Annotated in this window: 45 protein-coding genes (2 of these 45 only partly in view); 23 read left to right on the top strand and 22 right to left on the bottom strand. The window is 35.7% G+C overall.

All coding sequences use genetic code 11. The features are described from left to right. The 4 genes from ACFILY_RS00800 to ACFILY_RS00785 all read left to right on the top strand — a co-directional run. A protein-coding gene (locus ACFILY_RS00800; protein WP_375637286.1) for a septation protein A crosses the window boundary here: on the top strand, window positions 1-683 show its 3' portion. 4 nt of this gene lie to the left of the window's left edge; only the last 683 of its 687 coding nucleotides appear in the window; its start codon lies beyond the left edge, outside the window; its stop codon occupies window positions 681-683. A 62-nt stretch (window positions 684-745) separates the two neighbouring features. Next, window positions 746-1507 carry a hydroxyacylglutathione hydrolase gene (gene gloB / locus ACFILY_RS00795; RefSeq protein ID WP_375637284.1) on the top strand — a complete coding sequence of 254 codons (762 nt, stop codon included), beginning with the start codon at window positions 746-748 and terminating at the stop codon, window positions 1505-1507. Between the two features lie 44 nt (window positions 1508-1551). Further along, entirely contained in the window at window positions 1552-2007 is a 456-nt protein-coding gene (locus ACFILY_RS00790) for a hypothetical protein (RefSeq protein ID WP_375637282.1), read from the top strand. Between the two features lie 196 nt (window positions 2008-2203). After that, window positions 2204-2671 (top strand): hypothetical protein, encoded by a 468-nt coding sequence (locus ACFILY_RS00785; protein ID WP_375637280.1) that lies wholly within the window; start codon window positions 2204-2206, stop codon window positions 2669-2671. Window positions 2672-2692: 21 nt separating this feature from the next. On the opposite strand, the gene ACFILY_RS00780 is transcribed toward ACFILY_RS00785, so the two are convergent. The 6 genes from ACFILY_RS00780 to rho form a co-directional block, all read right to left on the bottom strand. Beyond that, window positions 2693-3589, bottom strand: a complete 897-nt coding sequence (locus ACFILY_RS00780; protein ID WP_273790169.1) for a ParB/RepB/Spo0J family partition protein — start codon at window positions 3587-3589, stop codon at window positions 2693-2695. Between the two features lie 40 nt (window positions 3590-3629). Beyond that, window positions 3630-4427: a ParA family protein gene (locus ACFILY_RS00775; protein WP_273790170.1), complete on the bottom strand. Its 798-nt coding sequence runs from the start codon at window positions 4425-4427 to the stop codon at window positions 3630-3632. Window positions 4428-4433: 6 nt separating this feature from the next. After that, complete coding sequence (rsmG, locus tag ACFILY_RS00770) at window positions 4434-5081, bottom strand: 16S rRNA (guanine(527)-N(7))-methyltransferase RsmG (RefSeq protein WP_375637278.1); 648 nt, start codon at window positions 5079-5081, stop codon at window positions 4434-4436. Next, window positions 5081-6949 carry a tRNA uridine-5-carboxymethylaminomethyl(34) synthesis enzyme MnmG gene (mnmG, locus tag ACFILY_RS00765; RefSeq protein WP_375637276.1) on the bottom strand — a complete coding sequence of 623 codons (1869 nt, stop codon included), beginning with the start codon at window positions 6947-6949 and terminating at the stop codon, window positions 5081-5083. The genes rsmG and mnmG overlap by 1 nt, the downstream gene beginning before the upstream one ends. A 106-nt stretch (window positions 6950-7055) precedes the next feature. Then, window positions 7056-8363: a tRNA uridine-5-carboxymethylaminomethyl(34) synthesis GTPase MnmE gene (gene mnmE / locus ACFILY_RS00760; protein ID WP_375637274.1), complete on the bottom strand. Its 1308-nt coding sequence runs from the start codon at window positions 8361-8363 to the stop codon at window positions 7056-7058. 31 nt (window positions 8364-8394) lie between these two features. Continuing rightward, window positions 8395-9660: a transcription termination factor Rho gene (gene rho, locus ACFILY_RS00755; RefSeq protein ID WP_015857121.1), complete on the bottom strand. Its 1266-nt coding sequence runs from the start codon at window positions 9658-9660 to the stop codon at window positions 8395-8397. A gap of 549 nt (window positions 9661-10209) precedes the next feature. Between rho and ACFILY_RS00750 the strand changes: the two genes are divergently transcribed. From ACFILY_RS00750 to polA, 6 genes are all read left to right on the top strand, one after another. After that, a complete protein-coding gene (locus ACFILY_RS00750) occupies window positions 10210-11049 on the top strand; it encodes a pyruvate, water dikinase regulatory protein (protein ID WP_273790174.1) in 840 nt (279 codons plus the stop codon). Continuing rightward, window positions 11046-11642, top strand: a complete 597-nt coding sequence (locus tag ACFILY_RS00745) for a Maf family nucleotide pyrophosphatase (RefSeq protein ID WP_375637271.1) — start codon at window positions 11046-11048, stop codon at window positions 11640-11642. Before ACFILY_RS00750 ends, ACFILY_RS00745 begins: the two co-directional genes overlap by 4 nt. Beyond that, complete coding sequence (locus ACFILY_RS00740) at window positions 11635-12507, top strand: shikimate dehydrogenase (RefSeq protein WP_375620891.1); 873 nt, start codon at window positions 11635-11637, stop codon at window positions 12505-12507. The genes ACFILY_RS00745 and ACFILY_RS00740 overlap by 8 nt, the downstream gene beginning before the upstream one ends. Then, a complete protein-coding gene (coaE, locus tag ACFILY_RS00735) occupies window positions 12504-13088 on the top strand; it encodes a dephospho-CoA kinase (protein ID WP_273790177.1) in 585 nt (194 codons plus the stop codon). The genes ACFILY_RS00740 and coaE overlap by 4 nt, the downstream gene beginning before the upstream one ends. Window positions 13089-13092: 4 nt before the next feature. Next, entirely contained in the window at window positions 13093-13800 is a 708-nt protein-coding gene (gene dnaQ / locus ACFILY_RS00730) for a DNA polymerase III subunit epsilon (protein ID WP_375637269.1), read from the top strand. A gap of 299 nt (window positions 13801-14099) precedes the next feature. Next, entirely contained in the window at window positions 14100-17009 is a 2910-nt protein-coding gene (polA, locus tag ACFILY_RS00725) for a DNA polymerase I (protein ID WP_375637267.1), read from the top strand. Between the two features lie 5 nt (window positions 17010-17014). On the opposite strand, the gene ACFILY_RS00720 is transcribed toward polA, so the two are convergent. The 7 genes from ACFILY_RS00720 to ihfB form a co-directional block, all read right to left on the bottom strand. Then, complete coding sequence (locus tag ACFILY_RS00720) at window positions 17015-17878, bottom strand: endonuclease/exonuclease/phosphatase family protein (protein WP_375637265.1); 864 nt, start codon at window positions 17876-17878, stop codon at window positions 17015-17017. Window positions 17879-17990: 112 nt separating this feature from the next. Then, a complete protein-coding gene (locus ACFILY_RS00715) occupies window positions 17991-18764 on the bottom strand; it encodes a Bax inhibitor-1/YccA family protein (RefSeq protein ID WP_273790181.1) in 774 nt (257 codons plus the stop codon). Window positions 18765-19884: 1120 nt separating this feature from the next. Further along, entirely contained in the window at window positions 19885-20388 is a 504-nt protein-coding gene (gene lspA / locus ACFILY_RS00710; RefSeq protein WP_375637263.1) for a signal peptidase II, read from the bottom strand. Then, window positions 20378-21232 carry a TrmH family RNA methyltransferase gene (locus ACFILY_RS00705; RefSeq protein ID WP_375630618.1) on the bottom strand — a complete coding sequence of 285 codons (855 nt, stop codon included), beginning with the start codon at window positions 21230-21232 and terminating at the stop codon, window positions 20378-20380. Before ACFILY_RS00705 ends, lspA begins: the two co-directional genes overlap by 11 nt. A gap of 2 nt (window positions 21233-21234) precedes the next feature. Next, window positions 21235-22167 carry a class I SAM-dependent methyltransferase gene (locus tag ACFILY_RS00700; RefSeq protein ID WP_375637260.1) on the bottom strand — a complete coding sequence of 311 codons (933 nt, stop codon included), beginning with the start codon at window positions 22165-22167 and terminating at the stop codon, window positions 21235-21237. 173 nt (window positions 22168-22340) lie between these two features. Then, the gene (locus ACFILY_RS00695; protein ID WP_273790185.1) at window positions 22341-22637 is read right to left on the bottom strand and encodes a lipopolysaccharide assembly protein LapA domain-containing protein; all 297 of its coding nucleotides are present in this window, start codon (window positions 22635-22637) and stop codon (window positions 22341-22343) included. Window positions 22638-22644: 7 nt separating this feature from the next. Next, window positions 22645-22923 (bottom strand): integration host factor subunit beta, encoded by a 279-nt coding sequence (gene ihfB, locus ACFILY_RS00690; RefSeq protein WP_273790186.1) that lies wholly within the window; start codon window positions 22921-22923, stop codon window positions 22645-22647. Between the two features lie 183 nt (window positions 22924-23106). Between ihfB and lptC the strand changes: the two genes are divergently transcribed. From lptC to rlmN, 6 genes are all read left to right on the top strand, one after another. Beyond that, entirely contained in the window at window positions 23107-23751 is a 645-nt protein-coding gene (gene lptC / locus ACFILY_RS00685) for an LPS export ABC transporter periplasmic protein LptC (protein ID WP_273790187.1), read from the top strand. 76 nt (window positions 23752-23827) lie between these two features. Continuing rightward, the gene (locus tag ACFILY_RS00680; RefSeq protein WP_375630614.1) at window positions 23828-24427 is read left to right on the top strand and encodes an LptA/OstA family protein; all 600 of its coding nucleotides are present in this window, start codon (window positions 23828-23830) and stop codon (window positions 24425-24427) included. 6 nt (window positions 24428-24433) lie between these two features. Continuing rightward, window positions 24434-25228, top strand: a complete 795-nt coding sequence (lptB, locus tag ACFILY_RS00675; RefSeq protein ID WP_273790190.1) for an LPS export ABC transporter ATP-binding protein — start codon at window positions 24434-24436, stop codon at window positions 25226-25228. Window positions 25229-26117: 889 nt separating this feature from the next. Beyond that, complete coding sequence (ptsN, locus tag ACFILY_RS00670) at window positions 26118-26582, top strand: PTS IIA-like nitrogen regulatory protein PtsN (RefSeq protein ID WP_273790191.1); 465 nt, start codon at window positions 26118-26120, stop codon at window positions 26580-26582. Between the two features lie 1840 nt (window positions 26583-28422). Next, window positions 28423-28926 (top strand): invasion associated locus B family protein, encoded by a 504-nt coding sequence (locus ACFILY_RS00665; RefSeq protein WP_273790192.1) that lies wholly within the window; start codon window positions 28423-28425, stop codon window positions 28924-28926. Between the two features lie 42 nt (window positions 28927-28968). Continuing rightward, window positions 28969-30195, top strand: a complete 1227-nt coding sequence (gene rlmN / locus ACFILY_RS00660) for a 23S rRNA (adenine(2503)-C(2))-methyltransferase RlmN (protein ID WP_375637258.1) — start codon at window positions 28969-28971, stop codon at window positions 30193-30195. 779 nt (window positions 30196-30974) lie between these two features. Here the strand turns inward: rlmN and ACFILY_RS00655 are convergent. Further along, window positions 30975-31616 carry a LysE family translocator gene (locus ACFILY_RS00655; RefSeq protein ID WP_375630609.1) on the bottom strand — a complete coding sequence of 214 codons (642 nt, stop codon included), beginning with the start codon at window positions 31614-31616 and terminating at the stop codon, window positions 30975-30977. A gap of 171 nt (window positions 31617-31787) precedes the next feature. Here ACFILY_RS00655 and ACFILY_RS00650 point away from each other — a divergent pair, with 171 nt between their 5' ends. The 3 genes from ACFILY_RS00650 (at window position 31788) to ACFILY_RS00640 (ending at window position 36632) form a co-directional block, all read left to right on the top strand. Further along, on the top strand, window positions 31788-33023 hold the full coding sequence (locus tag ACFILY_RS00650) for an argininosuccinate synthase (protein WP_375630607.1): 1236 nt from the start codon (window positions 31788-31790) through the stop codon (window positions 33021-33023). Window positions 33024-33396: 373 nt separating this feature from the next. Continuing rightward, window positions 33397-35058 carry a lysine--tRNA ligase gene (locus ACFILY_RS00645; protein WP_273790196.1) on the top strand — a complete coding sequence of 554 codons (1662 nt, stop codon included), beginning with the start codon at window positions 33397-33399 and terminating at the stop codon, window positions 35056-35058. Next, window positions 35058-36632 carry a peptide chain release factor 3 gene (locus ACFILY_RS00640; protein WP_375637256.1) on the top strand — a complete coding sequence of 525 codons (1575 nt, stop codon included), beginning with the start codon at window positions 35058-35060 and terminating at the stop codon, window positions 36630-36632. Before ACFILY_RS00645 ends, ACFILY_RS00640 begins: the two co-directional genes overlap by 1 nt. Window positions 36633-37142: 510 nt before the next feature. On the opposite strand, the gene ACFILY_RS00635 is transcribed toward ACFILY_RS00640, so the two are convergent. Further along, window positions 37143-37295: a hypothetical protein gene (locus ACFILY_RS00635; RefSeq protein WP_375637353.1), complete on the bottom strand. Its 153-nt coding sequence runs from the start codon at window positions 37293-37295 to the stop codon at window positions 37143-37145. Between the two features lie 318 nt (window positions 37296-37613). On the opposite strand from ACFILY_RS00635, the gene addB reads away from it, so the two are divergent. The 3 genes from addB to trxA all read left to right on the top strand — a co-directional run bounded on the left by addB (window position 37614) and on the right by trxA (window position 44713). Further along, window positions 37614-40733: a double-strand break repair protein AddB gene (addB, locus tag ACFILY_RS00630; RefSeq protein ID WP_375637254.1), complete on the top strand. Its 3120-nt coding sequence runs from the start codon at window positions 37614-37616 to the stop codon at window positions 40731-40733. A gap of 2 nt (window positions 40734-40735) precedes the next feature. Further along, window positions 40736-44212, top strand: coding sequence for a double-strand break repair helicase AddA (addA, locus tag ACFILY_RS00625; RefSeq protein WP_375637252.1), 3477 nt, complete (start codon window positions 40736-40738; stop codon window positions 44210-44212). Window positions 44213-44389: 177 nt separating this feature from the next. Next, on the top strand, window positions 44390-44713 hold the full coding sequence (gene trxA, locus ACFILY_RS00620; protein ID WP_273790200.1) for a thioredoxin: 324 nt from the start codon (window positions 44390-44392) through the stop codon (window positions 44711-44713). 666 nt (window positions 44714-45379) lie between these two features. On the opposite strand, the gene tsaE is transcribed toward trxA, so the two are convergent. The 6 genes from tsaE to accD form a co-directional block, all read right to left on the bottom strand. Continuing rightward, a complete protein-coding gene (gene tsaE, locus ACFILY_RS00615) occupies window positions 45380-45865 on the bottom strand; it encodes a tRNA (adenosine(37)-N6)-threonylcarbamoyltransferase complex ATPase subunit type 1 TsaE (protein ID WP_375637249.1) in 486 nt (161 codons plus the stop codon). A gap of 51 nt (window positions 45866-45916) precedes the next feature. Continuing rightward, window positions 45917-48382, bottom strand: coding sequence for a PAS-domain containing protein (locus tag ACFILY_RS00610; protein ID WP_375637246.1), 2466 nt, complete (start codon window positions 48380-48382; stop codon window positions 45917-45919). 34 nt (window positions 48383-48416) lie between these two features. Beyond that, window positions 48417-49814 carry an adenosylhomocysteinase gene (gene ahcY / locus ACFILY_RS00605; RefSeq protein ID WP_273790203.1) on the bottom strand — a complete coding sequence of 466 codons (1398 nt, stop codon included), beginning with the start codon at window positions 49812-49814 and terminating at the stop codon, window positions 48417-48419. Window positions 49815-50388: 574 nt separating this feature from the next. Beyond that, a complete protein-coding gene (locus ACFILY_RS00600; protein ID WP_273790204.1) occupies window positions 50389-51387 on the bottom strand; it encodes a complex I NDUFA9 subunit family protein in 999 nt (332 codons plus the stop codon). Between the two features lie 43 nt (window positions 51388-51430). Further along, entirely contained in the window at window positions 51431-52750 is a 1320-nt protein-coding gene (locus ACFILY_RS00595) for a folylpolyglutamate synthase/dihydrofolate synthase family protein (RefSeq protein ID WP_273790205.1), read from the bottom strand. A gap of 4 nt (window positions 52751-52754) precedes the next feature. Further along, window positions 52755-53675 (bottom strand): acetyl-CoA carboxylase, carboxyltransferase subunit beta, encoded by a 921-nt coding sequence (gene accD, locus ACFILY_RS00590; protein WP_375630594.1) that lies wholly within the window; start codon window positions 53673-53675, stop codon window positions 52755-52757. A 974-nt stretch (window positions 53676-54649) separates the two neighbouring features. Here accD and ACFILY_RS00585 point away from each other — a divergent pair. After that, window positions 54650-55369 carry a sulfate transporter family protein gene (locus ACFILY_RS00585; RefSeq protein ID WP_375630592.1) on the top strand — a complete coding sequence of 240 codons (720 nt, stop codon included), beginning with the start codon at window positions 54650-54652 and terminating at the stop codon, window positions 55367-55369. Window positions 55370-57230: 1861 nt separating this feature from the next. Here the strand turns inward: ACFILY_RS00585 and coaBC are convergent. Continuing rightward, window positions 57231-57671, bottom strand: the final stretch of a protein-coding gene (coaBC, locus tag ACFILY_RS00580) for a bifunctional phosphopantothenoylcysteine decarboxylase/phosphopantothenate--cysteine ligase CoaBC (RefSeq protein ID WP_375630590.1). The gene runs 981 nt beyond the window's last position; only the last 441 of its 1422 coding nucleotides appear in the window; its start codon lies off the right edge, out of view; the stop codon is at window positions 57231-57233.

The raw sequence follows: 57671 nt of genomic DNA, 5'->3' as shown, positions 1-57671 counted from the left end.
AACAGCCTTTATCTAATCCTAATTTACACAATAGTTCTGAAAAAAAAATGAATAATAATAATAATAAATCTCTCTCACCAACACTTAAGTTTCTTTTGGAAATGGGTCCATTGGTTGCCTTCTTTTTTGCCAATTATAAGGGAGAATGGCTGATAAAAAACATTGGATTTTTTCAAAATTTTAACAAATCTATTTTCCCTGCAACAGCTATTTTCATGGTAGCGATAATTATTTCCCTAAGCTTATCATGGATCCTTGCAAGACAAATTCCTATTATGCCTCTTATTTCGGGAATATTTGTTTTAGTTTTTGGCTTTCTAACTCTCTGGCTTCATAATGAAACTTTCATAAAAATGAAACCAACAATCATTAATAGCTTATTTGCTTTTATACTTTTTGGTGGGATGTTTTTTAAAAAACCACTTTTACGTTATGCTCTTGATTCTACCTTAAAACTTGATGATTTAGGTTGGCAAAAACTTACCTATCGTTGGGCGTTTTTTTTCATTTTTCTTGCCCTTTTGAATGAAATAATTTGGCGTAATTTTAGCGATAATTTCTGGACAAGTTTCAAAGTATTTGGCGTCATGCCTATAACAGTCCTTTTCATGCTTACCCAAATGCCTATAATTATAAAACATTCAAAAGGACTTTTTACAGAAGAGGACAAATCTGATTCTTAAAAAAATCACCACTACCGATTATTTTATAGATTCATCGCCAAACACTGTTCGGGAGAAAAAATATGTTGATTGAACAGTTTATTTGTCGAGAAGACAATTTTGGTATACTCATTCATGATGAAAAAAGTGGTATGACAGCTGCAATAGATGCCCCTGAAAGCAAAGCGATCCACAATGCTTTAAAGCGCCACAATTGGACACTTAACACTATTTTTGTAACTCATCATCATCACGACCATGTAGAAGCCCTATCAGAATTAAAACAAGTTTACAACGCTATGGTTATCGGGCCAGAAGCAGAAAAAGAAAAGATCAATTATCTTGATCAAACACTTCAACCTGATGAAAGTTTTTCTTTTGGCACACACCTGCTTTTAGCTCTTTCAACACCTGGTCATACTTTAGGCGCATTATCTTACTATTTTCCTGAGAAGAGTTTACTCTTTGCTGGAGATACACTTTTTTCATTGGGCTGTGGACGTCTTTTCGAAGGAACACCTGCACAAATGTTAAATTCTTTAAAAAAACTTCGTAAACTTCCTGATGAAACATTTCTCTATTGTGGACATGAATATACAAAAAACAACGCTCTTTTCGCACTAACAATTGACCCACATAATAAAAAACTCCACCAAAGAATAGAGGAAGTTTTTTTGCTACGTGCAAAAAACGCTATGACTTTACCTGTCACTTTAGGGCAAGAAAAAGCCACCAATCCCTTTCTCCGCTGGGATGATAGTGTGTTGCGAAGGAACCTTGTAATGGAAGAAGAAACAGATGAAGAAGTTTTTGCTGAAATTCGAAGAAGAAAGGATAATTTTTAACCATGCTTAAGTTCGTATTACGTTTGTTTCTCCTTTTTCTTTTCGTGATACATATTCAACTAACAAGAGCAGAGGAAAAGGAAACAGATAATTCTTCTCTTATATCCCCTCTCATTGCAAATTATCCCTTAACAGAAGATCTTTTTTTAAAACTGGAAAAAATTGAAAAAGAATGTGAAAATTTACTTCCAGAAACAAAAAATGATCTTATCACTTATGATTCTAGTATCCACTCTAATATTGAAAACTACACTACCTATATTTCTAGTAAACCAAAACTTATGAATATTTTAAAAAAAAATAATATAAAACCAGAAGATTTTGCTGCTGGAACCTTAGTACTTAAAGAAATATCCGCGCTTCTCATATTTGCACCTGAAAAGGAATATTCTACTGAGAAAAATACTATATTTCTAAACAATCTTGAATTTGTTAAAAAACATTTTTACAAAGCAACAATTCTTTTAGATAGCTGTGAAAAACTCATTTTGAGCAACTAATCAGTTATGAAATGTTAGAAAATATCACCCCTTTAATCTAATAAAGAAGTCAGTGCATTAAAAAATCACCGTATTTTTATCATTCCTAATAATTGTTTTTATTTCGATTATATTTACAAATGTTTTTCTAAAAATAAAGAATAACAGACGGAAAAATATTTATTGAAATTCAAAAAAGAAAGGATAATTTTTAGTCATGTTTAAACTTCTATTGTGTTTTTTCTTCATTTTTCCCTTTGTATCATACGCTCAAGAAAAAAAACAAGAAATAGATGATCCTTCTTTTATACCGCCTTTCATTGCAAATTATCCCTTAACAGAAGATATTCTTTTAAAGCTGGAAAAAATCAAAGAAGAATGTAGAAATTTATCTTCAGAACCAGAACAAACAAATACAAAAAGTGATATCAATACTTATGATGATCATATTGAAAAATATGCTGCCTATATTTCTAATAATCCAAAACTTGTGAATATTTTAAAAGAAAATAATATCACACCAAAAGATTTTATTGTTGCTCACCTAGCACTTAAAGCGACATTATATGTACTTACTGATGAGGAAAATTATACTTATGAAAAAAACTCTTTACCTTCAAGAAATCTAGAATTTGTTAAAGAACATATGTATAGAATAATCCAAATTTTAAGAGATAACTGTTAAAAATCTTTTTAGAACAATTGATTAACTTTGTAAACGCCGACAAATTTCATCTAATTGTTCTAATGAAGAGTAATGTATTTTTAAATCGCCACCTTTTTTACCATGCCGAATAATAACTTTCATTCCTATCACATCTGCAAGTAATTTTTCTAAAGATTTTGTTTCAGCATCTTTTTCCGTATTGGTACGCTTTTTAGTTTTAGGATTGGCTTTCTCATATGCAAGTATTTCTGTTTGACGTACTGAAAGCCCTTCACGAATAATTTTCTCAGCTAAATTTTGTGGATCATCAACGGTTATAAGACAACGTGCATGACCAGCAGAAAGTTGTCCATCCGTTAAGAATTGTTGTACTCTTTCTGGAAGTTTTAATAAACGAAGCGTATTTGCAACATGACTACGACTTTTTCCAATAACTTGTGCTAAATCTACTTGTGTATAATCATGCTCATTCAAAAGCATCTCATATCCTTTTGCTTCTTCGATAGGATTAAGATCTGCCCGCTGAACATTTTCAATAATAGCCAATTCCAAAGCGGTTTTATCGTCCACATCACGAATAATAACGGGTAATTGACTTAAATTTGCACGTTGTGCTGCACGCCAGCGCCGTTCACCCGCAATCAATTCAAACCGATGAGGATGATCTCTTAAAGGCCTTACAATAACCGGTTGAACCACACCGTGTTGACGAATTGATTGTGCCAAATTATCAAGCTCTGTTTCAGTAAAATGACGCCGAGGATTGTGAGGATTACATGAAATAGATTCAATAGAAATAAATCGCTCAGAAATACTACCGGATTCATTTAATTTATCAAAGCTTGATGAACGTGCAATATTGTTGTTTAAATTGATATCTCCAATCAATGCCGCTAATCCACGTCCTAGTCTTTTTTTTGAGAGATCATCATTCATAATTTTTCTCTTTGAATTTTTAGATTATTTTTTTATATTTTTAAGCAGCAGCGCGTGCTTGTTTTTCACGTTGTATCATTTCTGATGCTAGACGCAAATAAGCTTGGCTTCCAGCACATTTGAGATCATAAAGCAATACAGGTTTGCCAAAAGAAGGTGCTTCTGATACTCTTACATTTCGTGGAATAACAGTACGATAAACTTTATCTCCCATAAAAGAACGTACATCTTCAACAACTTGATTTGAAAGGTTATTACGTCCATCATACATTGTTAGAACAATACCTTGGATTTCTAAAGATGGATTAAGTACGGATCGCACTTGTTTTACTGTTTCAAGTAATTGACTTAAACCTTCAAGTGCTAAAAATTCACACTGCATAGGTACCAAAACAGAATCCGCGGCCCCCATAGCATTAAGTGTTAAAAGATTAAGGGAGGGAGGACAATCAATTAAAATATAATTGAATTTTTTTTCCATTTCCGGATCATCATAGAGAGCTTTACGTAAGCGTTGTATGCGATCTTTTGATGAAGAAATTTCCATTTCCACACCTAAGAGATCAAGTGTAGAGGGAACTATATAAAGATTGGGTACAGCTGTCTTTAAAGCCGCCTGTGTAATTGAAACGCCCGAAACCAAAACATCATAAGACGATAAAGGACGGCTATTACGATCAATCCCCAAACCAGTACTTGCATTACCTTGTGGATCAACATCCATAATAAGAACATTTTCACCAATGGCTGCTAAAGCTGTTGCAAGATTAATTGCTGTGGTTGTTTTTCCGACTCCACCCTTTTGGTTTGCAATAGCGATAATTCGTGTTTCGCTCATTTTGCTCTACCCTCTATATGATCGAATATGAGAAATTTCCAAAATAACAGAATTTTCATCAACTTTACTTTTATGTTTTAACAGATCAAAGTGCCAATTGGCAGAGGCATTTTTTATTTCTGTAGCGTAATCCCGACCTTTTTGCAAAAGAGCTATAGTTTTTTCTGTTAATAAAGGAAAAATAAGTTGTAAAAGAGTATTAAGCGGCGCTAATCCCCGTGCCGTTATAATATCAGACATGGGAATTTTTTGATATATATCTTCAATCCTAGCGTGATAAACCGTTGCTGGAAGATTAAGTTGAGCAATAACTGTTCGCAAAAAAGCAACTTTTTTGCCATTACTTTCAACAAGATTAATATGTCCTTCTTTTTTTTCTTTCAAAAAGATAGCAATCACAATTGCAGGAAAACCTCCTCCTGATCCTAAATCACTCCAATGTAAAGAATGAGCATACAAAGGAAAAATTTGTGCTGAATCTAGAATATGTCGTGTCCATAGATCTGGTATTGTTGTAGCAGATATCAAATTAATATGTGCATTCCATTGAAGTATTAAAGACTCAAACTGAATTAAATTTTCCATTGTTTCACGTGAAACAGAAGGAACAATATTTAATAATTGTTTATATTTTTTTTCTATAGAAAAATCCATTAAGCTGTTTTAGCCTTTTCACGTCGTTGACGTTGAATATATGTAATAATAAGAGATAACGCAGCGGGTGTCATGCCATCAATTTTTTGTGCATCAGCAATTGAACGCGGCGATACTTCTTTAATTTTTGATTTAAGTTCATTTGAAAGACCTGAAATTGCCTGAATATCAAGAGAAGAAGGAATTTCTAAACGCTCATCTCTCTGAAGAGAAGCAATATCTTGTGCTTGTTTATCTAAATAAACCGCATATTGTGCTTCAATTTCTAAAGATTCTGCTGTTTTAGAATCAATTTTTTGTAATTGTGGCCAAAAATCTGAAAGACGCTCTAAGGTCATATGAGGATAAGCAAGAAAATCATAAGCCGAACGCCGAATTCCATCATGATTAACATGTAATCCATGAGCAGAAGCTTCATTAGGTGTTAAAAAAATACTTTGACATATTGATCGTGCTTGATCAAGCCGTTGTTGTTTTTTCTGATAACATTCCCAACGTATTTTACTCACAATACCCCATTTTTGTGCCAAAGGTGTTAAACGCGTATCAGCATTATCAGATCGTAAAGATAAACGAAATTCAGCACGTGATGTAAACATCCTATAAGGTTCACAAACACCACGTGAAACCAAATCATCAACCATAACACCAATATAAGCCGTAGATCGACTTATAAGTATTTCATCTAATTTACCTACTTTACGTGCAGCATTTAATCCAGCTAAAAGTCCTTGTGCTGCTGCTTCCTCATATCCTGTTGTACCATTAATTTGTCCTGCTAAAAATAAACCTGGTAAAGAGCGTAATTCTAAGCTTCTCGTTAATTGTTGTGGATTAACAAAATCATATTCAATAGCATAACCAGGTTGCAAAACTATAGCATTTTCCAATCCTTCAATGGTTTTCAATAGAGAAATTTGCACATCTTCAGGAAGAGAAGTAGAAAGACCATTTGGATAAACGGTATCATCATTTAATCCTTCTGGTTCTAGAAAAATCTGATGTCCATCACGTTCTCCAAATTTAACAATTTTATCTTCAACAGAAGGACAATAACGTGGTCCTAACCCTTCAATATTTCCAGAATATAAAGCAGAACGATAAATATTATCGCGAATAATTTGATGTGTTTTCTCATTTGTACGTGTTATTGCACATTCAATTTGTGGTTGTTCAATTTTCTCTGTTAAAAGAGAAAAGGGTATGGGATTTTCATCTGCTTGTTGTTTTTGGAGAGCTTCCCAAGCAATTGTTTTTTTACTCAAACGAGCAGGGGTTCCTGTTTTTAATCGACCAAGTTTTATATGATAATTTTTTAAACGTTTAGCAAGTTTTACACTTGACTGATCCCCCATACGTCCAGCAGCCCATGTTTTATCACCAATATGAATAAAGCCATTTAAAAATGTCCCTGTTGTTAAAACAACAGCACCAGATAAAATTATTCCTTGTTTTTTTAAAATAACACCTGATACACAATTATCTTTAACAACCAGATCAATAACTTCATCCTCAATAAGAGTAAGATTTTCTTGTTCTTTTAATAATTTTTGAATTTCTTTTTTATAAAGTTGTCTATCTGCCTGTGTTCGTGGTCCTCTTACTGCCGGTCCTTTACGTCTATTAAGTAGTCTAAACTGAATTCCAGCAGCATCTGCTGCTCTTCCCATGAGACCATCTAATGCATCTATTTCACGAACTAGATGCCCTTTTCCAAGTCCACCAATAGCAGGATTACACGACATTGTTCCCAATGCTGATATTTTATGTGTAACAAGCGCTGTTTTGGCTCCTACACGCGCTGAAGCTGAAGCTGCCTCACAGCCAGCATGACCACCACCAACAATAACAACATCATATGATTGCATTTAATTCATTCCGTAGAAAATATTCTAAGGTTTCACGTGAAACAATATATAAATTACATAATCTTTATAATCTATCTATGAAATAATCAATGTTTCACGTGAATCATTATTTACCAACACAAAATTCTGAAAAAATAATATCAAGCAAATCTTCAACATCAATATCTCCTGTAATTTTACCAAGAAAATCACTTGCACAACGGAGATGTTCTGCACGTAAACTGAGATCAAGAGAATGATAATTAAGAGAAAATTCAATCTCTTTAACAGCCTCCTTTAACAATTGAAGTTGTCTTTTACGTGCTGGAACAATATTTCCAATTTCAGAAGCACGATGATGACAAAATGATTCAAGTTCTTTTATAAAATAATCAAAATTTAAACCAGTTAATGCGGAAAATTGTATAGACCAACGCTGATCATTTTTTTCATAAAGATCAAGCTTATTGCCAACACACCATATTTCAGCCGATGTTTCTGGTAAATCAACCTGCTTAGGATTTTCTATATCATAAACCAAAATAACCAAATCAGCTTCCATAACATGCTGTTTAGCAACTTCTATTCCCATCTGTTCTATTTTATTTTCTGTTTTTCTAAAACCAGCAGTATCCGTTAAAAAAATAGGTAAACCACCAAGAATAATTCTCATTTCTAAAGCATCACGGGTTGTTCCTGCTTCTTCCGTTACAATAGCAACAGATCTTCCTGAAAGACGATTCATAATGCTTGATTTTCCAGAATTAGGAGCACCAGCAATAACAATTTTTAATCCATCACGTAAAATACTCGCACGTTCTCCTTCAGTAATATATTCTCGAAGAGAGGTACAAAGATCTTCAATATCTTTCCAAACTTTATCAGATATTGCGTTGGGAATATCTGCTTCATCAACAAAATCAAGTTCTGCCTCGATAAAAGCACGCGCCTTCATAAGCTTATGACGCCAATCACGATAAAGCGTCGTTAAATGTCCACTTGTACCCATAACAGCTAAACGCCGTTGGCTTTCCGTTTCTGCTTCTATTAAATCAGCAAGACCTTCTGCTTGAACAAGATCTAATTTTCCTTCCATAAAAGCGCGACGTGAAAATTCACCTGCCTCTGCAATACGGCATCCAGAAAATGTCGACAATTCATCGAGAAAACGATTAACGACGGCTTTTCCTCCATGTAAATGGAATTCTGCACAATCTTCCCCCGTAAAACTATGAGGAGCAGGAAAAAAAACAGTTAAACCAGAATCTAAAAAACTACCATCACGAGCAGTAAGATTTCCATAATGCATAAAACGTGCTTTAGGTAAACGACCACAAAGCGTTTTAACTATATCTACAACATGAGGACCAGAAAGCCGAATGACTGCAACCCCTGAAGGTAACAATCCACTCGAAACAGCAAAGATTGTATCCACAGGTTTTATCCTAATAAAAACTTTAATGACTCTACGTATTCATTGAATCAAAAAATTCACTATTGTTTTTTGTTTGCTTTAATTTATCAATCAAAAATTCAATTGCATCTGTTACATTCATAGATGCTAAAATACGACGAAGAACAAAAATTTTATGTAAATCTTGTCGTTCTACCAGAAGTTCTTCCTTACGCGTTCCTGACTTTAAAATATCCATAGCAGGGAAAATACGCTTATCAGCAACTTTTCGATCAAGAACAATTTCCGAATTACCTGTTCCTTTAAATTCTTCAAAAATAACCTCATCCATACGACTTCCTGTATCAATCAAAGCCGTTGCAATAATGGTTAAAGATCCGCCTTCTTCAATATTACGTGCTGCACCAAAAAAACGTTTTGGACGCTGGAGAGCATTTGCATCCACACCACCTGTTAAAACTTTACCCGAAGAAGGAACAACTGTATTATATGCACGCCCAAGACGTGTAATAGAATCGAGAAGAATAACAACATCACGCCCATATTCAACGAGACGTTTGGCTTTTTCAATGACCATTTCTGCCACTTGTACGTGACGTATTGCTGGTTCATCAAAAGTAGAAGAAACCACTTCTCCTTTCACTGAACGCTGCATATCAGTAACTTCTTCTGGTCGTTCATCTATTAAAAGAACAATGAGATAACATTCAGGATGATTAGTGGTAATAGAATGAGCAATATTTTGAAGTAAAACTGTTTTTCCCGTCCGAGGAGGAGCTACAATTAACCCTCTTTGTCCTTTTCCCAATGGAGATATCAAATCAATCACGCGTGATGACATATCTTTCTCTGTAGGATCTTGTATTTCCATTTGGAAACGTTCATTTGAATAAAGAGGAGTAAGATTATCAAAGTGAATTTTATAACGAATCTTTTCAGGTTTTTCAAAATTAATTGTATTAATTTTAAGGAGAGCAAAATAACGTTCTCCCTCTTTTGGACTGCGTATAGGACCCTCAATTGTATCACCTGTCTTTAAAGAAAACGACTGTATTTGTGCAGGTGAAAGATAAATATCATCAGGACCAGGAAGATAATTAGCATCAGCAGATCTCAAGAATCCAAATCCGTCTTGTAAAACTTCAACAACACCCTCTCCTATAATTTCTACATCTTGTAGAGCAAGTTTTTTCAAGATAGCAAACATTAATTCTTGTTTGCGCATAAGGGAGGCATTTTCAACTTCTAATGTTTCAGCAAAAGAAACAAGCTCAACGGGATTTTTGCTTTTAAGTTCTTGTAGTTTCATTTTTTGCATGAAATATGCTCTTTGTAATGGAGAAGATTGTTCTAAATAATTTATGGAAATTTATGAGTGAAATATTATTAAGAAAAAAATATTCTACACTCAATTTTTTTAATCTGCAAGTACCATTTATATGAAATTTATTCCTGTAATATTAAGTAATTATATGAAAAACTTGAAAAAATATAAAATCCAAATAGTATTTAATTATTTTAATAACAAAAATGTAAGTTAAATTTATAGCATTAATGAAATGCTATTCAAAAGTATTTTTACAGAAATTTATATTAATAAATTTATATTAAAGAAAGGATTATTCTTATTTATAACTGTGTTTAGTGTGGATTATTATTTATCCTCAATTTTATCCACAAAAGGAAGTTAAAAAAGAATAAAAATAACACTATCTTAAAGATATTATCCCCTCTTTTTTTATAAGAGGGATTAAATTATCACAAGCATTTAATTTGTGCATAAAAAAGGAGAATTTTTCCTAAATTTTAGTTTTATAAAAAACGGTGAAGATATATACACATATCTTAACAAGGAGTTAAAATTTTTGTGACAAAAGAAAAAAAATTCTTTCATTTACACATGCTTTCTGATGCAACGGGAGAAACATTAATCTCTGTTGGAAGAGCTGTAGCATCGCAATATGCAATGAGTCAGGCAACAGAGCATATCTATCCTATGATTCGTAATAGAATACAGTTACAAAAAGCTCTTGATGAAATACAACAAGAACCAGGTATTGTTCTTTACACAATGATTGATGAAGAATTTAAACTTCTCCTTCAAAAAATGTGTAAAAAAATAAAAGTTCCCTGTATTGATATATTACATCCTGTTTTAAATGCTTTTCAGTCTTACCTTGGAATGCCAACACATTTACGTGCGAGCGCACAACATGATCTTAATGCGGATTATTTTCGCCGTATTGAGGCACTGGATTTTACAATAGAGCATGATGATGGACAGTCTTCCAGTAGCTTATCCGAAGCAGATGTGATTCTTGTGGGAATTTCAAGAACCTCTAAAACGCCAACAAGTATCTATTTAGCAAATCGCGGAATAAAAACGGCTAATATTCCTCTTATTCCTAATATTGATTTGCCAGAATCCCTTTTAGAGGCAAAAAATTCTTTAATTATTGGTTTAATTGCTTCAGCTGAAAGAATCTCACATATCCGCCAAAATCGAGATTTGGGAGAAAGTTTTGCTCTTGATAATTATACAAATCGTATCAACATAGCTGAAGAATTAATCTATGCAAAACGCATTTGCGAACGTTTTGGTTGGCCTATTATTGATGTCACAAGACGTTCTATTGAAGAAACTGCTGCTGCAATATTTGAACTGTTATCACGATTTCGTGAAGGAAATGAGAGAAAATTCTCATGAACGCAGATACGTTAATATTAGCATCTCTTAGTTTTTATCGTGCAAAATTATTAAAAAAAGCAGGCTTAAATTTTTCCATTGAAGGAGCTTCTTTTGATGAAAGAGAAGTAGAAAAAAAAGCAAAAGAAAAAACACCTAAAGAACTCAGCTGTTTTCTTGCGAGCGCAAAAGCAAAAAATGTTTCAGATCGTTTTCCTGATGCTTTCGTTATTGGTTGTGATCAAGTTCTTGATTTTGAAGGTCAAGTTTTTCACAAAGCAACAAATATAAAAGAAGCACATCAACGTTTATGTGAATTATCAGGAAAAACCCATTCTCTTCATAGTGCGGTAGCTTTATTTAAAAATGGTCAAAAAATTTGGGTTGAAGCTTTTAGTGCACATATGTCCGTCCGTTTACTCTCATCAGAATTTATTGAACGTTATTTAGCACGCGTAGAAAAAGATGTTTTAAACAGCGTGGGAGTATATCAAATTGAAGGAGAAGGAATTCATCTCTTTGAAAAAATTGAAGGAGATTTTTTTACCATTGTTGGTTTACCTTTACTGCCTCTACTCATAAAACTGCGTCACTTAGGAATTATTGATGGTTGACTTAACAATAAAAAAAACAAATTATCCGCGTGCTTTTGTTGTTGGTTCTCCAATTCATCATTCAAAATCGCCAAAAATTCACAATTTTTGGCTTAAACAATATGGTTTACAAGGAGAATATATTGCACAAGAAGTAACATCTGAAGAATTCAGTCATTTTATTGCGTCTTTACAAAAAATAGGTTTTTGTGGAGGAAATGTTACTTTACCTTATAAACAGGAAGCTTTTCGTTTAGCAGATTATAAAGATGAGAGAGCAACAATGATTGGTGCTGTTAATACACTTTGGTATGAAGGAGATAAGCTTTGTGCCACGAATAGCGATGCCTATGGTTTTAGCGCTAATCTTGATGATTTTGCATCTGATTGGGGAGGGGAAACAGCTCTTGTTTTTGGAGCAGGTGGTGCCGCACGCGCTATCATATATGCCTTAAAAAAACGCGGATTTGAACAGATTTATCTGATTAACCGTACAAAACAACGTGCTGATAATTTAGCTCAGCATTTTGGAAAAATCATTAAAGTTTACGATTGGCATAAAATCCATGAAATACTTCATCAAGCTGATTTGATTGTTAATACAACCTCTATTGGTATAAAAAGTCCAGAAGAAAAAAGTGATTCTTTTTTTTGCGATTTTCATAAAGCAAAAAAAACGGCGTTAGTAACAGATATTATTTATACACCATTGATAACTCCTTTTTTACAACAGGCAAAGGCTTGTGATCTCAAGACGGTTGATGGACTTGGGATGCTTCTACATCAGGCTGTTATAGGGTTTGAACAGTGGTTTGGAATAAGACCACAGGTAACAAAAGCTTTACGGACAGCTATTTTAGAGGATATGAGTGAAAAAAGAGAATGAAGATCATAGGATTAACGGGATCAATTGCTATGGGAAAATCAACAGTTGCTGATTTTTTCAAGCAAGCGGGTATTTCTGTTTTTAGTGCTGATGAAGCAGTAAAACAGCTTTATAAAAGTGAGCCAGCTTTGTCATTCATAGAGCGTATTTTTCCTGGTGTTGTTGAAAACGGTGAAGTTAACCGTTTGAAACTTTCTGAAATTTTGATTGATGATAAAGAAAAATTACAAACATTAGAAAAAATAATTCATCCTTTGGTGCAAGAAAAAGAAAGGGAATTTATTGATATAGCGCGTGAACAAGGGAAAAAATTCGTTATTCTTGATATTCCACTTTTGTTTGAAAAAAATGGTGAAAGTCGTGTGGATAGCGTTATTGTTGTTTCTGCTCCACCAGAAATACAAAAAGAACGTGTCATGATTCGCCAAGGTATGAATGAGAAAAAATTTGCCTTTATCAATGCTCAACAAATGCCAGATGAAAAAAAACGAGAACGTGCTGATTTTATTATTGATACAGGGAAAGATTTAGAGAATACACGTCAACAGGTTTTTGATGTAATAAAAAAACTAAAGAATTGAAGTTATGCGGGAAATTATTTTTGATACAGAAACAACAGGTTTAGATAAAGAAAAAGATCGCATAATCGAAATTGGTTGTGTAGAAATGGTTGATCTTTATCTTACGGGGCGCCAATTTCATGTTTATTTAAACCCTGAAGGCGTTATTATTCCTGATGAAGTTGTAGCAATTCACGGATTAACCAATGAACGCCTAAAAAACGAGAAAAGTTTTAGTGATATTGTTGATGAATTTTTGGAATTTATCAAAGACGCGACAATGATTGCGCATAATGCGAGTTTTGATATTGGTTTTATTAATGCAGAATTAAAACGTGTCAACAAACCGCTTATCAGTGTTGATAATATTCTTGATACACTGGCTATGGCGCGGCGTAAATTTCCTATGGGTCCTAATTCTCTTGATATTTTATGCAAACGTTTTGGAATTGATAACAGCCATCGTGTTCTTCATGGTGCTTTGCTTGATGCAGAGATTCTAGCCGATGTTTATATTGAGCTTATCGGTGGAAAACAAGGTGTATTGGGTTTTGATAACAGAAGGGGTGTTGATGAACATATCCAGAATGATAAAGATACATCTTATGCCGTTAAAATTCGCCCACAGGCTTTACCTTCAAGATTGAGTACGCAAGAAAAAAAGTTACACGCTGATTTTATCTACAAAATGGGTGAAAAAGCTCTGTGGAATAATTTCAAAATTCATGAATAACATCATTTTTTCTCTAAAAAAGTCACGATTGAAATTAAAGAATATCGATGTCAAAAAAAACGGTCGTTGTGGGGAGGGGAACACCACAACGACCCTGTCGCTACATCGTACCTCAGCTATCATAGGAGGAGCAAAATGAAAGCTATTAATCCTGTAACAGCAAAGAAAAGCTCTAGGTACTTAATATAAAGTGCAACGACTTCATGTCTTATGAAAAGAAAAAATGGCTTTTTAGAGGCAAAGTGAAAAAATATATAAGGACAAATTGTTTTTTTAGCTGAAATGGAGAAAAAATTGTAATGAAAGCAGCAGATCATCTTTTTTTGGTTGACGGATCAGGCTATGTTTTTCGTGCTTATTATGCTTTACCGCCTTTAAAACGTAAAAAGGATGGACTTCCTGTAGGAGCAGTAGCTGGTTTTTGCAATATGTTATGGAAATTACTATGTGATGCTCGTAATACAGCTACGGGTGTTGTTCCAACACATTTTGCTGTTATTTTTGATTATTCATCTGATACTTTTCGGAAACAAATTTATCCTGAATATAAAGCGAATCGCGCTGAACCTCCTGAAGATCTAATTCCTCAATTCGCGCTAATACGCCAAGCAACGAAGGCTTTTAATTTGCCTTGTATTGAAAAGGAAGGCTTTGAAGCGGATGATTTAATTGCTACCTATGCAAAATTTGCAACAAAGGTTGGGGCAAAAACAACCATTATTTCTTCTGATAAGGATCTTATGCAACTCGTAAATACGCATGTATCTTTGTATGATGGAATGAAAGATAAGCATATAGGTATCTCAGAAGTTATAGAAAAATGGGGTGTTGCGCCTGAAAAAATGATTGATTTACAAGCATTAATTGGAGATTCAACAGATAATGTACCGGGTATTCCAGGCATTGGTCCAAAAACTGCAGCTCAGTTATTAAATGAATTTGGTTCTCTTGATCTTTTATTGCAACGCGTAACAGAAATTAAACAAACAAAACGGCGTGAAAACATTCAAGCTTATAGAGAACAAGTTAAAATGTCTCGTGAACTTGTCAGGCTTAAAACAGATGTTCCTATAGATAATGATTTAGATGATTTTGTTTTGGAGCCACAAGATGGTCCACGTTTAATTGCTTTTTTGAAAGCGATGGAGTTTTCAACATTAACGCGTCGCGTGGCAGAGGCAACGTCATGCGATGCAGCTGTTATTGACGCATTTGATATAGATGTTGAATGGGAAAAACTAAGCCCCAGGCATGATTCTGAGATCAAGAATACTGAGCACGCATCTCTTCATAGTTTTTCTGAAAATTCTCCACAAGTTTTTGCACAAAAACGTAAAGATCAAGCGCTGACTCAAAAAATTACAAGAGCTGCTTATACAACAATTCTTGATGAGAAAATTTTAAAAGAGTGGTTATCACAAGCACAGGAGCAGGGTTTTTTCGCTTTTGATACTAAAACAACATCTCTTGATCCGATGCAAGCAAAGCTTGTTGGTTTTTCACTCGCATTACAGCCGGAAAAAGCAGCTTATATACCTCTTGAACATTTTGATGAAGGAGAAGAGGACCTTTTGAGGGGCGGGCGCATTGCCTCACAGATTGAGGCCCGAAAAGCTTTAGCACTTTTAAAACCGATATTAGAAGATTCAGCGGTGTTAAAAATTGGTCATAATATAAAATATGATTGGTTGGTGATGAAGCAATACGACATTATGATAAGCTCTTTTGACGACACCATGCTTTTATCATATGCTTTTGATGCTGGAACTTTAACCCATAATATGGATGATTTGTCTGAACGTTGGCTTGAGCATAAACCAATTGCCTATAAAGATTTAACGCATAACGGAAAAAAAATTACTTCTTTTGCACAAGTAGATTTAAAACAAGCAACCCTTTATGCGGCGGAAGATGCTGATATAAAGCTACGCCTTTGGCAAGTATTGAAACCACAACTTGTTGCTCGTGGGATGACAAAAATTTATGAGCGTCTTGATCGACCCCTTGTAAAAGTTCTTGCAAGAATGGAAGAACGGGGGATTCTTATTGATAGGCAGATTTTATTGCGTCTTTCTGGAGAGTTGGCACAAGCTGCTTTGATTCTAGAAGAGGAAATTTATAAACAAGCTGATGAAAAGTTTAATATTGCTTCGCCAAAGCAATTAGGGGATATCCTTTTTGGCAAAATGGGATTGCCTGGAGGCGCCAAAACTAAGGGTGGACAATGGTCAACTTCTGCACAGACTTTAGAAGAGTTGGCTGCTGAAGGTCATATTTTACCGCGTAAAATTATTGAGTGGCGTCAACTTGCAAAGCTAAAATCTACCTATACAGATGCCTTGCCTTCTTATATTTTTTCAAAAACAGGGCGAGTTCACACGAATTATTCTTTGGCAATAACATCAACAGGTCGGTTATCATCATCAGAGCCAAATTTGCAAAATATTCCAGTGCGAACTGCTGAAGGGCGTAAAATCCGAACAGCTTTTATTGCTCCCAAAGGACGTGTGTTACTTTCTGCTGATTATAGTCAGATTGAGTTGCGCATTCTTGCACATATTGCGGATATAAAAGCATTAAAAGAAGCTTTTGCTAAAGGGCATGATATTCACGCTATAACGGCATCACAAATGTTTGGTGTTGCGATAGAAGGAATGCATTCAGATATACGACGGCGTGCAAAAGCGATTAATTTTGGTATTATTTATGGTATTTCAGCTTTTGGATTAGCTAATCAATTGGGAATTTCACGCCAAGAAGCGGGTCGTTATATTCAACTGTATTTTGAAAGATTTCCAGGAATTAAAGATTATATGGAGAAAACTAAAATCTTTGCACGTGAAAATGGTTATGTAGAAACAATTTTTGGACGTCGTATCCATTATCCAGAAATAAAAGCAAAGAATGTAAAAATTCGTTCTCTTAATGAGCGAGCAGCTATCAATGCTCCAATTCAAGGTTCTGCGGCCGATATTATTCGCCGCGCTATGATACATATGGAAGATGCTTTAAAAGAAGAAAAACTATCAGCAAAAATGTTGCTGCAAGTGCATGATGAACTGATTTTTGAAGTACCAGAAGAAGAAAGTAAAAAAACCATGACTGTTGTTAAAAATGTTATGGAAAATGCTACAATACCGGTTCTATCTTTATCTGTACCGCTTGAAGTAAAAGTCATGACGGCTCAAAATTGGGATGAGGCACATTAATTTTTTTATTTATTTTTAAGAATGTTGATTGCGTTAGAAAGATTAAGATAGGCTTTGATAGGCAAATGATCTGAAGCAATGCGTGCAAGCGGTGAAAGATGATTTTCAATACTTGTTACCAATTGGTGGGGAAAAGAAAAAACTCTATCAAGGGCTAAAAAAGGAAAGCGAGAGGGAAAGCTTGGTACAACTTCAAAAGTGCTATCAAAATAGGGAGAAAAATGATTTAAAGATGAGCCTTTTCCCATCCGCCATTCATTAAAATCTCCTATAAGGAGTGTAGGCATAAGGGGGCGTTTTTGGAAAATTTCAAGGAGCATTTTTGTTTGTTGTTTACGAGAGTAACGTAATAAGCCAAAATGAGCCGCAATAATACGAATAGGGCCTGCTTCCATTTCCAACTCTACAACTACAGCCCCACGTGGTTCAATACTAGGAAGAGTGACTTGTAAAGTATCACGTACATATCCCTTTCGCAAAAAAAGAGCATTCCCATGCCAACCATGGCCATGAGGTGACATAGTATTAAGAGGTACAGGAATCAAACCGGTTTCAGCTTTTAATAGCTGAAGATTAATCAAACCAATGCGTTCCCCAAAACGTTTATCTGCTTCTTGAAGAGCAAGAATATCAACTTTTAATTCAGTAATAACACGGACAATTCTTGTAGGATTAAAAATTTTATCAACACCTACACATTTATGCACATTATAGGAAGCAACGGTCAGATCATAATTACTATTTTGATTGATGATGTTTGATTGATGATGAGAGCGGCTGTGAATTGCATTAAAAAGGGAGCTGTGGAGTTTTTGTTGGATAAAACCGGTAAACCAAGGGAATTTTTGCTTATAAGGTATTTTTGTCATTTTACGAAAAGAATAGTCCCTAAGAGGCCAAGGGTAAAGACTTACACTAAAAACAAAAGAACCTTGTCTCTTTTAGAAACAAGGTTCTTTAATTAAGTTATGATTTTTGCAATCAATCACGGTTTGAGCCAAGAAACTGTAGCAAGAAGACAAACATATTGATGAAATCAAGATAAAGATTCAACGCGCCCATAATAACTTTACGTCCTCTGGTATCGCTTTCATCTCCTTCATAATACATCAACTTAATGCTCTGGGTATCGTAGGCTGTTAAACCAGCAAAGATAAAAACACCAATCACAGAGATAGCAAACTGCAAAGCGCTTGATCCAAGAAAAATGTTCACAATCATGGAAAGAAACAAGCCGATCAATCCGATGAATAAGAAGGAACCGATTGCTGTGAGATCACGCTTTGTTGTGTATCCATAAAGTGAAAGAGCTCCAAAAGTTGCGGCGGAAATGACAAAGGTTTGCACAACACTTTCTGTCGTATAGCGCAAAACGATTGAAGACAGTGAAAGACCAACCAGAGCAGCATAACCAAAAAAGAGACTACGAGCAGCATTTGTGCTCAATGTATTAATTTTAAAACTGAGGAATAAGACTGCTATGAGTGGTGCAAACATAACAATATAAGAGAATGGCGATGTATAAAATGTTACTCCAAGTGGTGTTAGATAAACACTGCTATTGATTTGAGCTGCTGCTTGGCTCATATCTGTTGTCGTTGCTAATGATACAATTGCATAAGCGGCAGCAGCTGTAATAAGCAAACCAATGGCCATTGCATTGTAGACACCCAACATATAGTCGCGTAATCCCTGATCAATTGATGCATCGGCATGAGAAGCAGGTGCCGAACGTAAATCTTTAAAATTAGCCATAATATAAAATCCTTTAGCATATGTTCTGTCAGGTATAGGGCTTTAAAAGTGTCTCTGTCATTACACAGATAAGCTTGGTATAAGCCTTAATTGGGCAAATACAAAAACCCTTAAGAATCACTGACAGAATTCCAGCATATATGCTCTTATTATGGAGATTTATTTAAAAATTACAAGAGATTTATATGAAGAAGGAACCTTACAAATTGGTAAGGAAATAGTTCATTTTAATAAAAAATATTTCCATTTTTTGCCATATTTTTGCAAGATAAAAAGACTACATTCAAAAAATTTTCTATTATTCACAGAAACTATGTAATACAATCCCTTATAAAATATTCACTATTTTTGCGTTTATGAGAAGAGCGGCAAGTATCATCACACTATTTTCAACCTCCAATATTGCATCTGTTTTGCACGGTTATAAGAGCTATCGAATTGGATTTTTATATAATATATTGATATGTAATGATAAATTGTCTTTTTGAATGCTAAATGATACTCTAAATATCGCAAGCTTCTCTGGTTTCAAATCTGTTTATATTAATCAAGATTATTAACTTGCTTGTGTCTTGCAAGAGACAGGGTTTTTATGGATTCAACATGAACAGATTCCAAATAAAAGAGATTTAGGCTATTAAGGGCTTTTATTCAATATGAAAAAAGGTAATTTATATTTATAATCAATATGTTGCTTTAACAAGACACCATTGAAAATAGTTGAAAAAATGTTTTTTATTAAACAATATATAAAATAAAAAAGGAGAGTTTTTAAACGAAGCACTTAAGAAAGGCTCTGTAAAAGCGATATCTGTAAAAACTAAAAAACATACGAAAAGCAATTGTTCTAATTAAATAAATGGAACTTTAAATGCTGTGAAATATCTCCTCAAAAATTATGATGTAGGACACATGGATAAAAAATATTGATTTCTATTTGAGTTCATTTCTTTTGCACTAACTAAGTGTAGAAATGTGAAGTTGAAAAGAAAGTAAGATCTTATCGTCCCATGAAGAGAAACACGTGAAATGACGAGCAACAAGAATTGATTAAGAGAAATCAATGCGTAATCAGACTTGTGATGATCAAAGCTTTCTGTTTTCTAAGGCAATGAACATATCAATGAGGAGATGTACTATTGGAATGAGGCTTTGCTTTCATCCAAGTACGCAATTCTTCAATAAGGATGGCAATAACACCGAGAGTGATAAAACTATCTGCAAGGTTGAAAATAGCAAAATAAAAAATATCATCAATATGAAAAAGTATATAATCAGTGACATGATGAAAGCGAATACGATCAATGAGATTGCCGATGGCTCCTCCAATAATAAAAATAAGGCCAAAGCGCATTAAATACTTATTATATTCAGTATTTTTCCATAACCATAGAAGGAAGATAATCACAATGATCGTGATGGCGATGATTCCCCACTGAGAAAAGGAAGAAAAAAACGAAAATGCGATGCCAGAATTGCGCACATGATAAAGGGAAAGAAAAGGAATAAGCGAAATTTCTGTTCCTAAAGGCATATTGTGCATAACCCAGTATTTGACAGCTTGATCAAGTACTACTGTAAAAGCCAAGCCCAAGAGAAGAAAAGAGAGTGATTTACGAATCATGTTTTTCCTCACATGGTTCCAGTATTAAATAGGGGCGACGGATTTCATAAAGCATAACAGCTGTTGCTACAGCTAGATTAAGCGAGTCTGCTCGTCCGCTTTGTGGAATACGCGTAAGTTTATCACACCGATTCGTAAGAAGATCTGATAATCCCTGTTTTTCATTCCCCATTAAAAGGATAATAGGGCCATTTTTGAAGTCAAGTGTGCGATAATCCAGAGATCCTTTGAGGTGTGTTCCAACGATCATACCTTTAAAGTGAGAAGACCAGTTTAAAAAGGCGCTTTCATCAAAACGATAAAGTGGTACAGAGAAAATAGATCCCATGGTTGCACGGACCGTTTCAGGCGAGAAAGGGTCTGTTGTTTCACCAATTAAAATAACACCTTTAGCACCTACAGCATCAGCGGTTCGAATAATGGTACCAAGGTTTCCAGGATCACGCACACGATCAAGCGCGATGTAAACATCTTTAATCTGTCCTTTTATCATTTCAAAAGAGTGCCATTTTTGCTTGAAAATACCAATAACTGTTTGTGGGTTATCGCGTCGGGTAAGTGATTCCATAACCTTTTGTGAGGCTTTAATAACAAAACCACCGTTGGCAACAGCACGTGCGGCAGTATTTTCAATAGTAGCATTACCGATTTTACTTTTAGAAAAAATAAGCGTCTGTATTGTCCAGCCAAGATTGAGAGCATCAATGACCAATTTCAATCCTTCTGCCATGAAAAGACCTTCTCTATTACGGTTTTTCTTTTGGCTAAGTGCTTTAAGATCTTTTATGATGGGGTTGCTAAGAGAGGTAATTTCTTTCACTCTACCAGTTTTGGGTCTACACATATTCAAGCAATCCAACGGCTAAAAAGAGAAGTAGAAAGAGCACGTCCTGCAACTTCTTCACGCAAAATGAGTTCTCCTGATTCGACCGTACCACCAAGATTTACAAATGCATCACGCATTAAAGCATGAAGTGCAAAGAAGGAAGCACGAATAGAATAAGCTGTAAGGACAACAGAGAGCGGTTTATCAGAGAGAAGTTTACGACAATTTGTGATCATGGCGGGTAAATGATCAAACAGTTGCCAAATTTCACCATGGGGTCCACGCCCATAAGCAGGGGGATCAAGAAGAATCATATCATAGCTTTTTTTACGACGCAGTTCACGCTCGACAAATTTCATAGCATCATCGCAAATCCAGCGAATAGAATGATCTGGTAATCCTGCTCTTTCTTGATTAGCTTTTGCCCACGCAATGGCTTTTTTAGAAGCATCAACATGGGTAACATTCGCACCCGCTCGTGCTCCAATCAAAGAGGCAATACCTGTATAGCCAAAAAGATTCAACAATTTTATAGGGCGTTTGGCTTGAACAATTTGTTCTTCCATAGAGCGCCAATGGGCATCTTGTTCAGGAAAAACCCCCACATGACGAAAGGAAGTAAAACGGCCTAGAAAAGACAATCCATTCCAAGCAAGAGCCCATGTTTCATCAAGTGGCTTTTTAGGAAAATGCCAACGCCCAACCCCTTCTTCATCAAGGTTTCCTGTGAAAATAGCATCAACATCAGCCCATTGTTGTTGAGGTAAAGCGGGTTTCCATAGTGCTTGACCTTCTGGTCGAATAATGCGGTAAGCTCCATAACGTTCTAATTTTTGTCCATGACCAGAATCAATGAGAGCATAGTTTTCGCTTATACCCGTTTCTAAAATAAGGGGCAACTTTTCCTGCGGATATCTATTGTTATGGGAGGATTGAAAGTATTGTGCGGGCATGTTTTGTATCACGGTATATGAGGTATAAAAAGATATTATAAAGCTCTTAAATGTTTCGTAAAAGTGCAAAAAAGCTAAAGTCAATTAAAACATGTATAAAAAAAGAAAAAGAGCACTTTTAACTCTGTACTGAATATAAAATACTAAAGAGAAAAGATTTCATTTAAATACCATTACACCAGATTTGTGATAGATGTTTTCAATTTTTCAATCTCGGCTTTACTTTTTTTGAGAGCTTTTTTGTATTTGTGATAGGAAAACCAACTTATCAGATTTCCTAATAAAATACCAAAACCAAAGAAAATAAAGAGCCATATAAAGAGGGGAGCATGATAAGTAAAACTTTCAGGATTTGCTCGAAAAGGATCAAGGGTTAACGGAACCATTTGACGATTAGCCACGATAAAAACAATCAAAACCGCTGCGAGAATCACACCGATACTTGTTAGAAGAATACGTTTAATTATCATAAGTTTCTCACTGATTAAGACGGTCGCGTAAATCCTTGCCAGTTTTAAAAAAAGGAATCCACTTTTCTTCAACAGAAACAGCTTCACCTGTTCGTGGATTACGTCCATTACGGGCTGAACGGCTTTTTACAGAAAAAGCTCCAAATCCACGAAGTTCAACGCGATTGCCATTTGCAAGTGCTGTTGCAATTTCCTCAAAAATAGCGTTTACAATATTCTCCACATCCCGTTGAAAAAGATGCGGGTTATGACGAGCGATAATTTGCACAAGCTCTGATTTTACCACAATAGCCTCACTTTCACACAAAAAAATTTTGTAATTGTGCACTCCATGCATATTACAATATATAAACGGATAAAAGCAAAATAAAATCAAGAAAAAACAAATTGCAAGAAACAAAATTTGAAAATACCTTCTATAAAGGTTATACAGATTAAAAATGCGGAGTATTTAAGAGATCAGGAGAGTATGTCCGTACACAATCATTATGAAGCCTTTTCAACGCAATCATCTTGTGGAGATGTTTTAAAAAAAGCATCCCGTCATTCGCGTCGCATTAGCATATTAAAAATCTTTTTACCTCTCTTAGCGTTGATTTCAGCGCTGGTTTTTTGCTGGTTTACGTTTTTCTTGGTTCCCATTACTTCTGATTCTATGCCTTTGAACAATGGAGAAAGTGGCGTGATGAATTTGACGATGCTCAATCCAAAATTAGAAGGGTATACGCGTGCTCATGAACCTTATTGGCTTAAAGCAGAAAAGGCATTTCAAGACCATACACACGCTGGAATGATTGGGTTGCAAAACATTACAGCTAGAGCATTTATGGGCCAACAAAGACAGATTTTTCTCGCAGCACAAGGGGGGGTTTACGATAACATTAATGGTTTTTTACAGTTGGACAAGCCATTCACCATTACGACGAATGATGGGATGATGGTACAATTTATGTCAGCTAGTATTAACTTATCCGAGGGACAGTTAAAAACAGATCAACGTGTTAATATTCAGCAAGCCGGTTTTCATCTTGCCGCAAACGCCTTACAAATTCGAGAAAAAGGAAAAAACATGTATTTCCATGGTGGAGTGCATTTAGTGCTTCAAAAGCAATAACGCAATATCAATACAAATCTTTAAAGGATATTTATAAAGAGAAGTATGTGTATATACAAACAAAAGAATTGAAATAATGAAATCGTACAAAAGATGGATAGGTGTGATGTTGGCTTTTAGCATGGGAATGTTAGGAGGAGGAGCAGTTTTAGGATATGCTGAAGTGGCCCATTTTGGAATAAGTCTATCAAGCGATAAAGAACCAGTAGAACTTCATGCAGATTCTTTGGAAATACGTGATAAAGAAGGGATAGCGCTTTTTAAGGGTGATGTTTCAGTGGTGCAAGGTGAACGTCTTTTAAGAACGGCAGAATTAGTTGTTTACTACGATAAAGCATATAAAGAAATTGATAAAAATCAGGAAAATAAAAAGGCATCATCTGTTTCTTTATTTGGTTCGTCGAGTATACAAAAAATGGAAGCTTTAGGAAAAGTTTATATAAAAATTGCTACGCAAGTTGCTACGGGTGATAAAGGCGTTTTTGATGGAAAGTCAAAAATGATGAGTTTGACAGGGAATCATGTTGTGTTAACTGATGGTGACAATGTGGCAACGGGGTGCAAACTAACGGCAAATATGGAAAGCGGAAAGGCTTTTTTAGAAGGTTGTGAGACACCTAAGAAAAAAGGTCGTGTTTCTATTATTTTAAAACAAAATCAAAAGAATGGTCATTAAGATTTCATGTTTGGAATCAAAATAAAAAAACAGACCGATAGGTATAATCTTGAAAGTGAAGCTTCAAAAAACCCCTTAAAAGGGACCTTGATTGCCAGTAATTTGATTAAAGTTTATCGAGGAAGGCGAACTGTTAATGGTGTTTCTTTTGGCATTCGTACGGGAGAAGCCGTTGGCATTTTAGGGCCCAATGGGGCAGGTAAAACAACTTGTTTTTATATGGTTACGGGGCTTATAAAATCTGATGGAGGATCCATTAAAATTGATGGATTTGATATTACGCATCTTCCGATGTATCGACGTGCGCGTTTAGGTATTGGATATCTTCCACAGGAAGCGTCTATTTTTCGTGGTCTTTCAGTAGAAAATAACATTAAAGCTGTTTTAGAGGTCGTTGAAAAAGATCGCCTTAAACAGCGTGAAGAGTTAGATAGCCTTTTACATGAATTTAAAATTGATCATTTACGTAAAATGTCTGCACTTTCGTTATCTGGAGGTGAACGTCGGCGACTTGAAATTGCGCGCGCTTTAGCTTCTCGTCCCCATTTTATGTTACTTGATGAACCATTTGCAGGAATTGATCCTATCGCTATTTTCGATATTCAACAACTTATTCGTCATTTAACGAAGCGTGGCATTGGTGTTTTAATAACGGATCATAATGTGCGTGAGACATTAGGGCTTGTCGACCGCGCTTATATTATTCATACAGGGCGCGTGTTAGTTCACGGTTGTCCTAACGATATTATCAACAACGTTGATGTACGCAGAATTTATTTAGGAAATCAGTTTTCTCTTTGATTTTACAGCTTTCACGAGTTTCCATTTAAGTTTAACCAAACATTATTACTGAAAATCTCCTTATTTATGCCAAAACTTCTTTTATGACTATAACCTTAGAATGTTTTTATTGAGTGGTGAAAAAAGCTTCATCATTAAAGAGTTAGTTTTTTTTTATAAGTTTAGCTTACTCATGATTGTATCATAGAAAAGATATCACTAGATTAACGTGATAATGAGTGATAAATGAAACTCTCAATAAATGCGTGTGTTATTGAAAGGTAAGAGATGTTTATCATATTTTTCTCTGTAATATATCGATGATGCTGGTTTAGGTATTTTAATAGGAGCGCCGGTTATTCAATAGGAGTTGTCGTATTTTATTGGTTTATATGGCCCTATTAAAAAATAGGAGCTTGACTACAGATATCAGGCTAAATCTATAAATCTTTTAAAATAACCATTAAATCTCTAAAAACCTTTATATTCTTGTTATAAGGCGGTATTCAAGCTATACAGTAATTTTCAAAGTAAAGGTCCATTTTGCTCAGTATGCTTTTCATCTTAATTTAAGGGATCATTTTTAAGGAAAGAAAAACTCTGATAGCGAATTATACATCAATTCTTATGACAAGTTTAATAAATTTATGAATAATGACCTTTTCTAGAGTCGTAAGGAAATTAACTTTATGAACAACTTCATTTCTTTGTTTTCTCATGCCGTTAATGAGGAGCTAAATACTATTTATTGTTGTGTTAAAAGTGATATGACATGTATTGAGTTATCATCCGTTATAAATTGAAAAATAAAAACACATGCGATGTTGCGAAAAGTGAAAGAACATTAAGTATCTATACCGTTTATAGGTTTATTGATGAGCATTTGAGCGTGTAAGAGGAAAATTAAAGTATGAATTTGAGTGAGTTAATAGCACCGGAAGCGATCATTCCGGCTCTTAAGGCTAATTCGAAAAAACAAGTTCTACAAATTTTAGCCGAAAAGGCTTCTAAGCTGACAGGTCTTAGTGAGCATGTAATTTTTGATGTTGTTTTGCAACGCGAGAAGCTTGGTTCAACGGGTTTGGGTGGTGGTATTGCGATTCCTCATGGGAAATTACCTGATATTGATCGGATTGTTGGTATATTTGCACGTCTTGAAAGTCCTGTTGATTTTGAAGCTCTCGATGACGAACCTATAGATCTCGTTTTTCTCCTTTTGGCACCTGAAAATGCTGGTGCAGATCACTTAAAAGCTTTATCTCAGATTGCACGTGTTTTGCGCCATGCTGATGTTGTGCAAAAGTTGCGCAATACGCATAATGCCAATGCGCTTTATGCTTTATTGATTCAAACTTCAGAATCAAATGCAGCTTAAAAGGTATTATGAGCGTATAAATTGCGAGGTATGCACCACAGAGCGTAGGAAATAATATAATTTGCATCTTAAGACTAATAACAAAAGGTTATGTCATGAGATTTAAAAAAAATCATTTCTAAGTGAACCTTCTTTTTAAAGAGCAAGCAACAAAAACGAAGGAGTTGTCCTTTCTTGTTCTCGTATATTAAAGCACCTAATTATTATGTTCATGGATTCTTTTATCCTATTATACTATAAAAACACTATCATTTGAGGTGTGGTGAGATAAATTCTGGAAATCTTCTTGATATATTAAGTGCTTTTAGAGTGCGTGGTAAATATTTTTAAGCAGGATTTGTCTGTAGAGCCTTTAGTTAAGTGAATCACATGAGTGGAAAGGCAAGGGGAACTCGACTCAACAAGAATCCAAACTTCTTATACACCAAATTGGGTTAAAAATCTTCACCCTCTGAGGGTGGGGCAGTAATCAATAGAAAAGTTTATTCGTGCATTGAATTTTTTTGTAAATTAAATTTTGGTACTTAGGGATAATATTATTAAGATTCAAGTAGAAAATAGGGGATATTGTATCCCGTGTGTGTCAATATATTGATTTATAAAGATAATTTACTGTTTTACATGTTGAATGAGAGATCCGAATATCATAAGATTCCCTCATGCCGAACCTATTCATGTTGAATCAATCAAAACCATTCACTTACACGATTACAATTAAGGAAAGCCGTGTGGATAAGACTGTATAAGACAAGGAGTAAAAATGCTTCTTATGAACCGTCTCAAATGCCAAGGGCTGTAGCAATATTGGAAGCTGGCAAAGTGTGATTAAGTATGATTTAGATGTCAGCTGTTGTATAAAGCTCATACTAAAAAATAATTTTGTACGGTAAGAATGAAAACTATACCTTTAGGTTGGGTGAAAGAGTTTTTATGCATAAGAAGATTTATTCAAGTGTCTTTAATTGATTAAAATGTTGTTTAAAAAACGGTAATGTTAGAACTTCTATAGAAAAAAGTTTTATATTTCTTGTTATAAATTACTGAGAAATAAGATAAGAGAACTTGTCAAAAAATTCTTAAAACATTTTTGGTAACAGGAAGAAAGGAATTGTCTAATACATTTAAAATAATATGTTTAAGCTATTATAAGCTACTAGAATCACTTTAGAACTTAAAATTGGAGATGAAATATATAGGAAGAGTTAATAGGAGCAAAAGAAACAAAGTTACATGTAGTTGTTGAGACAAAATCTAGTACTTTATGTTTCATGACCAATGTAGTGATAATAGTCTATTATTTTTTTAAGATATTTTGAAGATTATGAAAAGGCGATATGGGAACGATGTTGAATACGAAGTATGAATGCACTATAATGGATAAAAGGTGAGGTATTTACGAACATAAATGTATTGAATGTGTGAAGTCGAGAAGTGATATTCGCAAGGCTGTGAAATTTTTGGGGAGGTCAGGGTGTGTTTGCAAAATTTTGCAGCAGATTTCTTGTGATATTAAAGAGTATAGTTTATTTCTTAACAGAGTGGTAGTGTATTTTCATCTCGTTTTGAAGTTCTATTGCTTAAAGAAATCGTTTTTTATACAAAAACGAAATGAGTAGCATAAAATGAAAATGTTATTTTTTAATGTGGTTATTGAATAAGAAGTTTATATTTTGGTAACACCTAAAAGGTCACAATGAAACGTAGAGATCTATTTTAATTGGTGTGAAAATATTTTGCTTATTGGAAGAATTAGGACAGTGATACATGAGTATCGAGGTTTTTTTGAATTTTTCCAATGAAGAGAATCTTGTTAGAGACTAAAGAAGTGAGCTAAATAAAGATGTTTGAAAAGACTGTTATTGCTGCATCTGTAATGGTTCTGGTTACAGCTGGGGCAGCATGTGCACAAACGCCAAATCGTTTAAATCAATTTGAAGCATGGGGGGTCTATTCTTATAAATCGCCCCAAAATACGATTTGCTATGTGTTATCGGTACCTTTGAAGGCTCTTCCAACGACGGTTAATCATGGTGATAATTTTTTCTTAATTACCAAGCGTTCTCATTCACCTGTTTCGTTCGAACCGCAGTTTATGGCTGGTTATACGCTTCAAGAAGGATCGAGAGTGACAGTGACCATTGGAAATAAGGACTTTAATTTTTTCACGAAGGATTCCTCAGCTTGGTTGGCGTCATCAGAGCTAGAAAAGCAGCTTGTTTCTGCTATACGTGCTGGAAACAATATGACAGTGCAAGCGATATCAAAAAGAGGAACGCATACCACCTACACTTATTCCTTAAAAGGGGTCACTGCTGCATTAAACGCAGCTCAAAAGTGCCATTAAGGTTTCGATAACTTCTAAAATAGTGATGTGAATTGGAAAGCAATGGCCATTTCCTATGACCTTAGACCAGTTGGTTCATGTTTTGCACGAAAAACAGATAATGTGGTCGTGAAGGAGAGTTCTAAGCTCTCTTTAATTGGTTTGTCGCAAGATGAAATGATACAAGCTTTAAAGACAGTTGGTGTACCAGAGCATCAGACGCGTATGCGTATGCGTCAGCTTTGGCATTGGCTTTATGTGCGTGGTGTTTCAAATTTTGATGAGATGCTGAATATTTCTAAAGCAATGCAAGAAACACTTAAGTGTCATTTTTCCATTATGCGTCCAGAAATTGTTGGAGAACAAATATCAAAAGACGGTACACGTAAATGGCTTTTACGTTTTCCTGCACGTGGAGCTGGAAGACCTGTTGAAATTGAAACGGTTTATATCCCTGAAGAAGGACGTGGTACTTTATGTCTTTCATCGCAAGTAGGGTGTACGTTAACCTGCTCTTTTTGCCATACGGGAACGCAGATGCTTGTTCGTAATCTGACCGCAGAAGAGATTTTAGCACAACTATTAGTTGCACGTGATTGTTTGGGTGATTTTCCTGATAAGAATACCCCTGATGGAGCAATTGTTCCCATTGAAGGACGAAAAATTACCAATATTGTTATGATGGGAATGGGAGAACCTCTTTATAATTTTGAAGCTGTTAAAAAAGCTTTATTGATTGCCTCTGATGGCGATGGCCTTTCTTTATCAAAACGTCGAATTACGCTTTCAACTAGTGGGGTTGTTCCTGGAATTATCCGAACCGGAGAAGAAATTGGTGTTATGTTAGCAATTTCACTCCACGCAGTACACGATACACTAAGGGATATGCTTGTTCCCATTAATAAAAAATATCCGCTTGCTTTACTAATGGAGGCTTGCCGTAATTATCTTGGTCTTTCCAATGCAAAACGAATCACATTTGAATATGTTATGCTGAAAGATATTAATGATAGTTTAGATGATGCTAAGCGATTGATTCAGTTATTGAAAGGGATTCCTGCTAAGATTAATTTAATCCCTTTTAATCCGTGGCCAGGGAGTAATTATCAGTGTTCTGATTGGGAGCAAATCGAGCGTTTTGCTGATGTCGTTAATCAAGCGGGCTATGCTTCTCCTATTCGGATACCGCGTGGACGCGATATTTTAGCTGCATGTGGACAGCTTAAATCAGCTTCAGAGCGCTTACGTAAATCTGAACGGTTACGACTTGAAAATGCCATTGGTCATTAGTTAACGCAATTTTCAGCGATATCGAGGCCTATGCTTTTTTTCAGTAAATCATCATATAATAGCATGTGTGAGACAGAGATTAAGATAGATAAGTGCTAGACGAACAGTCTCAGCTTTTATATGCTAAATGGGGTAAGATATTGTCTATAGTCTGTTTGCATAATCTCTGAAATAAGAAGGAAGCCTAATTTAGAGGGAATATGAGGTCTTAAGGATTGTAACTAATTTTTACCTTATTATCATACTCTTTAATTCGGTTTTATGTCTTTTAAAAGCATCTACGGTAATATCTTTTAAAAAGTGGAGATGGTGCACTGCCTCATGCTTTTGTTTATTACGTTCTTTAATAAGATCACGCTTCACAAGCACAACAGAGGATCTAAAATATAAATACCATTGTGTTGTCCATTGATATGTTTTTTAGGTATCTCTGAGTGCACTCTTTATATCACGACAATGCCTGTGAAGAGTATAACAAAAAGGCTCTGTGAAATGTACTATACTCCTACACCTTTATGTTTAATAAAGGTGTAAGTTGATACCACCATTCTATTTTTTAGCTCCCAATGTTGTAAACAGCTTTTGGCACTTAAGATGGTTCATAAGAGGTATTTTTATTCTTTTCTTAGACAGTTTTTATCCATACGAAAACTCCAGCTTCGCTTGTGATGTACAAAGGAAAGGTATTATTTTATTCAACATAAACGGGTTTGAAATGAAAAAATCTTATAATATTTGTTTTTTTATTTAAATTAAAAGCGATACATTACACATATAAATCAATGTTTTGTAACGATAAGGAGATGGAGGGCAAAGCTGGTAAAAGTACCAGCAATAAGCCAGTCGAGAAAGCGAATATAAAGAGGGTTCTTTTTGAGAGTTTTGGTAAGTTTATGCGCTGTAAAAACGATTGCAATTGTAATGGGGAAAGAAATAGGAATATAAGAGAGTCCTAAAAAGAGCAATTTTTGTGTTGCCATAGGATCATTCGCATTGATAAATTGTGGTAAGAATGTCGCGTTAAAGAGTATAACTTTAGGATTGAGAAGATTAATTCCAATACCAGCAAGATAGTTACGTTTAGCGCTTTGAGATTTAGAAGATGTCTGTTCAAAGGAAAAAGTGGGGTTTCTCCGTAACGCTTGAAAGGAAAACCATAAAAGATAAAAGGCGCCAACAATTTTCAGAAGAACAAAAGTATGTGGTGCAGCAAAAATAAGCGCTGATAAGCCAAGTGCTACAGCGGTAACCTGAATGGCAAACCCTGTTGCACTACCCAAGGCGCACATAATTCCAGCTTTTTTGCTTTGTGTAATGGTTCGTCCTACAGAAAGCATCATATCTGGTCCTGGAATAAGTGCTAAAATCAACGATGCTAAAGCAAATTGTACAACAATAGACCACTCCGGTAGAAATGACACGTAAATCTCCTTTTATTTTTAAGCAGTGTTCACTATTTATACTTTGAGGCACCTTTATTTACGCTTTTTACGTCTTTTTAATGTTGCTTAAAAAGAATTTATTTTTATATTTCTTGTATCGTTTTGATTTTTGGGTAGAAATAAAAAAAGTAGCTCATATAGAACGTTAAAATGAAAAAGTGGCAAAATATTAGAAAAGTTGTTTTGGCTTATTCAGGTGGATTGGATACGTCAATTATTCTTAAATGGTTGCAAAGTACGCTAGGCGTTGAAGTTGTAACTTTTACAGCAGATTTGGGGCAGGGGGAAGAGCTGGAACTTGCTCGTCGTAAAGCTGAAATGCTAGGTGTTAAAGAAATTTATATTGAAGATTTGCGTGAAGAATTTGTGCGTGATTTTGTTTTTCCGATGTTTCGAGCCAATACCATTTATGAGGGGACTTATCTTTTAGGAACATCAATTGCACGTCCACTTATTTCAAAACGCCTTATTGAAATTGCTAAGGAAACAGGGGCTGATGCGATTGCTCATGGAGCAACAGGAAAAGGCAATGATCAGGTACGCTTTGAGCTTTCCGCTTATGCGCTTAATCCTGATATAAAGATTATTGCTCCATGGCGTGATTGGGATTTTAAGAGTCGGACAGATCTCTTTGAATTTGCTCGTATTCATCAAATTCCTGTAGAAAAGGATAAGCAAGGCGAAGCGCCTTTTTCAGTGGATGCAAATTTATTGCATTCTTCATCAGAAGGAAAGATTTTAGAAGATCCAGCACTTCCTGCTCCTGAATATGTCCATATGCGTACTCTTTCGCCGGAAGATGCTCCAGATCAAGCAACCAGAATTACTCTTGGCTTTAAAAAAGGCGATGCTGTTTCAATCAATGGAAAAAATTTATCTCCTGCAACTTTACTTGCAGAATTAAATCATTATGGGCGCGATAATGGTATTGGTCGGTTAGATTTGGTAGAAAATCGCTTTGTGGGTATGAAATCGCGGGGTATTTATGAAACACCAGGTGGAACCATTCTTTTGACGGCTCACAGAGCGATAGAATCTTTAACGTTAGATCGTGGCGCAGCTCATTTGAAAGATGAATTGATGCCACGTTATGCAGAACTCATTTATTATGGATTTTGGTTTTCGCCGGAACGTAAGATGTTGCAGGCAGCTATTGATTTATCTCAAGAACATGTTGAAGGTGAAGTCACGTTAAAGCTTTATAAGGGGAATGTAATTATTGAAGGGCGCCAAAGTAAAAAATCACTTTATTCTAGTGAGTTGGTAACTTTCGAGGATGATCAAGGTGTTTATGATCAAAGAGATGCAACTGGTTTTATTAAATTAAATGCTCTACGTTTGCGTACATTAGCAATGCGTCATCAAGGTGATAAAGAAAAGAAATAGAAAATTACGGTGACAAGTGTAATATGGATTAGTGCTTTTGTATGAAATGCCTAGTTTAAGCATTTTTCTGTTGGTTTTTACCGTTCTTTCGTTCAATACTAGAAGCTTATCTTCTGCGCTAATAAATATAATAAGCAAAACCCATGATAATAATAGCAATGAAGGCTTCAATAATCAAAACAAGTCAGTTTTGCTTTATAATATTGAATGTTTTTGATTTTTATCAGAACAAAACATGTTTATAACGAGGGCGGTTTTTGTATTGTGACTTAAGAGTATAAAGAAATTTTCATCTTTTTGCTTGCTATTATTGACGAATAAATTCAAGAACCATACACCCTATTTTAAAAGAGTGTAATTTTTAGGATAAATAATGATGCGTGATCAGTGTGATACCCTCAACCTTACGCCTGAATTAAAAGATGCAGCTTCTCAATCGAGAACTTGGCCATTTGAAGAAGCACGTAAGATTATCAAACGGTATGAAAAAACGGGTTATCCAGACAATGTGATATTTGAAACAGGTTATGGCCCTTCTGGTTTACCGCATATTGGAACTTTTGGGGAAGTTGCACGTACAACCATGGTGCGTCATGCATTTCATATTCTCACGGAGAATAAAGTAAAAACAAAATTACTTTGTTTTTCTGATGATATGGATGGTTTGCGCAAGGTTCCTGAGAATGTGCCTGATCGCGAAAGGATGGAACATTATCTTGGTCAACCGTTGAGTCGTGTACCCGACCCTTTTGGAGATGATTATCCTTCTTTTGGGGCAGCGAATAATGCGCGGTTACGGGCTTTCCTTGATCGTTTTGGTTTTGATTATGAATTTGCAAGTGCTACGGATTATTACAATTCTGGTCGTTTTGATGAAACACTTTTGAAAATCCTTGCCTGTTATGACAAGGTTATGGCAATTATTTTACCAACATTAGGTGAAGAACGGCAAGCGACCTATTCACTCTTTCTACCGATTTCTCCCTTTTCTGGAAAAGTATTACAGGTACCGATGATTGCGCGTAATGTTGAAAAAGGTACAGTCACTTATATTGAGCCAGAAACAGGAGAAACTATAGAAACAGAGGTTACGGGGGGCAAAGTTAAGTGTCAGTGGAAGGTAGATTGGGCAATGCGTTGGACAGCACTTAGCATTGATTATGAAATGGCCGGAAAAGACCTTATCGATTCCACAAATCTTTCTTCTAAAATTTGTAAAGTATTAGGTGGAAAGCCCCCAGAAGGATTCAACTATGAGCTCTTTTTAGATGAGAAAGGGCAGAAAATTTCCAAATCCAAGGGAAATGGCTTAACCATTGATGAATGGCTTACTTATGCCCCAACAGAGAGTTTAGGGCTTTATATGTTTTCAAAACCTAAAACAGCAAAAAGGCTTTATTTTGATGTTATTCCTAAAGCTGTAGATGAATATTATGCTCATCTTTCTGCTTATGGTCGTCAAAAATGGCAAGAACGGCTTAGTAATCCTGTATGGCATATTCATAATGGTTGTCCACCGCAGGTTGATTTGCCTGTATCCTTTGCGATGCTTTTAAATTTGGTAAGTGCTTCAAATGCGGAGAATGCAGAAGTTCTTTGGGGTTTTATTTCTCGTTACGCTAAAGGAGCAAATGCACAAACTTATCCAGAACTTGATCAATTGGTGAAGTTTGCTATTAAATATTTTGATGTTTTTGTTAAACCAAACAAGAAATTTCGTATACCAGATGATAGCGAACGAGAAACATTAGCACAAATTGATGAAAAATTAGCTCATTTACCTGAAACTGTTGATGGCAACATATTACAAAATATGCTTCTTGATGTTGCACGATTAACGGAACGTTATCAAGATCATAGCAAAAAAAGCCCTGAAGGTGGGCCTGGTGTTTCTAATGTTTTTTTTCAAATGTTGTATGAAGTCCTTCTTGGACAAGAGCGAGGTCCACGATGGGGATCATTTATAGCGCTTTATGGGATTAATGAAATGCGTGCACTGATTGCTGAAACACTTGCACGGCCGACGGAGGAATAATGGAACGAAGAGTGCAGGAAGTAAAGCGACGCCGTACATTTGCAATTATTGCTCACCCAGATGCGGGGAAAACAACATTAACAGAAAAGCTTTTATTGTTTGGTGGTGCTATTCAACTTGCAGGAGAAGTAAAAGCCAAAAAAGATCGTATTCAAACCCGTTCTGATTGGATGAATATTGAGCGTGATCGTGGTATTTCCGTTGTGACTTCGGTGATGACGTTTGAATATGAAAATCATATTTTTAATCTCCTAGATACCCCAGGACATGAGGACTTTGCGGATGATACGTATCGCACTCTCACAGCTGTTGATAGTGCTATCATGGTATTGGATGGGGCCCGCGGGATTGAGCCTAGAACATTAAAATTGTTTGAAGTGTGTCGGATGCGGGATATTCCTATTGTTACGTTTATCAATAAAATGGATCGTGAGGCACGTGATCCTATAGAGCTTTTAGATGAAATTGAAGAAAAGCTTGCTCTTGATACCGCGCCTATAACATGGCCAATTGGGTCGGGTAAAGATTTTGTTGGTACCTATGACCTTCATCATAATCGTTTTCGTCAAAAAGATGATGAGATAATACAGCAGATAGTTTCAAATCCCAGAGAGGTTGTCCATTTACTCCCTGAATATCAACGTTCAACTTTTATTGAAGGGGTAGAACTTGCTCAAAGTGTTTGCAAGAATTTTGATCTGCAAGCTTTCCGTGAAGGTCATATGACACCGGTTTATTTTGGTTCAGCTTTGCGAAATTTTGGTGTTCGTGATTTGATCAATGCGCTTATAGATTTTGGTCAAAGTCCTCGTGATCAAAGTGCAGATCAGCGCAATGTCATAGCAACTGAACCTAAAATGACGGGATTTGTTTTTAAAATTCAAGCGAATATGGACCCTAATCATCGTGATCGTATTGCATTTTTTCGGGTATGTTCGGGAACGCTTGAACGTGGTATGAAAACAAAGTTGGTTCGAACAGGAAAACCGATGACACTTTCGGCTCCACAATTTTTCTTTGCGCGTTCGCGCCAAATTGCTGATCAAGCCTATGCTGGTGATATCGTAGGGATCCCTAATCATGGAACATTGCGTATCGGCGATACTTTGACTGAAGGAGAAGATATCCTCTTTAAGGGAGTACCGAATTTTGCACCAGAGATTTTGCGTCGTGTTTGTTTAGGCAATCCAATGAAAGCAAAAAAGCTCAAAGAAGCTTTGCAACAAATGGCTGAAGAAGGGGTTGTACAATTGTTTATTCCTGATGATGGGTCGCCTTCTCTCATTGGTGTTATTGGTGCTTTGCAAATTGATGTCTTAAAAGAACGATTAAAAATAGAATATTCTTTGCCAGTGAATTTTGAGTCTGCGCGCTTTAATTTATGCCGTTGGATTTCAGCGCAGAGCAAAGATGAGTTGCAAAAGTTTCTCAGCAATCACCGCTCTGCTATTGCGTATGATTTAGAAGGTGATCCAGTTTTTTTAGCGGAGAACCATTTTTCATTGAATTATGAGGCAGAAAGAGCTCCTAAAATAAAATTTTCTGCTTTTAAAGATTATCAAGTACGCTCTTAAAATAAAGAAAAATATTTTCTACAATAATTTGATTTATAATGATAATTTATCGTTTTTTATATGGGAACAATCAAAATCATTTGTTTAAAAATCATAAGTAGGATTGGTGTGTGCGTAAAACACTTGAAGCAAGAAATACAATACCTCTTATAGATCTTCTCTATAGCCAAGAGCTTTCAAAATATTGGGTGAGGGTAAAAATGATGATGGTGGTTATAGCGTTATGATGTAATGATGGTGGTGTGTGATGTATCTTATCCCATTCACGGAAGTTTACGTTATACTATTCATTTATATTATTTACGGGATGACATGACGAGGTAAGATCAAGTACAATGAAAAATGTCCCTTTAAAAACAAACATATAAAATTGCAACATAATGATATTTTTGGGCATTCTATTTTGCATAAGGGATGTAATTCTAGCAAGATAGAGGCTTGCACGATAAAATTTCGCAAAACTCTCTCCCTCAAAGTAATCTGTTTTCGCTGTGAAATGTGGAAATATTATTATTTTTTTCCAAGCTTTTTATGGGATTCTAAAATATTATTTATGAAACTGATTTTTAAGTTTTGCAATATCATGATATCTATTTTTTTCTGAAAGTGATGGAGTATGTAAAGGATATTTTTAGATTGAACTGTATAAAAAATACGGTAAATTTATTTATTATTAAAAGAGTTACAGCGCACTGGTACCTCTAGAACCTTTTAAAACTTTAATATTTATTTTTATATTACCTATTTGAGTTAGAGAATAAACTGTAGCCAATTCTACGTTGAAAAATATCAGAAAAATTTTATATATTTTTTCGCGATGACTTAAGACATATAATTTATTTCGATATTTTTTAAATCTAAACTAAAAAATCTGCTTTATAAACATAGCTTTTCAGTTTTTCCTTGTATAAATATTGTATACAGTCAAAATAATACAAATAATCAATAAGCTGAAATTTGTTATCCCAAATATGAGATCATATGACCTATAAACCGCATGTCTTTTCTATTTCTCCGGGAACTGCTTTTTTGCCTCACTTTGTTGATGCACTACTTTCTGGTAGCCTTATTGATAATTTCGCTTCAAGTGGAGACATTCAAACAGCCCTTGCCGATAGCCTTATTTATGTTCCGACACGTCGTGCTGCTCGCGCTTTGCGTTTAGCCTTTGTTGAAAGAAGTGATACACAATCAACATTTTTGCCAACCATTCGTGCTCTAGGAGATGTCGATGAAGACAGTTTTCTTTTTGTTGAAAATCATACCAGTGCTCTAGATCCACCTATTGGAGAAAGCGAACGTCTTTTACTTTTAGCGCGCCTTATCCGTCCATGGCGTGAAAATTTGCCTGCGCATCTGCGTGCCATGTTTGGTACAGAAGATGTACTTATTCCGGCTCATAGTGCTGATGCGATTTGGCTTGCGCAAGATTTAGCACATTTGATGGACGAAATTGAAGCAGAAGGAGCAGATTGGTCAGAACTTAAAAATATTGCACCTGATATGGTCGCTGAATGGTGGCAAATAACGCTCGATTTCTTGACTATTGTTACGCAAAATTGGCCAAAAATCTTGAAAGAAAAACAACGAAGTAATCCCGCTGAATGGCGTAATCAAGTACTCACAATGCATGCAGAGACTTTACGATGCATGCAGCCTGATAAACCGATCATTGCAGCTGGTGTGTCAGGTTCTATGCCCGCAGTTTCTCATCTTTTAAAGGTTATATCTTCTCTGCCCAAAGGGGCTGTTGTTCTTCCTGGTCTTGATCTTCATATGGATGAAGAACAATGGAATGCACTAAGCACAAGCAATAAAGAAAAAACAGCTTGTGATTTTTTTGATCCTGCAGAAAATGTTTTTAGCCATCCTCAATATCATTTAAAAAAACTTCTAACTCTCATGGAGTGTCAACGTCATCATGTTTGCGAAATTGGCCAACAGAGTAGCATAAAGAAAAAACGAATGGCTCTTTTATCAGAAGCACTCCGACCAGCTTCTACAACAGACAAATGGGTACAAATTGTCCGTGATGATTATGAGAATCTTTGTGCAGATTGGTCATTTATTGAAGCTATAAATGAACGTGAAGAAGCTCTTGCGATAGCTGTTACCTTACGCAAAGCTATTGAAGAACCCAAAAAAACTGCAGCCCTTATTACAAATGACCGTAATTTAGCACGCCGTGTTGCTGTGGAATTACAGCGATTTGGAATTGAAGCAAATGATTCAGGCGGAATACCACTTGCACAAACATTGCCTGTAACTCTCTTACGACTTATTTTAGAAAATGTATTGCAAGCTGATGATCCCATTGCTTTTCTTTCTCTTCTTAAACATCCCCTTACAACACTCCAACAAAACCGTCATCGTTTACGGGAAATGGCAGAAAATTTTGAACTTTTTGTTCTTCGAGGGAATACAGGGCGCATCAATCTTTGCGAGTGTGATCAATTTCTCGAAAAATGGATTGATACATCCTTTCATAATAGTTCTGAAGTCAACACCCTTGATCAGCAGAAATGTGAAGAAGCACGTCTCCTTTGTCATCTTTTGAAAAAAGCTGTTGAACCTTTAACATCTCTTATGAAACAAGAGAAAGAATGCACCATCAATGAGGCTGCAATAGCAACTGTTGAGGTTTTTGAAAATTTTGGTCGCAATGAGGATAATTCTCTTGCACATCTTTATCAACACGAAGCAGGACAAGCCCTATCAAATTTTTTGCGTGAATTGGTCAGTGATCAATCAGGATTAACATTTCATCTTTGTGAATGGCCCGCTATGTTTTCTGCCATAATAGCAACCCGTTCCGTCGCACCTTCGCCTGGAGGACATCCACGTTTATTCATCTGGGGTACTTTGGAATCGCGTTTGCAAACGGTTGATACAGTGGTCATCGGCGGTCTTAATGAAGGGTCATGGCCGATATCAACCCGAAATGATGCTTTTTTATCGCGACCGATGAAAATGATGTTAACTCTGGAACCACCAGAGCAGCGTATTGGTATTTCTGCGCATGATTTTCAATGGGCGATGGGAATGGAAAAAGTGGTGATGAGTCGCGCATTGCGCGTTAATCATACGCCTTCCATTCCTTCACGCTGGCTACAACGCATGGAAACAGTTGTAGGAAAACAGGTTTGGGAACAAATCCGTGAACGAGGTGAAATACTACGCCATTGGGCAAAGATGCTTGATCATACAAGCATAACTTCTGAGGTGGAACGTCCTTGCCCTGCTCCGCCTCTTGATATACGCCCGCGTCATTTTTCAGTTACTGAAATAGAAACATTGCGATATGATCCCTATGCTATTTATGCTAAAAAAATCTTAAGGCTCAAACCACTTAAAGAACTTATTCATGATCCTAGCGCTTCAGAACGAGGAACACTTTATCACGCTATTCTTGCAGCTTTTTGCACACAAATGAAAAATCCAAATGCTGCAAATGCACTCAATGTACTGCTTGCTATTGGGCGTAAAGAGTTTGATAAATTCAATTTTCCACCCGATATTGAAGTAATTTGGTGGAATAGTTTTGAAAACCTTGCTCCACGCTTTATTCAATGGGAACAAAGTTTAGGACTGCGAGAGCGATATTCGGAAGTGGTATCACAAAAAATTTCTATAGGAACAACAGGAGTAACCCTTTCAGGACGTGCTGATCGTCTTGATGTTTTGCCAGATAAAACGGTTGAAATTCTAGATTTCAAAACCGGAACCCCTCCTTCATCAAAACAAGTTCGTGAATTATTATTTCCGCAATTGGCGTTAGAAACAGCTTTACTCATACAAGGGGGCTTCCCAGATTTTCAAGATTTTACCCCCTCAAATTTATTTTACATTCCTCTTAACAAAAAAGGTGAAATTAAATCCCAATCAATTCTTTTAAAGAAAAAAGACGGAAAAACTCATCTAAGTGCTGTTGATCTTGCTGACAATGCATGGGAAAATCTTATCGCACTCATAACTTATTATCAAAATCCACAACAAGGTTATCTCTCACATGCTGTCCCTATGTCAAAACGATATGAAGGTGACTACGACCATTTGGCTCGGTTGTGGGAATGGTCAAGTGGTTTTCATAAAGAAGAGTAATCATGACGTTTTTTTCTATTCCTGAAGCCGCTCTTGATGCACAAGCAACAGCAACACATCCCCAAAAAAACGTGTGGGTTTCTGCAAATGCTGGATCTGGAAAAACCCACGTTTTAAGTGAACGTGTTATCCGTTTGCTTTTAAACGGTACGCCTCCAGCACGTATTTTATGCCTTACTTATACAAGAGCTGCTGCTGCTGTTATGCAATCACGAATTTTTCGCACGCTTTCCAGTTGGAATGAGCTCGATGATGCACAGCTGCAAGAAACCTTAACACGGTTTGAAAAAAAGCCTGTTAATGCGCAAAAACTAACTTATGCACGACAACTCTTCGCGCGTGCTCTCGAAACGCCTAGTGGCTTAAAAATTCAAACGATTCATGCTTTTTGTGAAGCTCTCTTACATCAATTTATGTTAGAAGCCAATATTGCAGGGCATTTTGAACTTCCCGATGATATCGGTCGAAAAAAATTACGACAAGAATCCCGTCGTCAACTTTTAGCCCGTCGTGATGTACAACCTGCTTTGCAACAGTTACTTCAAGTTATTAGCGAACATACTTTTAACCAATTGCTCTATGAAGCAGTTGAAAAGCAACATAAATTGTCTGATTTTTTATCTTCTCTTTTATCTGAAAATGGAGAAGAAAAATTGCGCGCGCTTTTTAACTTAGCGCCCAATGAAACAAATCAATATCTGCTGGAACAAATTAAACAAACAGCGCGCCTTCCTCTTTATGCTCTTAAGCATTGTGAAATCAATGGTAGTCAAAGCTTTAAGGATATGGTGGAAAAACTTTCCCAATTAGAAAAGGTGCATGATGAGAAAAATATTCTCAATATTATTTCTGATATTTATTTTACAATCAAAGGTGAGCCGCGTAATTTTTCAAATTTATCTCGTAAAAAATCAGACGAAATTTGGCCTTTTATTCAACAAATGCTTGAAGATAAACAAAACAAGCTTTCTGTTCTTTTAGAAAAATATCAATGCGCAAAGGTTGCCACTCTCAATATGGCTGCTTTTCAGCTTTGTGCTATTTATCTCAAAATTTATAAGAATCTAAAAAAGTCCAATGGCTTCTTAGACTTTGATGATCTTATTGAGCGTACACTTCATTTGTTACAGCGCAAAGGTGCAAGCCAATGGGTGCACTATAAACTTGATCAGGGACTTGATCATATTCTACTTGATGAAGCACAAGACACCAACCCTGAGCAATGGCAAATTATTCAACTGTTGGCACAGGAATTTTTTTCAGGGTATAGCCAACGAACAAACATACGCACTCTTTTTGCTGTTGGAGATGAAAAGCAATCTATTTATTCTTTTCAAGGCGCTGCTCCAGAAAATTTTGCTGCAAATGGACGAATTATTCAAAAAAAAGTGCAGCAAACAAATCAGCAATTTGAAAAAATACAACTGCATTATTCTTTTCGCTCTACAGCAGATGTTCTTAAAAGTGTTGATCTTGTTTTTGAAACACCAGAAAACTATAAAGGACTTTCGGCAGAAAATACAAAAACGGTGCATGAAGCTATTCGTGTTCACAGTCCCGGTGAAGTTGTTATATGGGATGCCATTTCCAAAGAAACGAGTGACTTTCCTCAAGATTGGCATGCAACTGTTAATCATTTAGATACACCTGAAGTGCGTTTAGCAGAAAAAATTGCTGAAACGATTGCCGACTGGTTACAAAAAGGCGAAATGCTTCCAGCAAAAGGACGCTTAATACGTGCAAGTGATATTATGATCTTGGTCCGTAAACGTGATCAATTTGTCTCAGCTCTTTCCCGTGCTCTTAAACACCGTAATATTCCCGTAGCAGGAGCTGATCGTTTACAGCTTACCAAACATATTAGTATCCGTGATTTAATGGCGCTTGCACGTTTTGTTTTACAGCCACAAGATGATCTTTCTCTTGCTTGTGTTTTAAAAAGCCCACTTTTTGCTCTTAGTGAAGAGGAACTCTATCAGCTTGCAGCACACCGCACCGGCTCTCTTTGGCAAAGCTTATTTACGCACGCATCATCGCAGGCATCTTTTAAAGATGCTTTTGAAAAGCTAAACCATTATCGCGCTTTAGTGGATAAAATACCGGTTTTCGAGTTTTATAGCCATATTTTGAATAATGATAAGGGAAGACAAAAAATTCTGTCTCGTTTAGGATCTGAAGCAAATGATGTGCTCGATGCTTTTATGGATTATACGCTCACTATTCAAAAAACAGGATTACCAGGATTACAAGCTTTTTTAGAAACATTAAGTGCAAGCGAACCAGAAATTAAACGTGAATTTGAACAAAGTAATGAAGAAATTCGCATTATGACTGTTCATGCTGCAAAAGGACTAGAGGCTGCTGTTGTGTTTTTAGTCGATCCAGGTAGTGCGATTTGGCATCCTCAGCATGCGCCTCACTTGCTTAAAGTTCCTTTAAACAATGCACAATGGAATGGAAAACAAGCCTTTATTTGGCATCCCAATGAAAAGTTTGATACAAAACTCTCTAAACAAGCAATTTCATATTTAAAAGAGCGTGCAGAAGAAGAATATAGGCGTCTTCTTTATGTAGGAATGACACGTGCTGAAGATCGCTTGTTTATTTGTGGATATAAAGGCCCGAAAACGCCATCTCATACATGGTTACAACTCGTAAAAAAAGCCCTCGAACCGCATGCCCTTGCTATAAAAGATTCTTCGGAAGATATTGCAGCTTTGCGTTATTGCATTACACCTGCTTCTTCTGCTTCTATAAACTCAAAAGTCCCTTGTGCTGAATGCCAAACCTTACCACCTTTACCTGCTTTTTTCTCCCATAAAATACCAGAAGAACCAGTGCTACCAAAACCGTTGAGACCCTCTGTTGCTAGTCTTTCCATTGAGGCTGATACCGATATTTCTTCTAATTCAAAATATCATAGCGTCTCGCCTGTTTTGGGAGAAAAAAATACCAACAGGGCTTTTTCCATTGAATATGGTAATCTCGTTCACCGATTGTTACAATACTTACCCGATTGTCCCCCACAAAAACGTCGAGATTATGCTCGAAACTATCTCAATATCAAAGCCTCTCATTGGGATGAAAGCCAAAGAGAAGATGCTCTTCGCCATGTTTGGAAAATATTAGATCATGTTTACCTCAAGCCCCTTTTCTCTGAGCATTCACGTGCTGAGGTCTCCTTAATGGGTATTGTGAAAATTCGTGGAAAAGAACAAGCAATTTCTGGTCAAATTGACCGTCTTTACATCACGCAAAACAGCATTATCTTTGCCGATTTTAAAACAGGAACCCCACCAGAAAATGAAGCTGCTATTGCTTCCCATCACTGGTTGCAAATGGCTCTTTACCGAAAATTGTTGCAAGCTATTCATCCCGATAAAGATATCCAGGCTCTGCTTATCTACAGTAAAGAAGCCAAAATTTTTAAACTTCCTCCAGAAAAACTTGAGGCATTTCTTAGTGAAGTTGCTTTATAAGCTACTCTTTTCCTTGCAAATCATCTTTACACTTTATTTACTTTCATAAAATCGCCCAAACAAACACAATGCACAATCTCTAGTGTAAAAAAGTCCTTTAATAATTTATCTTTGCAATAACTTGATATGAATTGTTATTATACCAATCTATAAAAAGTGAATATAAAGGATAAATCAATGACGTGTATAAAAGTTGATAAGGACAATTTCGAAAGTGAAGTTCTAACCTCTTCCACCCCTGTTGTGGTTGATTTTTGGGCAGAATGGTGTGGCCCTTGCAAAGTGATTGCTCCAATGTTGGATGAGATTTCAATAGAAATGCAAAATCAAGTTAAAATTGCTAAGGTAAATATTGATGAAAATCCGGAACTGGCTACCCAATACGGAGTACGTTCTATCCCTACATTATTAATGTTTAAAAATGGAAATATTTCATCGAATATGGTTGGCGCTACCTCTAAAGGACGTCTTTCTGAATGGATAAAAGATGGGCTTAGTTAATTCCACATATAATCACTATAAAGGAGAGAAGTTTTGTCTCTCCTTTTGACTTTTTAAAATATTCTTTTTTGCATTATATTATAATGAAAAGACAATAAAAATCAAAATTTTAAATGAATTTAAGAATTCGTGCTTTTATGCATGATTCAATTGACCATTTTTATAAAAAATTGCTTTGTATGAAGAATATAGGCAATTCTTTCCTTATATGCGTGTTAAAAAATATTGGGTGAATGATAATTTCATAAAGGTATTTTTTCTTAGATAAGACTATTGAGATAGATAGTGCTTTCAACACATAAAAGGAGATTTTAAGCAAAAACTTTGCAAATTACTTTTCTGAAGCTCACAATTTTTAAGCAGAAAGAAACAAGCAATTCACTACAGGTTATAGAATGCTCTTCTAAAGGGTTACCACTTCAATTTAAAATTCTCTTATACTATTCTCTAGAATCAAAATTGTAGGTATCAGATTCTCTAAAATAAATTGATGAATTCCTATAAATTAACGGCTGTCCTTTGCAATTTATGTCATTGTTATATGAAAGAGTCAGCACTTCGTTTCATCTTCCATGGTCGGTGCCTCCATGAAGCCTTATTTATGTTGTTCATCATCTCAAATTTCATAGGTACGTACTGAGGTATTATAAATTAAAATGATGATGTTCATGTCGATGTTTTTTTTAAATGTACGAATTGTAAAGACTGTTGCAAACACTCAATGGAATGTTGTGCTGATTTAACTGTTACATGACGCCCATGTTCTTTATAGTGTAAGGTGAGTGCAAAAGTGGCAAGCTCTAAAAGAGCTGTATTTCTTTCTGGCCATTCAACAAGTAAAATATTTTTCTCACGAGCTTCATGAAGCCCTAATTCATCAATTTCTTCTGCCATAGAAAGGCGATAAAGATCAGCATGAATAATTTCAAACTTTGGAAGTTGATAGCTTTGCACAAGAGTAAAAGTAGGGCTTGGAACATCCATAGTGTTATCGTTTGCAAGTGTTTGGATGATTGTACGTGCAATGGTTGACTTTCCAGTTCCAAGATCCCCTTGCAGCGTTACAAGATCTCCTGGCTTTAAAGAAAGAGCTAAATTTTGTGCAAAAAGCTTTGTTGCCTCTTCATTTTCAAGAAAAAAACTAAAATTCATTAAAAGTTCCATGAAATGGATGAAAATTTTTTGTTATCATAAAAGTTAAAATTAAAAAATCTTATCTCCTTTGGAGAGTGGGAAAAAACATTTAACTGTTGTTCCTTTTCCAGAACCGGTAAGAATTTCAACATGTCCACCGTGTAGTTCAACGAAACTTTTCACAAGGGAAAGGCCAAGACCCGCTCCCGCACGCCCACCATGGTGTGAATGGGAAGAAAAACGTTTAAAAATACGATCAAGGACGTCTTCTGGGATGTCAGAGCCCTGATTGTGAACGCTAAAGACAATGTTATCATCTTGTTCATCGACGCAAAATTCAATAGTACTCGCCTCCGTTGCAAAATTAATAGCATTGCTCAGTACATTCACAAAAATTTGATGCAAGCGTTTTTCATCAGCAGAAATAGAATTTAAGGAAGGGGAAATTTGTTGTAAAAGCGTAATATGACGTCCATTAAGGCGATCTTCTACGCGTGCTACTGCTTGTATCATAGCATCGGCAATGTTAACCGATTTTATGTCCAACTCCATAATGCCTGCATCAAGGGTAGCAAGATCAAGAATATCGTTAACAATATTTAAAAGAGTTCCTGATTCTGAATGAATGTGTTCAAGATATTCTTGTTGACGTTCATTGATAGAGCCGAAAATTTGATCACGTAAAATGTCGGAAAATCCAATAATATTTGTGAGAGGTGTGCGCAATTCATAAGAAACATGTTGGACAAATTCATTACGCAAACGATCAGCACTTTCTAATGCTTCATTTTTTTCTTGAAGAGCACGAGCAACATGGACAGTATCCGTAACATTCACAAAAGTAAGCATCGTTTGTCCATTAGGAAGAGGGACCAGAGTATAGTCAATAATCATATCATTTTTAAGATCTATACGACCTGAAAATGTTTCACGTTTTTCAGCAAAACCGGTAATGAACTTGGTAAACTGATCCCATTCTGTCCCCAAGGTTAAGGCTGAACAATGGCTTTGTAACTGTGTAATATGGGTTCCTTCTACCAGCAAATTATAAGGAAGAGACCACAATTTCGACAAGGCAGGATTCGATAAGCGAAGGCGTCCATCAGTACCAAAAACGACCACGCCTTCAGAAAGTTTATCAAGTGTTTCACCTTGTATTTTAATAAGTGTATTATAACGGCGCTCAAGATCAATTTTTTCTGTAAGGTTTTCGTACAGCCAAGTGACACCTCCTTGTGGATGAGGGTTCGAGACAACACGCACCGTACGCCCATCTGGAAGATTCCAAATTTGTTGGTTTGATTCTGTTTGCCAATAGGCTTTTAAAAGTTCTTCTTTCCATGCGCGCCAATCAGGGTGTTCAGCAATGAGCCCCTTTTCACGTAAACGTTCAAGAAACAATGTATGGCTTGGTTCACTTTCTAAAAAAGAACTCTCCAACGGCCATAAAATTTTGAAAGCATGATTACAGAATTTTAATTTTTGGTTTGTATCAAAAATGGCTACAGCTGTTGAAATTTGGTCAAGTGTTTCACAATGGCTTTGAAGAACATATCTTAATTCATGAGCAAGATTTTCATATGCGCTGTCATCACGTGCAAAAGCTGCCATTCCTTCAGCTGTTGTAATACGTGTGAGATGAAAACGGTGCCGTTCTCCACCAATAACCGTATGAACATGTTCTTGAAAAATTGTTTCTGTTTCATCTGTTTTGCGTTGTGTATTTTCATTGAAAAGATCCCCCACGTCATCACTGTCTTCAGGAAAGTCTGTCATTTCTCTAAAGGCGCGATTGATAAAACAAACTTTTCCTTCACAATCTTTTATCCATACGGGCTCTTGAATAAGATCAAGAAGATTACGCTGCATTCTCAGTTCAGTAAGAAGGCGGGCGATATCTTTCTGTAAACGAGCATTTTCACTCTGTTGTTTTGAGATATCTTGAAAACGAGCAATAGCGACTGTTCCTGCGATGACTCCTGTAACTTGTAGCAGTACATTGTTTGTGGTGGTGATAGAAAGATCAAAAGGGTGACATTTACAACGTAGTTGAGTCAATGCATAATCAAGTTCTCGCAGAGAATTTTCTTCAACCCAGAGCTCAAAACGCTGAAAATCTTTCTGATCGATTCCTATTTTTTGCAATGCAGAAAGAGCACCAACAACACGGGGTAAGGTTGTTGGATTTTCCCAAATAAGAAGGAATTGCTCGGTTTCTTTCAGAAGCCATTCATAATATTTAAGTTTTTCAGAAAAATTTGCCTGAAGTATCTTCAAAGGCTTCTGTGCAGTTTTTTTTGCACGCACGGTAACAGCTATGCACGAGAGAAGTGAAGCACAAGAAATTCCTCCACACAGCGCTAAAAGCAGCCATGGACTATTTGGAAAAGTGAAGAAAAATGGTAAATAACCTTCCAATGACTGAGCAACAGCGCATGTTGGAGAAAAAAAGAAAAAAAGGCAAAATATATACGTATAGATTCGGATCACTTTTTGAGCTTTTTCTTTGGGGTTATAGTCACCAAAGCTAGGCACGGCATCTTTCCCTTTTTTAACCCAAGGAAACGTATTAGTAACGGTAATGGTTTGGTTTATAAGGTCCTTGTGGTGAGACTCCAATATAGGCGGCTTGTTCTTCTGATAAAACACTTAATTTTATTCCTAACCGATCAAGATGTAGACGTGCAACTTTTTCATCAAGATGTTTAGGCAAAACAGTGACTTCATTTGTATAGTGTTCTGCACGGGTAAAAAGTTCAATTTGCGCTAAAACTTGATTAGTAAACGAGGCTGACATGACAAAAGAAGGATGCCCAGTCGCATTCCCGAGGTTTAACAAACGCCCTTCAGAGAGCAAAATGATGCGTTTTCCATCGGGAAAGGTGATCATATCAACTTGTGGTTTTATATTTGTCCATGGCAAATTTCTAAGGGCAGCGACTTGGATTTCGTTATCAAAATGACCAATATTTCCAAGAATACACATATCCTTTACTTGTCGCATATGGTCTAAACGAACAACATCTTTATTGCCTGTTGTCGTGATGATAATATCAGCACTGGAAGCAGCATCATCCAAATTAACAACTTCATAGCCATCCATAGCGGCTTGAAGAGCGCAAATGGGATCAATTTCTGTTACTTTAACACGAGCCCCAGCACCAGAAAGAGATGCTGCTGAACCTTTACCTACATCACCATAACCACAGACAATGGCAGTTTTACCGGCGATCATCACGTCTGTTCCACGTCGAATACCATCGACCAATGATTCTTTACATCCATATTTATTATCAAACTTTGATTTAGTGACGCTATCATTAACATTAATAGCAGGAAAAGGTAGAAGTCCTTCTTTTTGTAACTGATAAAGACGGTTTACACCTGTTGTGGTTTCTTCGCTTACACCTTTAATTGCTGCACGCTGTCGTGTAAAAAAACCTGGCGTTGCATCCATACGCTTTTGTATTTGTTTGAAAAAAATTTCTTCTTCTTCTGTTTTGGGATGCGATAAAATATCTTTATTTTGTTCTGCACGACTTCCCATTAAAATATAGTTTGTGGCGTCAGCTCCATCATCTAAAATAAGATTGGAAGGATTACCATCTGGCCATTGGAAGATTGCATCTATATAAGTCCAATATTCTTCCAATGTTTCACCCTTAACGGCAAATACAGGAATGCCAGTTGCGGCGATAGCTGCTGCTGCATGGTCTTGCGTAGAAAAAATATTGCTAGAGCTCCACCGTATATCGGCGCCAATGGCTTTTAATGTTTCAATTAAAACAGCTGTTTGAATTGTCATGTGCAATGAGCCAGAAATACGCGCTCCGCGCAAAGGTTGGCTGGAAGAAAACTCCTTACGACAAGCCATCAAACCAGGCATTTCAGTTTCAGCAATATTAAGTTCTTTACGACCATAAGCGGCAAGTGCAATATCTTTGACAACAAAATCTTGAGCTGCCATTCTTTATTCCTTTAAAATAAGTTTTTCCAAGACGGTAGGAGAAATTAAAAAAAAATGCAAGACAAGAAGAGGACTTCTCTATGTGAAAAAGCTCTTTAAAAATCTCTAGAGGGAATACCTTTTAAATAATAAAAATGGTGCATTGCTTCACAGTTTTTATATCGATTTTTTATGGGATAATATCGAAAGTAGTATACCCATATTCTACTCACTTATGCGGTTGTTGAAAAAGGAAGTATTACTTTAATCTCATTATTAAGCTTTTTAGCAAAATAATATAATGCAAAGCCATAGGCTATCATGTTTATGAATAGGCAATTCAGAATCTGTTCTTTAGGATTCCAATATTGCATCTGCTCTTGGATAAAGACAGTTTATAAGAAGTGCTTTTCTTCTGTTTTCAAAGATTTTTATCAAAAGACTATAGATATACGATTAAACATTTTTTGTGATACTGAATAGAGTATTTAAAATGTAAAAACATCACTCTATTGAACACTCTGATTTTAAAACTGCTAACAACGAGCGATGAATTATAAATCAAATAATTAACTCAGTTTTAGAAGAATTTATTCTAAACGAATAGGTTTTGGGAAAATTGACCATGTGGACGAAATCGCCAAAGATAACTTGGCAAGAATGCTGCCATTGCTCTGGGGGTAATTCCCACACCTTCTAGAGTATATCCATTCTCTATAGCTTCTTTAGAAACAATGTTATCCATTTGCAAAAAACGTATCTGATTGGCTGTTACGAGTGTTGGTACAAAAGGCAATTTACCGACTGTTCCCAAAATTCCTCCAATCAATAGACCAGCAGAAAGGGGCATGGATAGGATTGTTTTTTTACGGTGAATAATTTTGAGTATATTTTCAAGAGTATTTTGGAAGGTGATAATCTGGGGACCACCAAGATCATAATTTTTTCCCCAAGCAACTTGTCCATCTAAAGCGCGCGCGATAAACTCAGCAACATCACCAACATACACGGGTTGCAATTTGCTTTGCCCACCTCCAAAAAGAGGCATAATTGGTAAAAAACGTGACAAATCTGCCAAGGTGTTAAAGAAACAGTCCTCTGGTCCAAAGATAACGGATGGACGGATAATAATTGCTTGAGGATGCTTGTTATGAATGATTTGTTCACCCATAAACTTAACACGTGCATAAAGACATGAAGCATTCTCGTTAGCCACAAGTGTTGACATATAGATTAGCGGAATACCAGTTTCTGCTGTTAATTCAGCAACATTGTAAACACCATCAATTTGTGTTTTTTTAAAATTCGATTGATTTGCTTGTTTTAAGCTACCAGGCAAAAACACTGCTGCATCAGCTCCAAGCAATGCGCGTGCAACAGAAGCACGATGCTTGATATCTGTTTTAAGCATTTGGGTTTGTCCTACTTCTCCTATTTGAAGCATGTAATAAGCTTTTTGTGGACAACGAACAGCGATACGAACGCGATACCCCCGCTTAGTCAAAGTTTCAACGACATGTCGTCCTACAAAACCAGATCCGCCAAAAACAGTAATAAGTTTAGGATGTTGATAAAGTGCACAATCAAGTTGCATGATGAAAAAGTCTATCTTTCAAAGTTTTAAAAATGGCTAATTTTTAGCACGGAGGTGTTTTATTGTCACGCAAAATATCGCCCGCAAGATAAAGGGAACCACCAATAAGGACAATTGCCTCTTTATATTCCACCTTAATCTTATGCAAAGCATCTTGTAGATGAGCTTGTGGAGTAGCAAGGATTCCTGCTTTTTGCGCTGATTCAGCTAAGTTTATTGGAGAGATACTTGCATTATTGTTAATCAGCGGTATCGTATATACTTTATCGACAAGGTTTGCTAAGGAACGAAAATAACCGACAGCATCTTTGGTATTGAGCATGCCAGCAATCATAATAATAGGACGATCTGTTTTTTTTCTCCATTGTGCAAGTTCTGCTCCAATAACTTTTCCAGCAGCAGGATTATGACCACCATCTAACCATAAATCGATATTAGGAGACAGTTGATCAACCAAATGTCCCTGGGTAAGATGTTGCATTCGTGCGGGCCAATAAATATTTTTCAAAGCATCATTTATGGCTTGTTCTGAAAGTTGAAAACCTGCTTGAAAGACTGCTTCAAGAGACGCGCCAGCATTAGCAACTTGGTGGTCTCCAATAAGGTTAGGAAGGGGAAGATCCATGAGACCTTGATTGTTTTGAAAAACCATACGTCCATGTTCTTTATAACTTTGATAATCTTGATCAAATAGAGAATAAGATGCTTTATTTTTATTAGCAAGGGGTATTAGAGTAGCAAGAGTTTCTTCATAATTTTGCTTTCCAATGACTACAGGAACGTTTGGTTTGATAATCCCTCCTTTTTGAAAAGCGATTTGAGCAATTGTCTTTCCAAGAAAGATCTCATGATCATAATCAATGGGCATAATAAGTGATACAGCTGGTTTGTTAACGACATTGGTAGCATCAAAATGTCCTCCCAATCCAACTTCTAAAATGACAACATCAGCCGGATGTATACTAAACAGCATAAAGGCAGCGGCTGTAAAAATTTCAAAAATAGTAATCGGCTCTTGACGATTTACTTTTATAATTTCATGGATTGTCTCAGCTAATTGGTTTTCTGTAACAAGTTGACCACCTCCTTTTTGACCTAACCGGCAGCGTTCATTCCAGTTGACGAGATGAGGTGAGCTATAGACATGAACGCGGTAGCCTGCACTTTCCAAAAGAGCACGGCAAATTGCTGAGGCAGATCCTTTGCCATTTGTTCCAGCGATGTGAATAACAGGTGCAAGTTTTAAATGTGGATTACCAAGACGCTCTAAAAGGTGAACAATACGCTCTAAAGAAAGATCAAATTTTTTCGGATAATTTTTTAGTAAATCATCCACCACCCTTTGTATTTGGCTTTGTTGCATAAATTTAAGCTGCTTTTGTTGTAGAAAGCGATGTTTGAGAGTCTGTTGGGGATGGATCAGAAGGGTTAAAAACAGCAGGGCGTTTCATCATCAAGCGTAAAAGACGTGCAATGGTTGTTTTCATGTCTAAACGCGATACAACCATATCAATCATACCATGTTCAAGCAGATACTCACTACTTTGAAAACCTTCTGGTAGGGTTTCGCGTATAGTTTGTTGAATTACACGTGGACCAGCAAAACCAATCATAGCGCCAGGTTCGGCAATGTGAATATCACCAAGCATGGCGTAAGAAGCAGTAACACCACCGGTGGTTGGATTGGTCAGCACAACAATATAGGGAAGTTTTTCTTCTTTCAACATTTCAATCGCTACTGTTGTACGAGGCATTTGCATCAACGAGAGTGTTCCTTCTTGCATGCGTGCACCACCAGAAGCAGCAAAAAGAACCAGCGGGCGCCTTTCAGCAATAGCAGTATCAAAAGCTTTGATAATAGCTTCTCCTGAAGCCATACCGAGTGATCCACCCATAAAGGCAAAATCTTGAACGATTGCAATAATTGGTAAGCCTTCAATCGTACCACGTGCACTTAAAATATTGTCATCAACACCAAGTTTAGAACGATAATCTTTTAACCGGTCAATATAGCGTTTTTCGTCACGAAATTTTAAAGGATCTGTTACAACTTTTGGATTTTCAAGAGTTGTATAAACACCATCATCAAAAAAATGCATGAGACGATTTTTAGCACTGATACGCATATGATGGCCAGAATTGGGAGCTACAAATTGATTAGCTTCCAGATCTTTATGGAAGATCATTTCACCACTGGTAGGATCTTTAATCCATAGATTTTCTGGAATTTCACGGCGCCCCAATATAGAGTTAATTTTAGGACGAACATAATTTGTAATCCAGTTCATCTTTATAACCTTCCTTTAAATATTGTGCATCTTTTGCATGATTTGAAAGAATATAGAACTTAAGCAGTCACATTTGCTTTACCGGTTGAACAAAGGAGTCTATTTAATACTTTTATCAGTGTACGTATAGCTTGTTTTTTAATTTTTAATTTTTCCCATATCATAACAATCATATGCATCATGAAGAGTATTTCCTATAATAAATTTCTCATAAGTTTTAAGAACTTACATTTTTTTATTTTTTACTTTGGTATTAAAATTCACTCCTTGTGTGGTTAACAAACGCCTTATTTTTTAATAAAAATGAATATCCAATTAATCATTCGTATCAACAGTTTTGAAGAAAAGAAACCTTATAGTATAAGGCGCTAACAAGGCTAAAATAATCCATTAAAGATAATGAATACGACAACGCTATATTAGCGAAACGCTAACATCAGAGCAAGGTTTTTTTCAAAAGGTTTCTTTAAAGCGTATGCTTTTTACAATTAAAATTGAATACGCTCAAAATACTCCTATTCCATTGAACTCAATATTGTTTTGAATAAAAACAAGAGGAAAAAGCATGCCGCCAAATAGTAGAAAAGTACAGAGTATTAGGAATTGTGCAAAACAATTAAGCACGTAGCTAAACGAAGTTAAACAACTCTACTGAATAAATAAAAGTAAACAACTTTCCTCCCAAATAGTTATTATTCCTTAATTTTTTACATATATCATACAAATGCAATAATCTACACTCTGTACAAAAATATTAAAAATTTCTTCTACAACAGCTGCTTTTTGAATTCTTCTTGGTTTTTAAAATTCAAAATTTCTATTCATTAAAACTTTATTTTAAACAAAGAAGCCCTAGCCGTTTTTTATAATGTTCTTGAAAAAAATCTTGTAGTTCAAAGAAAGAAAAAATTATACAGTACATTCTTTAAATATATTTCTTGTTTTTTTTGCGTCTTTCCTTAGTTTATTAATCTATGATTTTTACTGCTGCTTATCGTGCTTTACAACGTCTTTTGACCTCGCAATATCGTATTATGATACTGAAAGCATTGGGGGTTACTTTTTTCACTCTCACCATTTTATGGTTATGTGTGCACCAACTTTTTGTGTCTTACTTTTGGCCCTGGATTGCACAATTTCTTCCTGGACTCCCTAGTTGGGCAGGATGGATTGGTTTTAGCATGCTTATCATTTTTAATCTTGGTTTGGCTCTTTTGTTGGCTTTTTTGATTGCACCAATCGCAGCTATGATTGGTGGTTTTTTCATTGACTCTGCTGCTGAAATTATTGAAAAAGAGGATTACCCAAACGAGCCTATTGGACAAGCTTTGCCGTTTCGGCGTTCTCTTATCATTTCCTTTAAATTTGTTATTTTAAGCCTTCTTGGTAATGGAATTGCTTTTATTTTATTCTTCATACCAGGTATTAATTTAATTGCTTTTTATCTTATTAATGGTTATTTGCTCGGTCATGAATATTTCTTGTTTGCTGCTTATCGTTTTCGAACAGAGCAAGATGCACGTGCTTTTTTACATACTCATTACACAACGGTTTTTGGTGCAGGATTATTGATAGCGCTTTTTGTTTCAATTCCAATTCTTAATTTAGCAACACCGCTTTTTGCAGCCGCCTTTATGACATATTTACACAAAATGCTTTCCCAAAAGACCATGGCACGCATTACACAAAAATAGTGTTCCTTGACTTTAAGGTTAATAAAACTTGCTAGCCAAAGAAAGCATAATATAAAATTTTATGCTTTATCTTTTATTAAAGCAATATATTGATTTATAATGATAATTTATTGTTTCACAACATGAATGAAAAACCTAAATATCATGAGGATTTCTTATTTTAGTCCTATTCATATTAGATCAATTGAAATCGTTTGTTAATATGTCATAAACGGAGGTGGTGTGCAGATAAAAGTACTTTCAAAAAGGCGTGAAATATCTTTTATGAATCCTCTTAATGCAAACATTATCGTCGCATTGAAAACTGAAAAAGAGTATGATGGTGCCGCTTTGTACCTTATATTTCAGTAACAATGGATAGCATAAAGTATTTTATACCATTCATGGAGAGTGTATACTCTTCATAAGAGTGTTTTGGCAATTATTGAAAGATATCTGTGTAAAATAAGCACGTAGTTATATAGGAGTAACGTAGTAGCGCCGTAGATATTCTGATTTTGGGCAACAGATAGAAAATGATTAATATGATAAAAGTGGAAAAAATAAGCTTAGGCGATTGACCGTCCGATCCCATGGAAGAGCTCTTTCTTAAGAAGAAGCAAAGAATGAGAGACACCACTGATGATTAAAAATGATGAGATTTTAAAAGCTATAAGTGCAATGAAATAAGAATTCATTGAAGCACTTTTCGTACAAGTGGTGCACTGTATCAAATAATTTTTAGATAATAACACCATTAATTTACGAAGAGAATTGATCATTTTCAACTTGAATAAGAATCCAAAATATAGAAATATTCTTTAATTTCAAAGTCTCTATTCAACATCAAAAAATTATTTACTTGCACATTATAGACGAGACCAATGTATGGATACAAGGCTTTCGATAGAGGAATAAAAATGCTTTTCATGAATCATTACAATGTGAGGATATCATGGATAAAATTCTAATCTTTGTGGTCTTGGTATTCTGGAGAGAGGACACACACATTTAATCTTAAAGACCGATCACTGAGGAAAATAATAAAGGCGTCAGTTTAGACAGTGGTGCAATGAATTTTGTCTATACTCTTTATAAGCGTCAGTGTGAGATATGCTTTAAATTGCATTGAGATATTATAATATATTGATTTATATATTATTTTTCATAGTGAATAAGAGCTCCAAATAAAGTTGTCATATTTTCTCATTAGCTGCTCTCATCATGAAACAATCAAAATCATTTATTTGCATATCATAAATATGACCAATATGAGGATAAAAACATTGAAGAAAGAAAATGCTTTTTATAAATTTTATCCAGTGCAAGAGCTTTGTCAAAATTGATGGTAGCCAAAGTGAATGATAGCTTGTTTTTTTATAAGCTGGGGAGACAGTGGTGCAAGAGATCCTACTTTTATGAAGGCTAAGGTGATACGGGATTTTAAAAAAAATATTTCCCAATGCTCGTCACACCCATTTCGCAATCGCGCCCATGAATGGTATAAGGGCAAAGTTCTCGTGAATAATATAAAACTTATAGGGCATCACTATCTTTACGCTTAATAAAAAGAGCACGCTGGCGCCATCATCCTCAGTGTTGCCCGAGACGGCCCATTATAAGCGTTTTTAGTTCTTTCTTAAACGTTTTGTATTCATACAGCTATCCTTGTTTGCAATGTGCAAGAAAATGATTTTTATTGCCTTAACATGAGAGAGATTGGAAATGAGAGAATCTTACGATATTTGGGTTCTAATTTAATATGAACAATGCGAGATTATCATTATAAATCAAAAATATTGTATAACAATCGAGATGGATAGACACCTATTGTCAGTTCTATTTTATAGGTTTTTTTAATATCAACGCGTTTGAAGAGTTATTATTTGCAAAGGGGTATATTTTCCTCATGAGGAGTAGGTGTTTTGGGGGCAAAAAATGATACAATCACGTTTGCTAATTTTTGCGCTACGTGTTGTTTACTCATATGGGGCCATTGTTCAACTTTTTTTCTACTTACGAGATAAACTTGATTTGTATCAGCACCCATGACACCTGTACCATCTAGTTGAAGAGAAATATCATTAGCAAGAATGAAATCAGCTCCTTTTTCAACACATTTTTTTTGCGCATTGGCAATGATATCACATGTTTCTGCAGCAAAACCAATGACCAGTGAGGGGCGGTTTGGAGCGTGTCCAATCGTTGCTAAAATGTCAGGATTTTCGACCATATGAAGGGATGGTGGTATTTTATGAGCATTCTTTTTAATTTTGTGTAAAGACTGCGTTTGACTGCGCCAGTCACAAACAGCGGCAACAAA

It is taken from the genome of Bartonella sp. CL25QHWL (genome assembly GCF_042195335.1).
Lineage (GTDB): Bacteria > Pseudomonadota > Alphaproteobacteria > Rhizobiales > Rhizobiaceae > Bartonella.
This window is presented reverse-complemented; position numbering and strand designations above follow the sequence as displayed.

What these genes read in the sequence shown, in the direction of transcription:
- ACFILY_RS00705 (WP_375630618.1), bottom strand. Translation starts at nt 21,232, where the DNA reads ATGTGTAGACCCAAAACTGGTAGAGTGAAAGAAATTACCTCTCTTAGC.
- ACFILY_RS00740 (WP_375620891.1), top strand. Translation starts at nt 11,635, where the DNA reads ATGGTTGACTTAACAATAAAAAAAACAAATTATCCGCGTGCTTTTGTT.
- ACFILY_RS00640 (WP_375637256.1), top strand. Translation starts at nt 35,058, where the DNA reads ATGGAACGAAGAGTGCAGGAAGTAAAGCGACGCCGTACATTTGCAATT.
- ACFILY_RS00600 (WP_273790204.1), bottom strand. Translation starts at nt 51,387, where the DNA reads ATGCAACTTGATTGTGCACTTTATCAACATCCTAAACTTATTACTGTT.
- rlmN (WP_375637258.1), top strand. Translation starts at nt 28,969, where the DNA reads ATGGCCATTTCCTATGACCTTAGACCAGTTGGTTCATGTTTTGCACGA.
- ACFILY_RS00585 (WP_375630592.1), top strand. Translation starts at nt 54,650, where the DNA reads ATGATTTTTACTGCTGCTTATCGTGCTTTACAACGTCTTTTGACCTCG.
- dnaQ (WP_375637269.1), top strand. Translation starts at nt 13,093, where the DNA reads ATGCGGGAAATTATTTTTGATACAGAAACAACAGGTTTAGATAAAGAA.
- rsmG (WP_375637278.1), bottom strand. Translation starts at nt 5,081, where the DNA reads ATGGATTTTTCTATAGAAAAAAAATATAAACAATTATTAAATATTGTT.
- ACFILY_RS00720 (WP_375637265.1), bottom strand. Translation starts at nt 17,878, where the DNA reads ATGACAAAAATACCTTATAAGCAAAAATTCCCTTGGTTTACCGGTTTT.
- ahcY (WP_273790203.1), bottom strand. Translation starts at nt 49,814, where the DNA reads ATGGCAGCTCAAGATTTTGTTGTCAAAGATATTGCACTTGCCGCTTAT.
- polA (WP_375637267.1), top strand. Translation starts at nt 14,100, where the DNA reads ATGAAAGCAGCAGATCATCTTTTTTTGGTTGACGGATCAGGCTATGTT.
- addB (WP_375637254.1), top strand. Translation starts at nt 37,614, where the DNA reads ATGACCTATAAACCGCATGTCTTTTCTATTTCTCCGGGAACTGCTTTT.
- coaE (WP_273790177.1), top strand. Translation starts at nt 12,504, where the DNA reads ATGAAGATCATAGGATTAACGGGATCAATTGCTATGGGAAAATCAACA.
- ACFILY_RS00785 (WP_375637280.1), top strand. Translation starts at nt 2,204, where the DNA reads ATGTTTAAACTTCTATTGTGTTTTTTCTTCATTTTTCCCTTTGTATCA.
- gloB (WP_375637284.1), top strand. Translation starts at nt 746, where the DNA reads ATGTTGATTGAACAGTTTATTTGTCGAGAAGACAATTTTGGTATACTC.
- ACFILY_RS00775 (WP_273790170.1), bottom strand. Translation starts at nt 4,427, where the DNA reads ATGAGCGAAACACGAATTATCGCTATTGCAAACCAAAAGGGTGGAGTC.
- ACFILY_RS00715 (WP_273790181.1), bottom strand. Translation starts at nt 18,764, where the DNA reads ATGGCTAATTTTAAAGATTTACGTTCGGCACCTGCTTCTCATGCCGAT.
- tsaE (WP_375637249.1), bottom strand. Translation starts at nt 45,865, where the DNA reads ATGAATTTTAGTTTTTTTCTTGAAAATGAAGAGGCAACAAAGCTTTTT.
- ACFILY_RS00745 (WP_375637271.1), top strand. Translation starts at nt 11,046, where the DNA reads ATGAACGCAGATACGTTAATATTAGCATCTCTTAGTTTTTATCGTGCA.
- ACFILY_RS00645 (WP_273790196.1), top strand. Translation starts at nt 33,397, where the DNA reads ATGATGCGTGATCAGTGTGATACCCTCAACCTTACGCCTGAATTAAAA.
- ptsN (WP_273790191.1), top strand. Translation starts at nt 26,118, where the DNA reads ATGAATTTGAGTGAGTTAATAGCACCGGAAGCGATCATTCCGGCTCTT.
- lspA (WP_375637263.1), bottom strand. Translation starts at nt 20,388, where the DNA reads ATGATTCGTAAATCACTCTCTTTTCTTCTCTTGGGCTTGGCTTTTACA.
- ACFILY_RS00695 (WP_273790185.1), bottom strand. Translation starts at nt 22,637, where the DNA reads ATGATAATTAAACGTATTCTTCTAACAAGTATCGGTGTGATTCTCGCA.
- trxA (WP_273790200.1), top strand. Translation starts at nt 44,390, where the DNA reads ATGACGTGTATAAAAGTTGATAAGGACAATTTCGAAAGTGAAGTTCTA.
- ACFILY_RS00650 (WP_375630607.1), top strand. Translation starts at nt 31,788, where the DNA reads ATGAAAAAGTGGCAAAATATTAGAAAAGTTGTTTTGGCTTATTCAGGT.
- ACFILY_RS00780 (WP_273790169.1), bottom strand. Translation starts at nt 3,589, where the DNA reads ATGAATGATGATCTCTCAAAAAAAAGACTAGGACGTGGATTAGCGGCA.
- mnmG (WP_375637276.1), bottom strand. Translation starts at nt 6,949, where the DNA reads ATGCAATCATATGATGTTGTTATTGTTGGTGGTGGTCATGCTGGCTGT.
- addA (WP_375637252.1), top strand. Translation starts at nt 40,736, where the DNA reads ATGACGTTTTTTTCTATTCCTGAAGCCGCTCTTGATGCACAAGCAACA.
- accD (WP_375630594.1), bottom strand. Translation starts at nt 53,675, where the DNA reads ATGAACTGGATTACAAATTATGTTCGTCCTAAAATTAACTCTATATTG.
- ACFILY_RS00665 (WP_273790192.1), top strand. Translation starts at nt 28,423, where the DNA reads ATGTTTGAAAAGACTGTTATTGCTGCATCTGTAATGGTTCTGGTTACA.
- ACFILY_RS00700 (WP_375637260.1), bottom strand. Translation starts at nt 22,167, where the DNA reads ATGCCCGCACAATACTTTCAATCCTCCCATAACAATAGATATCCGCAG.
- ACFILY_RS00680 (WP_375630614.1), top strand. Translation starts at nt 23,828, where the DNA reads ATGAAATCGTACAAAAGATGGATAGGTGTGATGTTGGCTTTTAGCATG.
- lptB (WP_273790190.1), top strand. Translation starts at nt 24,434, where the DNA reads ATGTTTGGAATCAAAATAAAAAAACAGACCGATAGGTATAATCTTGAA.
- rho (WP_015857121.1), bottom strand. Translation starts at nt 9,660, where the DNA reads ATGCAAAAAATGAAACTACAAGAACTTAAAAGCAAAAATCCCGTTGAG.
- ACFILY_RS00595 (WP_273790205.1), bottom strand. Translation starts at nt 52,750, where the DNA reads ATGCAACAAAGCCAAATACAAAGGGTGGTGGATGATTTACTAAAAAAT.
- lptC (WP_273790187.1), top strand. Translation starts at nt 23,107, where the DNA reads ATGTCCGTACACAATCATTATGAAGCCTTTTCAACGCAATCATCTTGT.